We start from the raw sequence: 56,767 nt of genomic DNA, 5'->3' as shown, positions 1-56,767 counted from the left end.
GAGGATAAGGTAATGCAAGTTATTCTGCTTGATAAAGTAGCAAACCTGGGTAGCCTGGGTGATCAGGTTAACGTTAAAGCGGGCTATGCTCGTAACTTCCTGGTACCACAGGGTAAAGCTGTTCCTGCTACCAAGAAAAACGTTGAATTTTTCGAAGCGCGTCGCGCTGAGCTGGAAGCTAAACTGGCTGACGTTCTGTCCGCTGCTGAAGCTCGTGCTGAGAAAATCAACGCACTGGAAACCGTAACCATCGCGTCTAAAGCTGGCGACGAAGGTAAACTGTTCGGTTCCATCGGTACTCGCGACATCGCTGACGCTGTAACTGCAGCTGGCGTTGAAGTAGCTAAGAGCGAAGTTCGTCTGCCGAACGGCGTTCTGCGTACCACTGGCGAGCACGAAGTGAGCTTCCAGGTTCACAGCGAAGTGTTTGCTAAGCTGACTGTAAACGTAGTTGCAGAATAAGTTTTTATTCTGATGACCGCGTAAAAGCGCCGGCCCTGTGCCGGCGTTTTGCTTTTCTGTTCCCCCGCTTTTCTCTCTGGCTATTCTTTATCCTTTTCGGGATAATCACAAAAATAAAACATTATTTCAAAGTGGTGATGGAATGGAACCAACGCACCAACCTCTGTTTGCGCGTAAAAATGTTGTCTACCTGAGCGCGGCGTTCTGCTGCCTGCTGTGGGGGAGCGCCTATCCGGCGATCAAAAGCGGATATGAGATCTTCCAGATTGCCACGGATGACATTCCCTCAAAGATTGTCTTTGCCGGATATCGCTTTCTGTTTGCGGGATTATTGCTGCTACTGCTGGCGGTAGCGCAGCGTAAACCGATTGGCCGGTTAAGCCCGCGTCAGTACGGCCAACTCACGCTGTTGGGGCTGACGCAAACCTCGCTGCAATACATCTTCTTTTACATTGGCCTGGCGTTCACGACGGGAGTGAAAGGGTCCATCATGAATGCGACCGGGACCTTCTTCAGCGTGCTGCTGGCCCATTTTATCTACCATAACGACAAACTGAGCTACAACAAAGCGCTGGGCTGTATTCTGGGCTTTACCGGTGTAATGGTGGTGAACTTTAGCAGTGGAATGGATTTTAGCTTCAGCCTGTTAGGCGACGGTTCAGTAGTGATGGCAGCCTTTATTCTCTCTGCTGCCACGCTATATGGAAAACGTATTTCTCAGACGGTGGACCCGACGGTAATGACAGGGTACCAGTTGGGCGGTGGCGGCCTGGCGTTGGTTATCGGCGGCTACGCTTTTGGCGGCACGCTAACCGTACACGGTGCGTCTTCGGTGGCGATTCTCGGCTACCTGACGTTACTCTCTTCGGTCGCTTTCGCCTTGTGGAGTATTCTGCTCAAGCATAATCGCGTGGGGATGATTGCGCCGTTTAACTTCCTGATCCCGGTTTCGGGTGCAGTGCTGTCGGCAATATTCCTCGGTGAAAACATCCTCGAATGGAAATATGCGGTAGCGCTGGTGCTGGTGTGTTCGGGGATCTGGTGGGTGAACAAGGTGAAACGCTGACGTTTCACCTTGATGCCTGATGGCGTTATCGCTATCAGGCCTGGAATCGCGGGGTCACAGCGCTTAACGGGCGCGAATAAAACTGCCGTTAGGCTGGCGGGTAAACAGTACCTGCTGACCATTCCCGGTATCAATGGTTAATCCCGTCACCACGCCATTGGCATTCTGCCTGATCTGTATCATCTGACCGTCTTTCAGATTGCTCAGCGGTTTTCCGGCGCCTTCAACCTGTGCCATCGCATACACATCGGTTGGCGGGAGGTTATGGTCACGGAATACCTGCGCCAGCGTTTTACCTGAGTCTACGCGGTAGGAGCGCCACTGCTGGTCAATTCCGCTATCCTGTTGGAAAGGTTGTGTCTGCGGCTGAGATTGCTGGACCTGAGGCTGGGCATCAGGTTCTCCTTCCTGGATTGGCTCTGGCGCAACCGGAGCGACCTGGCCGGGATCATTTTGCGGCGGGACAAGCTGTGCCTGCAGCTGAGCCTCGGTCGGTGGCTGCGACTGTGACTGTAAATCCAGCTGGGCAGTACGCGTCACCACAGGGGTATCGCTGGTGTCACTGGAAGGGAGCAGGAAACCTATCACCAACACAATAGCAGCAATAATAATGCCGCGGCGGTGCATAGGCGGTAGCGGGTCCATAATGCGAAAATTGTCCGGTGCATGCCAGATTTTCGCCAGGGTTGGTTTTAATTCAAAGCGCCCGGGCATGGCTTTCCTCCTGCTCCGCGTCTCGTTCCTCGATCATAGAGTATAGATGGCTAACGCTATGATGTTCGTCATATTACCCGCTTTCGTGACGTCAACGCGGGATATTCCTATTGTTTATGTTTCCTCGCGATTTGTCATCTGTTCCCGAGACAAAGTTTTACCGGATGCGGCATGGCTGATATGCTGCCCGCTACTTTACATCCGATGAAAGGAAATATGATGGCTAACCCGACTTTTGACACTATCGAAGCGCAAGCAAGCTACGGCATTGGTTTGCAGGTAGGACAACAGCTGAGCGAATCCGGACTGGAAGGACTGTTGCCTGAAGCGCTGGTAGCGGGTATCGCTGACGCGCTGGAAGGTAAGCACCCGGCAGTGCCGGTTGATGTTGTGCATCGCGCACTGCGTGAAATCCACGAACGTGCTGATGCAGTTCGTCGCGAGCGTTTCCAGGCTATGGCGGCTGATGGCGTCAAATATCTGGAAGAAAACCGTGAGAAAGACGGTGTGAACAGCACTGAATCTGGTTTGCAGTTCCGTGTTCTGACCCAGGGTGAAGGTGCTATTCCGGCACGTACTGACCGCGTTCGCGTGCACTACACCGGTAAGCTGATCGACGGTACCGTGTTTGACAGCTCTGTCGCACGTGGCGAACCAGCTGAATTCCCGGTTAACGGCGTAATCCCAGGCTGGATTGAAGCGCTGACCCTGATGCCGGTAGGTTCCAAATGGGAACTGACTATTCCTCAGGAACTGGCTTACGGCGAGCGTGGCGCTGGCGCGTCCATTCCTCCGTTCAGCACGCTGGTGTTCGAAGTTGAGCTGCTTGAGATCCTGTAAGCAGTGACTTCTGTTCCCCCCGAGGCCGGGGGGAGCAAAAAAATAGCGTGAAAAGCTATAGTTACGTCGTTGTCGATATTTTATCTTGCAAATGCCCCATCAGCGTGTATTTTTGTGAGCTGATTCGCGCTATCAGAGTGATATGACACTCACTTTAAACATTAAATTAACATTATATCTAAATCTTAGTATTCATCCCGCCAATTCTTACCTAATATCGATGAGTCCTGATAACAGGATCGTCGTATCATAGACACATTAAAGGCCGTAGAGCCTGAACAACACAGACAGGTACAGGAAGAAAAAACATGGTAGATCAGGTAAAAGTCGACACCGCTGAAGAGGCGTCGTCTGAACAGTCGCTACGGCGCAATCTCACAAACCGTCATATTCAACTTATTGCTATTGGTGGCGCTATCGGTACTGGCCTGTTTATGGGCTCCGGTAAAACCATCAGTCTCGCCGGACCGTCGATCATCTTTGTGTATATGATCATCGGTTTTATGCTGTTTTTCGTGATGCGCGCAATGGGTGAATTGCTGCTCTCGAATCTGGAGTACAAATCGTTTAGTGATTTTGCCTCTGACCTGCTCGGGCCATGGGCCGGGTATTTTACCGGCTGGACCTACTGGTTCTGCTGGGTTGTTACCGGGATGGCAGACGTGGTCGCGATTACCGCGTATGCGCAATTCTGGTTCCCCGAACTGTCAGACTGGGTCGCCTCGCTGGCGGTGATTGTGCTGCTGCTGAGCCTCAACCTCGCCACCGTAAAAATGTTCGGTGAGATGGAGTTCTGGTTTGCGATGATCAAAATCGTTGCCATCATCGGCCTGATTGTCGTCGGTCTGGTGATGGTGCTGACGCACTTCCAGTCGCCAACCGGCGTTCAGGCATCGTTCACGCACTTGTGGAATGACGGTGGCTGGTTCCCGAAAGGTCTGAGTGGCTTCTTTGCCGGCTTCCAGATAGCCGTGTTTGCGTTTGTGGGTATTGAGCTGGTGGGTACGACCGCAGCGGAAACCAAGGATCCGGAGAAATCTCTGCCGCGCGCCATTAACTCGATTCCAATCCGTATCATCATGTTCTACGTGTTCGCGCTGATCGTGATTATGTCCGTTACGCCGTGGAGCTCGGTAGTGCCAACCAAGAGCCCATTCGTTGAACTGTTTGTGTTGGTTGGTCTGCCTGCTGCGGCGAGCCTGATCAACTTTGTGGTGCTGACTTCAGCTGCCTCTTCTGCAAACAGCGGCGTGTTCTCTACCAGCCGTATGCTGTTCGGTCTGGCGCAGGAAGGCGTTGCGCCTAAAGCGTTTGCCAAGCTGTCTAAACGCGCAGTTCCGGCGAAGGGTTTAACCTTCTCCTGTATCTGTCTGCTGGGCGGCGTGGTGATGCTGTACGTGAACCCGAGCGTGATTGGCGCCTTCACCATGATCACCACCGTATCGGCGATTCTGTTCATGTTCGTCTGGACCATCATTCTTTGCTCGTACCTGGTGTACCGCAAGCAGCGTCCTCACCTGCATGAAAAATCAATCTACAAGATGCCGTTAGGCAAGCTGATGTGCTGGGTATGTATGGCGTTTTTCGTCTTCGTACTGGTACTGCTGACGCTGGAAGATGATACCCGTCAGGCGCTGATCGTCACGCCGCTGTGGTTCATCGCGCTGGGTCTGGGCTGGTTGTTTATCGGTAAGAAACGTATGGCAGGCGTGCGATAATCGCTAAGCAGTGAGATGTTGGCCGGATAAGGCGTTTACGCCGCATCCGGCACTATGCTGGCGGGATTGCCTGATGCGGCTTCGCCTTATCAGGCCTACGTTTGAGGTCGTTGTAGGCCCGGTAAGCGCTAGCGCCACCGGGCTTTTTTATTCACCTGCGAGGGCACGCGGGAACAACACATTGTTTTCCAGGCTGATGTGTTCCATCAGGTCGTCGATCATCTCGTTAATGCCGTTATACATGGCTTTCCAGGTAGTGCAGGCCTCTGGTGGCGGCGTTACGTTATGGGTGATGTGTTTGATCACTTCCACCAGTTCACCCGCATCGTCATGTTCGCTTTCCATCACGCTGATTGGCCCCATCGCCTGGCTACCCATGCCCTGTTTGATCATCGGGAACAGGATCTGTTCTTCTTTCATCATGTGGCTGGACAGCTCTTCATGCAGCATGGTCAGGTTTTTCGCCAGACCGCGCGGTACGTTCGGTTTGTCTGCGTGAACGCGTTCAACTTTAGTGGCCTGCAGGATCAGCTCCGGCAGCTGTTCGCGGTGTCTGTCGTGATAACGCACGATGATATGGTCGATGATTTCAGCCAGAGCCACGGTACGCCAGTCTTTCTCCAGCGGCTGTTCAGCCAGCTGCGCGAGCTGCGCCTCAATAACGTCTAAATCCAGCTCTTTACGCGCGGCAGCGCGTGCCAGCGTTTGCTTACCGCCGCAGCAGTAATCCATATCGTATTTACGAAACAGGGCCGAAGCGCGAGGAATAGAGAGCGCCAGTTCACCTAAAGGTTGATCGCGATAAGACATTGCCGTTACCTCATTCTCAATAATATAAGATGTATTTTAAATGCAACTTATGACGAAGGATATAACCCTTTCGGGGTGGGGTGTTTTGTGATGGACGTCACGAAAATTTCTTATCTCGTTAAGATGCTGAATCTTATTGGAAAGGAGAAGTACGGCGAAAAAAGCCGCACGACAGGATTAAATAAGCGCACGCCGCTGCCGATAGTTAGACCTCAGACAATACCTGCATAATAAAAGGCTACAGATGTTCAAACGAATCAAAGTGATAACCTTACTTATCACCGTGTTACTCGCGCTGGGCGCAATGCAGCTCATCTCCGCGGGCGTCTTTATTGGCGCACTCAATAACGATAAGCAGAACTTTAACGTGTCTCAACTTTCCAGCCAGAACGTGGCCGAGTTTACCGATGCGTGGATTAGCCTGAACCAGGCTCGCGTCACGCTCAACCGGGGCATGCTGCGTTTACAGGGAACGATGGCCAGCGATATTAACGGCGGTCAGCTGCAGGAGCTGGTGAACACGGCAAATCGCCTGTTGGCCGAATCGAAAGAGCATTACGATAAATACTACGCTCTGCCGGAAACGCCGGGGCTGGATGAGCATCTGGCCGATCGACTGGAAGAGCAGTACGGCATCTATTCTGCGACGCTGGCAAAAATGAACGCGCTGCTGGCTGAAGGAAAGCTGGAAGAGATGTTTAAGCAGAATGCCGAGCAAAAGCAAACGGCCATGCAGGAAGTTTATCGGCAATGGCGTAGCGCGCAAACGGCGCTGGCCACTGCCGGAGTGCAGGACAATGAGAGTGATTACCAGAAGATAATCTGGCTGCTGTCCGCGGTGATGCTGATTGTCGTCACCGTGATTATCGCCAGTTGGCTGGCGATGCAGCGAGTGCTGCTCAAGCCGCTCCACGAGGTGATGGGACATATTCGCCACATTGCCGCAGGCGATTTGACGCACCCCATCAGCGCCGACGGCAGTAATGAAATGGCGCTGCTGGCAAGCAACGTCCGTGACATGCAGCAGGCGCTGGCGAATACGGTCAGCGTGGTGCGTGACGGGGCCGATACCATCTATACCGGTGCGGGTGAAATCGCCGCAGGCAGTAACGATCTCTCTTCACGTACCGAGCAGCAGGCCGCCTCTCTGGAAGAGACCGCAGCCAGCATGGAACAACTTACCGCAACCGTGAGACAGAACGCAGATAACGCGCGTCAGGCGACCAGTCTGGCAAAAAATGCTTCACAGACGGCGCAAAAAGGCGGAACCGTGGTTGATGGTGTGGTGCGTACGATGGATGAAATCGCCACCAGTTCCAGCAAAATCGCGCAAATTACCAATGTTATCGACGGCATTGCCTTCCAGACCAATATTCTGGCACTGAACGCGGCGGTTGAAGCGGCGCGTGCCGGCGAGCAGGGGCGCGGATTTGCCGTGGTCGCAGGCGAGGTTCGGACGCTGGCGCAGCGTAGCGCTCAGGCGGCGAAGGAGATCAAAGCGCTGATAGATGACTCAGGGAATCGGGTCAATGCCGGTACGGCGCTGGTGCATGAAGCGGGCGAAACGATGGCGGAAATAGTTAGCGCCGTGACCCGCGTGACCGACATCATGGGGGAGATTGCCTCAGCTTCTGATGAACAAAGTCGGGGTATCGATCAGGTAGGCCAGGCGGTTGCCGAAATGGATCGCGTCACGCAGCAAAACGCCTCGCTGGTAGAAGAATCCGCTTCCGCCGCTGCTGCGCTTGAAGAGCAGGCCGCGCGGTTGAACCAGACGGTAGCGGTGTTTAAGGTGTCGCGCCGGATGGCGGCGTAAACGCCTTATCCGGCCTACATGAGATCGTACAGTCCTTGTAGGCCGGATAAGCAGTGCCATCCGGCACATTATGATTGTGAAACCACCACGATGCTCGGTTTCTGCGGCTTGGCTCTGACGGCTATCACCACCCCAACCATCAGCAGCGCAATACCGCTAACCGTCAGCAGAGGTGGAAATTCCTGACGCAGAATAAAGGTGTACAACAAACCGGCCAGCGTTTCGAAGACAATCAGCGGGCCGAGGATCACCGTCGGTAATTTTTGGCTGGCGACGTTCCAGCACAGTGCGCCAACCCACGAACACAATACCGCAATGGCTATCATCAGACCGATAAACACGCCCGGACGCGGACCGAAGGGTAGAGCGAAGTCCGGCGTTTGCCCGTTAAGCCACAGGCAGGCGGCAATGTAACCGAGCAGAGAAACGGGCAACGTTACCAGAGCCTGGGCCGTCGCCCACATCATCGGGTGCTTATCCGGATTCTCGCGCAGCCAGCGGGCATTACGCAGCGCGTACCATGCCCAACACACCACCGAGACAAGCGCCAGCGCGATGCCGGAACCATAACGCCAGCCACTAAAGTCTGGTAACCCCTGATTCAGCTCCGAGATATTCACGCACAGCAGTCCTATACCAATCAATACCAGCGCAGGCGACAGACGCCACCATGATAATTTGCCGTCACGCTGGCTGTAGAGCAGGTTAGCGAAGACCGGGATCACCACCGGCAATGTACCAATAATCATCGTGGAGACCGGTGCGCCGGTGCGCTGGATGGCGCTTGCCAGGCAAACGTAATAAATCAGATTCCCCATCATTGTTAGCGTCAGCGCAGTTACCCAGTCTTTCCGCACGAGTTGACGCAGGCGCGCACGTCCCAGCCAGGCAATCGGCAATGCGATCAGCCCCAGCGCCAGATAACGCCCCATCGACTGCAATACCGCCGGGTATTCCGGTACGATCAGCGGTCCAACAAAAATTAATCCCCACATCAGCCCGGCCAACAGGGCATACAACACACCGCTAATCATTTTTGACATCCACATCGTTTAACAATGAGTCGAGTGTAGGCAGGAAAAATGCCGCCGTATTGTATGAGATTGCTGATCAACGCCGGACGACTTGTTTCTGATAACGTACCGGCGTAATGCCGTAGCGATGGGTAAACGCGCGGGTGAGATGCGACTGGTCGGTGAGGCCGGTTGCGGCGGCGACCTCTGCGGCGGGCATACCGTAAGTGAGAAAACCTTTGGCTCGCCACAGCCGGATCGCCATCAGCATCTGGTGCGGCGTGACGTGGAAATGAGACTTAAACTGGCGCTGAAAATGCCAGGGACTCAGCGATGCAACCCGCGCCAGCTCGTCGAGCGTGACCGGATGCATATAATTATCGTGCAGATACTCACGTACCCGTTCAAAGCGATGCGCCCCCTCCGTTAATACTGGCGCATGGCGGGCCAGCGGCTGGAACGTGTCGATCAGATCGAGTAGAAGGCCTTTTTGCGCCAGCGGATCCTCCGTGTTCCACAGGCCGTGGATCAGCGAGCAGATCTGGCGCGAGCGCAGCGGATCGTGACGCGTTACGTCATGAAACCACCAGTGGCGGATCCCGGTGACCTCTTCCAGAAGATCGGGTTCAAGATAAATCATCCGATAGCGCCAGCCGTCGGCGGTTTCGGCCTCGCCGGTATGCAGCTCATCGGGATTCATGGTGACGACGGAATGGGCGGGGGCAACATACTGCGTGCCGCGATAGCGAAAACGTTCGGCTCCGGCTTCTATCGCGCCAATGCCAAACGCTTCATGGGTGTGCGGCTCGAAAGCGTAACGCGAGATGTGTGCATGATACAGCTCAACGCCCGGCACCTGCGCCAGATGGCGAAAGCGGGCGCTGTCTTTCTCATCAATAAACTGCTCAGGTACACCTTGCACGTTTTCTCTCCCCACGCATCATCCTGTCATTATCAGAGAGGATGCGCGGGGATGCCACCACAATTAACTAATTTTTAACACTTACACGATGCCTTTGACGCTGTCAGACAACGAGGTGGTCGGGCGACCAATCAGTTTGCTCAGCGTATGGCTGTCGTCGAACAGACCACCTTTGGAGGCGCCAGTGTCTGAGTCAGCCAGCATGTCCGCCAGCCCGGCAGGCAGGCCTACACCTTTTAGCGCGGCGGCAAAATCAGCTTCGCTCAGGTTCTGATACACCACTTTTTTACCACTCTGTTTTGCCAGCTCGGCAGCCAACTGGCTCAGGGTCCAGCCTGCGTCGCCCGCCAGTTCATAAGTTTTACCGGCGTGACCGTCTTCACTGATGACGCGCGCGGCGGCAGCGGCATAGTCGGCGCGGGTCGCTGAGGCAATTTTGCCTTCACCTGCAGCCCCGATAAACACGCCATGTTCCAGTGCAGCCGGTGCGCTGGCGAGATAGTTTTCGGTGTACCAGCCGTTACGCAGCAGCGCGTAGGCGATACCGGATTCAGCCAGCATCTTCTCGGTTGCCACATGCTCATCAGCCAGCCCCAGCGGGGAGGTGTCGGCGTGCAGCAGGCTGGTGTAGGCGATGAATTTCACGTGCGCGGCTTTCGCTGCGTTGATCACGTTACGATGCTGCGGGGCGCGTTGTCCCACTTCGCTGGAGGAGATCAGCAGTAGCTTGTCGATACCCTGTAAGGCAGCCGTCAAGGCGGCTTCATCGCTGTAATCCGCCTGACGAACGGTAATGCCCTGCTGGCTAAGCGCCGTCGCTTTAGCGGGATTACGCACAATTGCCACAATCTGGCTGGCAGGAACGGTTTTCAGCAGAGATTCAATAACGTATTGGCCCAGTTGGCCGGTGGCGCCGGTAATTGCGATCATGGGGTGACTCCTTGGTATTGGTCTTGTGTTTAATCACGCTAACACCTAAACTTACTTTTAGTAAGTACGCACAAAAAGGTTAGTATGAAAATGACAGCTTCGACGCTCTCTCAGCAGTTACGCGATGGCAACTTGTTTGCCGAACAGTGTCCCTCCCGTGAGGTGTTAAAACACGTCACCAGCCGCTGGGGCGTGTTGATTCTGGTGGCGCTGCGCGACGGTACGCACCGTTTCAGTGATTTGCGCCGTAAGATGGGCGGGGTCAGTGAAAAGATGCTGGCGCAATCCCTGCAAGCGTTAGAGCATGACGGGTTTATCAATCGGGTGTCGTATCCGGTGGTACCGCCGCACGTGGAGTATAGCCTGACGCCGTTGGGTGAGCAGGTGAGCGATAAAGTCGCCGCGCTGGCGGACTGGATAGAACTGAATTTGCCGCAGGTTTTAGCGCAGCGGGACGAACGGGCTGCGTAGTTTTGTAGGCCGGATAAGACGCTATTGCGCCGCATCCGGCACGAAAATTACTTACTTAAATCCAGCTGATAAATAGCGAAACCGATGTCATCGGTCGCGACTTTCTTCAGCGGATACTGGCCTTTCTCTTTAATAAATGCCGCGGCTTTATCAGACGGTGATGTTTCAAAGCGAATATCCAGTGGTGTATCGCTATGAATTGGCGCCAGACGCCAGTTGTTATCTGCCGCCGGGTGAATTTCACCGGCACGCTTCGTCTCAGCACCAATCCAGGCCGCCAGCACCGAGCGGTTTTCATCCGGAGAAGCAAACGCGATGTGGCTGTCGCCGGTTCCGGCAAACTTACCGCCGTAGGCGCGGTAGTTGTTGGTCGCGACGAGGAAGGTGGCATTCGGATCGATTGGTTTGCCGTTAAAGGTCAGATTTTTAATACGTTCCGCTTTCGGGTTAATGGTCTGACATTCACCGTCGTAGCGAGCAGGTTGTGAAACATCAATCTGATAATTCACGCCGTCAATCACGTCGAAATTATAGGTACGGAAGCCATCCCAGTTAATCAACGACTGTGGTTTGCTGCTGTGGATATCAATCTGATTGAACTGCCCGGCAGAACATTCCAGCCACTCTTTCACCTCTTTACCGCTGGCTTTCACCACCACCAGAGTGTTGGGATAGAGATACAAATCAGCGGCGTTACGGAAGGTTAACTGACCTTTTTCGACTTCTACGAAGCTTGCCGGATCGTTCTTGCGTCCACCGACCTTAAACGGCGCGGCGGCGGAAAGTACCGGTAGTTTTGCCAGATCCGGATCGCCCTGAATAAAGTGTTCTACATAGGCTTTCTGCGCGTTGTTCACCACCTGTACGGTCGGGTCATCCTGTACCAGCGCCAGATAGCTGTACATGTTGTCGGCGGATTTACCGATCGGTTTGCTGACAAACTCACGCGTGGCGTCGTGATCGGCTTTCAGGATCTCAACGATTTTTTTGTCTTCTGCTGCCAGTGATTTTTTGGCTGCGGCGTCATAGATCGGGCGCGCCTCGGCTTTCGCCTGAGTGACCTGCCATTTACCGCTGTCGTTATTCAGCACTAAATCCACCACGCCCAGGTGATCGCCCCACATACCCGGCATCACCGCAGGAATCCCATTCAGCGTACCTTTTGTGATATCTGCGCCTTTAATATTGGCAAAGTCTTTACCCGGGAAGACGGCGTGAGCGTGACCAAACATAATGGCATCCACGCCCGGTACTTCGCTGAGGTAATAAACGGAGTTTTCCGCCATGGTTTGATATGGGTCGGCAGAAAGCCCGGAGTGAGCAACCACCACCACAACATCGGCGCCTTTTTCTCTCATTTCCGGAACGTATTTGCGTGCAGTTTCCGTAATGTCGTTCACCGTGACTTTGCCGCTGAGGTTGGCTTTATCCCAGGTCATAATCTGCGGTGGCACAAAGCCGATATAGCCAATCTTCAGCGTTTGCTTGTTCCCTTCCTTGTCGACCACCTCAGTGTCTTTGATCAAGTAAGGCGTAAATAGCGGCTTCTTGGTCTTAACGTCGATGATATTGGCGTTAACGTAAGGGAATTTCGCTCCGGCCAGCGCGTTGTGCAGATACTCCAGACCGTAGTTGAATTCATGGTTGCCGAGGTTACCCACCGCGTAATCCAGGGTATTCAGCGCCTTATATACCGGGTGAGTTTCGCCCGCTTTCAGCCCCTTGGCCGCCATGTAATCCCCGAGCGGGCTACCCTGAATCAGATCGCCATTATCAACCAGCACGCTGTTTTTGACTTCACCACGCGCAGCGTTGATCAAACTTGCCGTACGTACCAGACCGAATTTTTCAGTCGGTGTATCTTTGTAATAATCGAAATCCATCATATTGCTATGCAAATCAGTGGTTTCCATTATACGCAGATCGACGGTCGCGGCATTGACGCTGGCTGCAATCAGCGTTGCCAGAAGCGTTGCACTAAACTTAATCATCAGGGGCATCCTTTTAAGATCTAAGCCACAAAAGAAAATGTATATAAATCTTCTTGCTTACAGAACTGTGAATCATGACATGAATATAGCGTTTAAAACCGCAGACGCTATCACAGTTGGCGGATCCCCTGACGATCGGGTATAAGTAAAACAACGAGTTAACACCACTGACAGAAACGAGGTGGAGAATGCTAGAACATGTATGCCAGCTTGCACGGAACGCGGGCGATGCCATTATGCAGGTCTACGATGGAATCAAACCGATGGAGATTACCAGCAAGCAGGATGATTCTCCGGTCACGGCGGCAGATATCGCCGCACATACGGTGATCCTCGAAGGATTACTGGCGCTGACGCCGGATATTCCGGTTCTGTCTGAAGAGGCGCCTCCTGGCTGGGATGTTCGCCAGCATTGGCAGCGCTACTGGCTGGTGGACCCGCTGGACGGGACCAAAGAGTTCATTAAGCGTAACGGTGAATTTACCGTCAATATTGCGCTGATCGAGAAAGGAAAGCCGGTTCTGGGCGTGGTTTACGCGCCGGTAATGAAAGTGATGTACAGCGCAGCAGAAGGTAAAGCGTGGAAAGAAGAGTGCGGCGTACGCAAACAAATTCAGGTTCGTGACGCGCGTCCGCCGCTGGTGGTCATTAGCCGCTCGCATGCCGACAATGAGTTAAAAGAGTATCTGCAACAGTTGGGCGAGCACCAGACCACCTCGATTGGCTCATCGCTGAAGTTCTGCCTGGTGGCGGAAGGGCACGCACAGCTGTATCCGCGTTTTGGGCCAACCAACGTTTGGGACACCGCCGCTGGCCATGCCGTTGCCGCCGCAGCCGGAGCGCACGTTCACGACTGGCAGGGGAAACCTCTGGATTACACCCCACGTGAATCGTTCCTCAACCCCGGCTTCCGCGTCTCTATTTACTGAGTAATTTGTGCAGCAGGGCAATTACCTGCTGCACCTCTTCCTGCGTTAATGCGCCATCTTTTGCCCACTGCACGCGTCCGTCCTTGTCGAGTACGACGATAGCGGAGCTCTCTTCATCCAGTTGCCAGGCTTTACGCGCAATGCCATTGCTGTCGACAATGAATTGCGACCACGGGTAGAGCTTCTTATTGCTCTCCAGACTGCTGCGCACAAACATACCGGAGCCGGGAATGGCGTCATCCGTGTTGACGATAGTGGTGGTCTGGTATTTGTCGTGCGGCAGGTTGGCGGCTTTGATTGCCTCGATCAGCGTCGCATTTTTCTCTTTGGCGGAGGTGCGTCCGGCAATGTGTTGCACAATTCGCACTTTGCCTGGCAACTGCGCGCTATTCCAGCTTTTGTAGCTAAACTTATCGTTATCGAGAATCAGTTCGCCGCGATCGGCGATCCCCACCGGCGGTACGCGCTGGTCAGTCTCAAACTTATGTGCGGAGGCAATCATCGGCAGTAGCAGGCACGACAGCGCCAGCAGATTTCGTAAGGTCATAGGTTTTCCTTCTTTCTTTTATTTTGCAGGTGATCCGACCACTTGGGTCTGGAATTTAATCATATGTGCGAATGATGCTTTTTCCCGCAAGCGCGATGCCAGTTTGCGGACGGGCGCACAAATCCTGCGAAAAATGAAGGCTTATACTGAAGACAGCGAAGCGTTGAAAAGATAATTCTGAATAATTGTAACTTGAAGGTAAATAAACTTATACACGCTGGAAACATCAACGAGATAGTCTATAGTCATAGGGCATTAAAATTTGCGCCTGAGGATTGTCGGACCGATTGTGGTACCGCAAAGGCGTAATGCTCAGCAGGAGACAACAATGAAAATTTTCCAACGATACAACCCGCTGCAGGTGGCGAAGTACGTGAAGATCCTGTTTCGTGGACGGTTATATATCAAGGATGTAGGCGCTTTTGAATTTGATAAGGGTAAGATTCTTATCCCAAAAGTGAAGGACAAACTGCATTTTTCCGTGATGTCCGAAGTTAACCGTCAGGTCTTGCGTCTGCAAACTGAGATGGCTTGATCAAAGTGCTATGCAGTAGTTAAAAAAACGGCTCCTGATGGGAGCCGTTGATGTTTCTGTAAGGCGTTAAGACGCCTTTGCCTCTTCTTTTGCATCTGGCAGTTTTGGTACCAGAACGGTAGGTTTACTGTCCAGACGCGTCACCAGCAGCTGATCGATCTTGTAGTTATCGATATCCACCACTTCAAATTTGTAACCTGAATACTTCACCGAGTCGGTGCGTTTCGGGATTTTACGCAGCATGAACATCATAAAGCCGCCGATGGTTTCATAGTTGCCGGACTGCGGGAACTCGTCGATATCCAGCACGCGCATCACGTCATCAATCGGTGTACCGCCGTCGACTAACCATGAGTTTTCATCACGTGCCACAATCTGCTCTTCCAGACCCTGACCTACCAGATCGCCCATCAGCGTCGTCATAACGTCGTTGAGCGTGATAATCCCCACCACCAGCGCGTACTCGTTCATGATGACGGCAAAGTCTTCGCCTGCGGTTTTGAAGCTTTCCAGCGCTTCAGAGAGCGTCAGCGTGTCCGGGACGATCAGCGTATTGCGGATCTGTACGCCGCTGTTCAGCGCCATGCTTTGGTTTGCCAGTACGCGGTTGAGGAGATCCTTTGAATCAACATAACCAATGATGTGGTCGATATCTTCGTTACACACCAGGAATTTGGAGTGCGGATGTTCCGCCACCTTGTTCTTCAGGCTTTGCTCATCTTCATGGAGATCGAACCAGATAATATTCTCGCGCGAGGTCATTGAAGACGGGACGGTACGGGATTCCAGTTCGAACACATTTTCAATCAGCTCATGCTCCTGCTTGCGCAGAACACCCGCCAGCGCACCCGCTTCGACCACGGCGTAAATGTCGTCCGAGGTGATGTCGTCTTTACGCACCATTGGGATCTTAAACAGACGGAAAATGTTGTTTGCCAGACCGTTAAAGAACCACACCAGCGGGCGGAAGACCAGCAGGCAGAAGCGCATCGGGTTGATGATACGCAAAGCCACAGCTTCTGGCGCAATCATACCGATGCGTTTCGGGGTTAAATCCGCGAACAGGATGAACAGGCCAGTAACCAGCGAGAACGACAGAATAAAGCTTAACTGTTCGGACAGCTCTGGAGTGAAGTACTTCGAGAAAAGGCTGTAAAACGCCGGGGAGAATGCTGCATCACCGACGATACCGCCGAGAATGGCGACCGCGTTAAGGCCAATTTGCACGACGGTAAAAAACATGCCGGGGTTTTCCTGCATCTTCAAAACACGTTGTGCGTTTACGTTGCCTTCATCGGCAAGCAGTTTAAGTTTTATTTTGCGTGATGCAGCAAGCGAGATCTCAGATATCGAGAAAAACGCACTCACGGCGATCAGGCAGAGAATGACTAAAATACTGTTTAACATATCTTATCCGACCGTTCGGGTCAGATCCTCGGAAGGGAGAAGTTGATACTCGTCGTCTTTCAAGCTGCAGGTGCGTTAGCTGCACTCATTCACCCCAGTCACATAGTTCTCTATGCTCCTGGGGATTCACGAGTTTGCCGCCTGCCTGCAACTCGAAATCCTTAGAGTATAAATCCAATGGAATATTCATTGAAAACCGGCTCGTGGAAGTGAGCCGGTAAATTCAGAAGCTAGTATAGCGTAAGGCACTGTAAAGTCGCCAGAGGGGGAAATTATCCTTGTGGCGGCAGGCAAACACCAATACCACCAATGCCACAATAACCGTAAGGGTTTTTGTGCAGATACTGCTGGTGATCGTCCTCGGCATAATAGAACGGGGTTGCCGTAGTGATTTCCGTGGTAATGGTGCGCTCGTCGCCTGCGGCGGTCATTGCTGCCTGAAAACGTTCAAGGCTGGCCTGTGCGGCGGCGGTTTGTTCCGGCGTTAACGGGTAAATGGCGGAGCGATACTGCGTGCCCTGGTCGTTCCCCTGACGCATGCCTTGAGCCGGGTCGTGATTTTCCCAGAACACCTGCAGCAGTTGTTCGTAGCTGATAACATGCGGGTCATAGACGATGCGTACCGCTTCGGCATGCCCGGTATCGCCAGAACACACTTCACGATAGGTTGGGTTTGGGGTGTAGCCGCCGGTGTACCCGGCTGCGGTGCTGTATACCCCGGGTAATGACCAAAATAAACGCTCAACGCCCCAGAAGCATCCCATGGCGAAATAAGCTATCTCCATACCGTCGGGCACGTTGGTCATCGAATGTTGGTTAACCGCATGCAGCGTTGCCACTGGCATCGGGGTGTTGCGTCCAGGTAGCGCATCTGCTTGAGTAACAAGATGCTTTCTATCAAATAAACTCATGGCCGTTCTCCCGAAATCAGTCATTTGGGTTAAGGTTGTAACGAGACGCGTCTTTGCCCACAATAAACGGCGTGAATACGTCTAGAGTTAAACATAAGAAATATTTGGGTTGTCGTCTGTTTTTCAACTCTTATTGTTGATTTTTTGTTAAGCCGAGGAACGGCATAGTATTTTTTTCCAGGGGTGGGAAAAAAGGATATTCAGGAGAAAATGTGCCACATATCCGTCAGTTATGTTGGGTGGGATTACTGTGCTTAAGTGGCTCCGCCGCCGCCGCGAATGTTCGCTTACAGGTCGAAGGATTATCAGGACCGCTGGAGAAAAACGTCCGTGCGCAGCTGTCCACGATTCAAAGTGATGAAGTCACTCCAGACCGACGCTTTCGTGCGCGCGTTGATGATGCCATCCGCGAAGGGCTAAAAGCGCTGGGCTACTTTGAGCCGACCATTGATTTTGAACTGCGTCCACCGCCGGCAAAAGGCCGCCAGGTGCTGATTGCCAAAGTGACCCCCGGCGAGCCGGTGCTGATTGGTGGCACTGAGGTGATTTTGCGCGGTGGCGCGCGTACGGATAAAGATTATCTGGATCTGCTGAAAACACGCCCGGCAATCGGCACCGTGCTGAATCAGGGGGACTATGACAACTTCAAAAAGTCACTCACCAGCGTGGCGCTGCGCAAAGGCTACTTCGATAGTGAATTTAATAAAAGCCAGCTCGGGATAGCGCTTGAGCGTCGCCAGGCGTTCTGGGATATCGATTACAACAGCGGCGAACGCTATCGCTTTGGGCATGTCACTTTTGAAGGCTCGCAAATTCGCGATGAGTATCTGCAAAATCTGGTGCCCTTTAAAGAAGGTGAAGAGTACGAGTCGAAAGATCTGGGCGAACTGAACCGTCGTCTGTCGGCGACCGGATGGTTTAATTCCGTGGTCGTCGCACCGGAGTTTGATAAAGCCCGCAAAACCAAGGTGCTACCCCTGAAAGGCGTGGTCTCACCGCGAACCGAAAACACCATCGAAACCGGGGTCGGTTATTCAACTGACGTCGGGCCACGGGTGAAGACCTCGTGGAAAAAGCCGTGGATGAACTCCTACGGGCACAGCCTGACGACCAGCGCCAGTATCTCGGCGCCAGAGCAGGTGCTTGATTTCAGCTATAAAATGCCGCTGTTAAAGAACCCGCTGGAGCAGTATTACCTGGTACAGGGCGGCTTTAAGCGTACCGATTTAAACGACACCGAGCAGGATTCCACAACGCTTGCGGTTTCCCGTTACTGGGACCTCTCCAGCGGCTGGCAGCGCGCGATTAACCTGCGCTGGAGCCTCGACCACTTTACCCAGGGTAACGTCACCAACACCACTATGCTGCTCTATCCGGGCGTGATGATCAGCCGGACGCGTTCACGCGGCGGCCTGATGCCTGTCTGGGGCGATTCCCAGCGCTACTCTATTGATTACTCGAACACGGCCTGGGGTTCAGATGTTGATTTCTCCGTTTTCCAGGCGCAAAACGTCTGGATCCGCACGCTGTACGACAGGCATCGCTTTGTGATGCGCGGTAATCTCGGCTGGATTGAAACCGGAGACTTCGACAAAGTGCCGCCGGACCTGCGTTTCTTTGCCGGGGGCGATCGCAGTATTCGCGGCTACAAATACAAATCTATTTCGCCGGAAGGCAGCGACGGCAAGCTGAAAGGGGCCTCCAAGCTGGCAACTGGCTCGCTGGAATACCAGTACAACGTGACCGGTAAATGGTGGGGGGCGATGTTTGTCGATAGCGGTGAAGCGGTCAGCGATATTCGCCGAAGCGATTTCAAAACCGGTGCCGGGGTCGGCGTACGCTGGCAATCACCAGTGGGGCCTATCAAGCTCGACTTTGCCGTCCCGGTCGGCGACAAAGATGAACATGGTTTACAGTTTTACATCGGTCTGGGGCCTGAATTATGAGTTTATGGAAGAAGATAAGCCTCGGCGTGCTGATTTTTATCCTGCTGTTGTTAGGCTCGGTGGCGTTCCTCGTCGGTACCACCTCGGGCCTGCATCTGATCTTCAAAGCCGCTAATCGTTGGGTTCCGGGTCTGGAAATTGGTCAGGTCACCGGCGGCTGGCGGGATCTATCACTGAAAAATATTCGCTACGACCAGCCTGGCGTGGCGGTGAATGCTGGTGAAGTGCATTTGGCCGTGGGGCTTAACTGTCTGTGGGACAGCAGCCTGTGCGTCAACGATCTGGCGCTGAAAAACATCAACGTGGCGATCGACAGCAAAAAGATGCCGCCATCCGCGCCGGTTGAGGAAGAAGAGAGCGGTCCGCTTAATCTTTCCACGCCTTACCCCATCACGCTTTCGCGCGTGGCGCTGAACAACATCAATATCAAAATCGATGACACCACGGTTTCAGTGCTGGATTTTACTTCCGGCCTGAACTGGCAGGAAAAAACGCTGACGCTGAAGCCAACGTCATTACAGGGGCTGCTGATTGCTCTGCCTAAAGTGGCGGAAGTGGCACAGGAAGAGGTTGTCGAACCGAAGATTCAAAACCCGCAGCCGGATGAAAAACCGCTCGGGGAAACGCTAAAAGATCTGTTCTCAAAGCCGGTACTGCCGGAAATGACCGATGTCCATCTGCCGCTCAATCTCAATATTGAAGAGTTTCGCGGCGAGCAGTTGCGCGTGACCGGGGATACGGATTTAACAGTACATAGTATGCTGCTGAAAGTGAGCAGCATAGACGGCAACATGAAGCTCGACGCGCTGGATATCGACTCGAATCAGGGAACGGTAAAAGCCAGCGGCACGGCGCAACTGACCGACACGTGGCCGGTTGACATTACGTTAAACAGCACGCTAAACATCGACCCGTTAAAAGGCGAAAAGGTGAAGCTGAAGGTCGGCGGTGCGCTGCGCGAACAGCTGGAAGTCGGCGTCAATCTGTCTGGTCCGGTAGATATGGACCTGCGTGCACAGACGCGCCTGGCAGAAGCCGGATTGCCGCTCAACATTGAGGTGGTAAGTAAGCAGGTTTACTGGCCGTTTACCGGTGAGAAACAGTTCCAGGCCGATGACATCAAGCTCAAACTGACCGGCAAGATGACCGACTATACGCTGTCGATGCGTACCGCCGTGAAAGGTCAGGATATTCCTCCGGCTACTATCACGCTGGACGCCAAAGGCAACGAGCAGCAGATCAATCTCGACAAACTCAGCGTTGCGGCGCTAGAAGGGAAAACCGAGCTGAAAGCGCTGGTGGACTGGCAGCAGGCGATCAGCTGGCGCGGGGAGCTAACGCTGGATGGTATCAATACCGCGAAAGCGATCCCGGACTGGCCGTCAAAACTGAATGGCCTGGTGAAAACGCGCGGCAGTCTGTACGGCGGAAGCTGGCAGATGGAGGTTCCGGAGCTGAAGCTGACCGGCAACGTGAAGCAGAACAAGGTCAATGTGAACGGTTCGCTGAAGGGGAACAGCTACCTGCAGTGGACGATTCCGGGCCTTCATCTGGAGCTGGGACGCAACAGTGCGGACGTAAAAGGCGAACTGGGGGTTAAAGACCTCAACCTCGACGCGACGATTGATGCCCCAAGCCTGGATAACGCGCTGCCGGGGCTGGGCGGTACGGCGAAAGGGCTGGTAAAAGTTCGCGGTACGGTTGAAGCACCACAGCTGCTGGCGGATATTACCGCCCGTGGTCTGCGCTGGCAGGAACTTTCCGTTGCTCAGGTGCGCGTCGAAGGCGATGTGAAATCGGCCGAGCAAATCGCCGGTAATCTCAACGTTCGCGTAGAGCGGATTGTACAACCTGACGTGAATATTGGTCTGGTGACGCTCAACGCCAAAGGCAGTGAAAAGCAGCATGAACTGCAGTTACGCATTCAGGGTGAGCCGGTTTCAGGGCAACTGGATCTTGCCGGGAGCTTTGATCGCAAAGAACAGCGCTGGAAAGGGGAGTTAAGCAATACCCGCTTCCAGACGCCGGTCGGTCCGTGGTCGCTCAACCGGGCTATCGCGCTGGATTATCGTAATCAAGAACAGAAAATTAGTATCGGGCCGCACTGCTGGAACAACCCGAATGCGGAGCTGTGCGTACCACAAACCATTGATGCCGGTGCAGAAGGTCGCGCGGTGGTGAATCTTAACCGCTTCGACCTGGCGATGCTAAAACCGTTTATGCCGGAGACAACCCAGGCCAGCGGTGTGTTCACTGGCAAAGCTGATGTGAGCTGGGATACCACCAAAGAGGGGCTGCCACAGGGGCAGGTCACCCTGAGCGGACGTAACGTGAAGGTCACGCAAAGCGTGAATGATGCCCCGCTCCCCGTGGCGTTTGAAACGCTGAATCTGACCGCCGACTTGCACAATAACCGTGCCGAGTTGGGCTGGCTAATTCGTCTGACCAACAACGGGCAGTTTGACGGACAGGTGCAGGTAACGGACCCGCAAGGGCGTCGTAATCTGGGCGGTAACGTCAATATTCGCAACTTCAATCTGGCGATGGTGAACCCTATCTTCTCGCGCGGTGAAAAAGCGGCAGGGATGATCAACGCCAACCTGCGGCTGGGCGGCGATGTGCAAAGCCCGCAGTTGCTCGGACAGCTGCAACTGAGTGGTCTGGATATTGACGGTAACTTCATGCCGTTTGACATGCAGCCAAGCCAGTTAGCCGTTAACTTCAATGGAACACGCTCAACGCTGGCGGGCGTGGTGCGTACGCAGCAGGGAGAAATTAACCTGAGCGGCGATGCCGACTGGAGTCAGATAGACAACTGGCGGGCGCGTGTTGCGGCTAAAGGCAGCAGGGTGCGTATTACCGTACCGCCGATGGTCCGCCTCGACGTATCGCCGGACGTGGTCTTTGAAGCCACGCCGAGCCTGTTTACTCTCGATGGTAACGTGGATGTGCCGTGGGCGCGTATCGTGGTACATGACCTGCCGGAAAGCGCGGTTGGGGTTTCCAGCGATATGGTTATGCTTAACAACAACCTGCAGCCCGAGAAACCGCAGACCGCCGGTATTCCGATCAACAGCAACCTGAATATCCACGTCGGTAACAACGTGCGTCTTGACGCCTTTGGTCTGAAAGCGCGTCTGACGGGCGATCTGAAAGTGGTGCAGGATAAGCAAGGTCTGGGGCTTAACGGGCAAATTAATATTCCGAGCGGTCGCTTCCACGCCTATGGTCAGGATCTGATTGTGCGTAAGGGCGAGCTGTTGTTCTCCGGTCCGCCGGATCAGCCGTTGCTCAACATCGAAGCGATTCGTAACCCAGATGCCACCGAAGACGACGTGATCGCTGGCGTTCGCGTCACCGGTACCGCCGATGAACCGAAGGCGGAGATCTTCTCCGACCCGGCAATGTCGCAGCAAATGGCGCTTTCCTACCTGCTACGTGGACAAGGGCTGGATAGCGAACAGAGCGATAGCGCAGCGATGACTTCAATGCTTATTGGTCTGGGGGTTGCACAAAGTGGTCAGGTTGTGGGTAAAATCGGGGAGACATTTGGCGTAAGCAATCTGGCACTGGACACGCAAGGGGTGGGCGACTCATCTCAGGTGGTTGTCAGCGGATACGTACTGCCAGGTCTGCAGGTGAAATATGGTGTGGGTATATTTGACTCCTTAGCGACACTCACGCTACGTTATCGTCTGATGCCTAAGCTATATCTGGAAGCAGTGTCTGGCGTAGATCAGGCACTTGATTTGCTCTATCAGTTCGAGTTTTAGCAATGCGAATATTTGTCTACGGCAGTTTACGAACCAAACAAGGCAACAGCCACTGGATGACCAATGCCCTGTTGCTGGGAAATTTCAGTATCGACAACTACCAGTTGTACAGCCTGGGCCACTATCCAGGCGCGGTTCCGGGAAATGGAACAGTACACGGGGAAGTTTATCGTATTGATAACGCCACGCTGGCAGAGCTTGACGCTCTGCGTACCCGCGGCGGGGAATACGCACGCCAGTTAATTCAAACGCCGTACGGAAGTGCATGGATGTACGTGTACCAACGTCCGGTTGATGGCTTAACGCTGATTGAAAGCGGTAACTGGTTAGACAGAGACCAGTACTGATATATCGCCTACCAGAATAAACAACGCCGCCTTCGGGTGGCGTTGTTTATTAAAGGCTTAAAACTCCACGCGCGCGCCGAGGTTATAGCGGCGTCCTTCCACCTGCGCGGATTCATTCCATGCAGTCGTCAGTTTCGGATCTTCATCCAGCACGTTGTAGATCCCTGCCATCAGATGCGTGTGCTTATTGAGCTTATAACGTACGCCTACGTCGACCATCGTGTAGTCATCGTACTTATAGTTATTGCCGCTGTTGCGGTTACTGCTGCGGTAATTCACCGTACTCCATACGTCCAGACTCTGCGTTGCCGCCCAGTTCAGCGACAGGTTCGCCATATGGCGCGGATAATCGTTGAGCGCGTAGCCTTTGTTTACGCCGCTTTTCTGTTCGCTATGGTTCCAGGTGTAGTTAGCGTTGGCTTTTACATCGGCGCTAATCTGCCAGTCGGCATTCAGTTCTATGCCGTACACGTCCGCTTTGCTGACGTTGAAGTATTTACTGACGGAGTCCGCCTTGTAGCCATTCACGGAGCACTGATTCGTCGATGTAGTTTCGCAAATGGTTTGTTCAGCAATTTTGTCTTTGAACTGCGTATAGAAGACGGTGCTATCCAGTGACAGCGCATTCCCCGTCCAGTAGAGGCCCAGCTCAGAGTTAACGCTTTGTTCTGGTTTCAGATCGTCGTTACCGACGGTCAGGAAGGGATAAGGTACGGTCGAGCCGTATGGGGTAACAAAGTCGCTGGATGTCGCACGCAGCTCAGGTTTTTTATAGCCTGCGGAAACGCCGCCCTTCAGCGCCCAGTCATTGCTGAAGGCCCAGTTACCGTACATTTTCGGCGTAATATGTGTGCCAAAGTTATCATCCTGGTCCATACGCGCTGATGTAGTCAGGATAAAGTCGTCAATGCTCCAGCCGTCTTCAGCAAACAATGCCCAACCGTTACGGCTGATTTTTGTCACTGGCTCAGATCCGGGCAGCGTTTTGTTGGCCACATCAAAGCGGTCATTCAGCTCTTCGCGGGTGAAATTCGCCCCAACGGTCAGTTTATGGTTGTCGAGCGTGAAGGTGGTTTGCGAATTAGCGACGTAGTTCTCCATCTGCACATACTGCGGCGACTGGCCGTCATAAACGTACTTCGAACGGCCTTTTTCATAGTTTATGTAGTTGGTCGTTGCAATGGTGTCGTCGGCATACCAGCCGGTATGCGTTAGGGTGGCGGCGTTACGATCGAACAGCCATAACCACGGCGCGCCGCGCTTCTGGGTACGGTTTTTCTCCTGCTCACCGGTGACCACATTGAGGTCGAACAGGTTATTTTCGCTAGCGGCCAGGCCCAGCGTCATATCAACGGATTTACGGTTGTGTTTACCGAAATAGTTATTGCGATCGTCATCGCGACGGTCGAGCCAGTCGGCCGCTACGCTAAGGCCGAGAACATCGGGCACAATCGGCCCCATGGTAAACAGATTCATCTGGCTGGTATTACCCAAATACTGGTGTTCCTGAAGCCAGGTATTGGCGGCAATTGCCGTCGTCCACTCTTTTGCGCCATACGGTTTTTTAGTAATCACGTTGACCACACCGCCGATGGCATCTGAGCCGTACAGCGAGGACATGGGCCCGCGGATAACTTCGATACGCTCAATGGCCTCCATCGGCGGTAAGAAGTTGGCTTCAGTACCGATGTCATGTCCGTAAGGGCGAGATTCACCGGTATTTTGTTTGACGCTGTTGACCATAAACGCGGTATAGGACGGGTCCATGCCGCGAATCATAATGCTGCCAGCGTTCATACCGCTGCTGTTGGTGACCGAGACGCCAGGAAGGTTTTTAATCGCTTCACCAATGCTACGGTCCGGCTGAATATCCAGCGTTTTACGATCGATAACGGAAATGGTGGCCGGCGCTTCGCGCTTTTGCTGCGAGAACCCGGATGCGGTGATCACCATTTCATCTTCGCTATTGCGTGAGGTTTCGGTGAGTTCTTCTGCCTGAGTGGGGAAAATAACACTGCCTGAGAATGCAACGATCCCTGTCAGCGTAATAAGTTGACGCGTTTTCATAATATAGACACCTGAAAAGTAAAAAATAAAAGCATCACCTTGCAGCCCAGAAAAGCTGCAAGGTGTCAGAAGCGTTTTTAATTATTAATATTTGGAGAGGTCGATTTTCAGCACGTAGTCGGGCTTCACACCGGTCATTTTTTCCGGCTGTTTGACGCTGACATACAGGGTGTTGGCATCAGACGAGAGCGCCAGGCTGTTAGGTAACGCATTGGTTTCAATGCTTTGTTTTACCTGATAAGTCTTGCTGTCCACAATGCTGATGCGCTTTGCATTACGGTGGGTGATATACACTTCCTGGCGCTTTTCGTTATATATCACTGCCAGCGAGTTGATAACCTTAATGGGGGCAATAACCTTACCGGTATTAATATCAACAACCAGTACATCCGCTAAATCAGGATCGGTCAGGAATGCGCGATTATTTTTTGCATCCAAAGCAATATTCAGGAAAAAATGTTTTTTGCCTGGCTCAATACTAAAGCGGTTAATAATTTGATGGTTAGTGGTATCCAGCGTAATAAGTTCGTTGCGGCCATTTACGACATACAGGCGGTTCTTATTGGCATCTACGGCCATGCCGGTCGGATACTGGCCCATGTTTTCAAGGGTGGCGATTTTCTCGCGCTTTTGCGTATCCACCACCCAGACAATACCCTTTTCAGCCACGCCGGAAACGTACAGGCGGTGATGCTGTTTATCGAGCACCATTTCGCGGGTATGGACAATTTCTTTCGAGTTTTTGGCTTCGCTCAGTTGCAGTATTGCCAGCTCTTTACCGCTGCGGGTATCAATGAGCGTGACCGAACCCTCCAGCGTGTTGCCGACATAGAGCACCTGGTTTCCTGCATCCAGGGCAGTGGCAAAGGCACGACGGCTGGTTTCGATAACTTCAGTCGTGGTGAGCTTCTCCAGATCGAGTTTATAGATAAGCCCGCTGGTTTTATCTTTATCAAACGACGGCGACGAGGCAGCAAAAAGCGCATTCTGCTGGCTATCAACCGCCAGTTCATACACGCCGTTGCCAACGTCGCGGGTCAGAAAATCTTGCTCAGGTAGCGTCTGCGCCACGCTGGACAGGCTGGTAAATAACAGTGCTGTGGCGAGAGCCGCGCAGGAATAGCGTTTCAGGGACTTCACATTGTGGAGGTTCATTGACTTTTATTCACATTTATTTACATGTTGAGAATGATAATGAGATCTAATCTCATTCGCAATTAAGATAAATGAAATGTGACTACCCAATCTGGTAGGTGTTTATAGGCATGTTTTATGTGTGTGTATTTACAGCAAAAATCACGATAGCTCAGTTGACGTTACTGCAATGAGGTTATGTTAATAAATATATCTAATTATTCCTGAAATAATATTCTTCGTATTTATGGTTATATATAATTTATTTAATTTGATCTACCTGGTATAAATAATTTAACTCCATAGGCAATATTACTCAGTGTATAAATTTACTAACTATGGAGGATAGTAATGGATGAGCAATATTGTTTATCTTAAACTTATTGGTGAACAACAAGCCGATATTTCTGATGGATGTGGCACAACTGATTCAGTCGGTAATTGTTGGCAACAGAATCATGTGAATGAAATATTTGTTTTTTCTCTGGTTGCAGGAGTAGCGAGTACAGGTAACGGTACGAATCTACAGAACTTAACATTCAGTAAGCAAATAGATAAAAGCTCACCACTATTAATGAATGCGATTAATAACAATGAAAACCTGTTTCTAGAGTTTTGGTTTTATCGCATAAATAGATATGGTCAATGGGAGAGGTATTATTATATTCAGCTCAGAGGTGCATCGATATCAAGCATTCAGATGAGAGTTATAAAAGACGAGATACATACAGAAACAATATCTGTTGATTATGATTATATTCTCAGTAAACATCTGATAAGTAATACTGAGTTTAGCTATCTTGCTCTGCCTGCAGAATACAATAAGTTGTTTGTTCCTGTGCCGAAACCCCAGACTCAAACCCTTAACAGCGCTGGTATAGGTCGACTGCTGGCGGCAGGGGGGATTTATAACGGCAACATCGAGGGGTTCAGGGACACTGCAGAAAAATTGGGGGGTGATGCACCTATCGGTTTTAACCAGATAATTAATGACCAGACCAAGGGATTGCTGATCGTGGGGGCTTCAATAACTGCAGGGTTAGGGATTGGTAAGTTGAGTACGGCCAGTGCGCTGGCTGAGATATCGAATTATAGTAAGATTCCATCCCTTGAATCCCCTTATTTAAAAGGGTTCACATCAGAGGCTGGAACATTACTCAATGCCAAACATGCAGTTATCGATCCGAAAAAAATGGCATCTTATGCTTTAAATCCAGAGCATCCTGTTGGGGGGAATAAAGCGAGAGTTTTCGAATCAGCTTTGGGTTTTAACCCATCTAATGCAGGGATCTTAGTTTCCAGAGTTCAGCAGGGAATCATATCTAGCTCTGCTGAGTTAGGGGCCTATGATAAATTTGGTCAAAGAATGTCCGTCGATATACCGATTATTGGGGTGAACGGAGAAACCGCGATAGTTCGTACAGGTTGGATGTATGAGACTGACTCGCTAGTGCCTCGTATGACGACCATCTATGTAAAATAGTAAGGCTAAATAATGAAATTATCACCTTTAGACGTTGTGTTTCTGAATGTTGATTTGCCAGGCGATGGTTTAACGAAGGGTCAGGTCGGTGCAGTTATTGATGTGTATTACTCACCGTCATTAGCTTACGAAGTTGAGTTTTGTGACAAAGAAGGAAAGACTATTGCATCTTTGGCTCTATCATCGGAGCAACTGACCAAAGATTTTACTTATATTCCGTGACCATATGACTGCGGAGAATATGGGGCTATGGTTTTATTATGAAAGAAAATGAGTTAAAAATCTTCTTGAGAAAGAAAAGGTATCAAAACCTCTCTATTCACTAAACGGAGGATTGCCTAATGAGTAGTTATACCTTGATTTTGAAATTGATAAATGGATAGTTTAAAAGTGGTAAGAACGAGAGTTGTCGAATTTATTATGGAAGATGATGCCTGTGATTATATGTATAAAGAGATTCAATCAATAAATGAAGTCAATTACATATCATGACTGGATGAATCACATACTAAGGGATAACAGTTTATTCGCATCTACTGATTGTTTAGTTTTTGGTTCTAAAGGTCTTTCTTATCAATACTTTGGGTTCGTAGATAGTTATGTTGGCTGGAGGCTCATTTGGTGTGAATCGTGTGGTCACGGAGTGAGAATCTCAAGAACACAAATACCGTTAGGAGAAAATGTATTAATTAATGAAAAGGAGCAGGATCTTTTTTTTGAAACTAAACCTTATCTGAAGTTAATGGCGTAATGTTATAAATGATTGCGAATATTGAATTTAACGTACTGAAAGTTATGGCTGAGAAAGACAAAGACTGGAATTGTTATCTTCTTGATCGGGTACTTTCTGTAAGAGATATTCCAGGTTTTGGTAATGTAGTCAGAAATGTTAATAGCTTGGCTGATCAGGGCCTTGTAGAAATCATTGATATCGAAAATGCTACTCAACCTGACTATCGAGTTACTGATGAAGGGCATGAGTATGTAAAAAACCATCATTCAGGAGATTAATAGCAGAATGACCAATGCCAGTCAGTGGTTAATCGATTCCTTTCTTTCCGGTGTGCTATCCGCTTCAGAGTTTGATAAGCAATATAGTGTTGCCTGGCGAAATTATAGGGACTCTGATGATATAAATGAAATTGATGAAAATACAAAATTGTATGTAGATAGCGTATTTACAGCTTTAGATCTTTATTGTTCTGATCCTAAACTCAGAGATGACAATGATCTGGATGATTGTGCTTTGCTAAGTGAAGTCGCTTCTTTGAATAAGTGGTGGCGAGGGATCGATTGATCCGTATATGCATCACCATTCAGGGCGAGTCACTGCATCAAAAAAAGCCCCTCATAAAACGAGGGGCTTCAATCAGTTATGCTGACTTAGAAAGCGAACTTACTTCTTCGCGCGCTCGAAGGAAGCAACGATTTCAGCTTTAGCAGCTTCAGCGTTGTCCCAACCGTCAACTTTCACCCATTTGCCCGCTTCGAGATCTTTGTAGTGTTCGAAGAAGTGGGTGATCTGCGCTTTCAGCAGTTCCGGCAGGTCGGTCACATCTTTGATGTGATCGTATTCTTTGCTCAGCTTGGTGTGCGGTACCGCAACCAGTTTCGCATCTTCACCGGATTCGTCGGTCATTTTCAGTACGCCAACCGGACGGCAGCGGATCACTGAACCTGGCTCCAGTGGGTACGGAGTCGGGACCAGAACGTCTACCGGGTCACCGTCCAGAGACAGGGTGTGGTTGATGTAACCGTAGTTGCACGGATAGAACATCGCGGTGGACATGAAGCGGTCAACGAACAGGGCGCCGCTCTCTTTGTCAACTTCGTATTTGATCGGATCTGCGTTCGCAGGGATCTCGATAACAACGTAGATATCTTCCGGCAGGTCTTTACCGGCAGGGACGTTGAGTAAGCTCATGTCTGTTTCCTTTAAATAAGCTATGGCAAACAAGTGGCGGGTATTATAGCCAACTCGCGCGGAATGTCTCCGCTTGTTTTCGCTTTCTCTGCGTGCATTTTCTTCTTTTTACCTCTCTCTCGTGACAGAAAAATCCATATCTTCAGCCGCATTTTTCATAGCGAGATGAAAGCGATTACAAAGTTGTGATTAACGTTTTATTTACTTTTTTGAAGTGTGATGTAACGCAATCCGTTACATGCTCAATTGTCTATAGTTTTTTCGCAACGGTTAATTAACCAACAATAATCACCCTACGAGGACGCACTTATGTGGAAGCGCTTACTTTTAGTCACAGCAGTTTCGGCAGCCATGTCGTCTATGGCAATGGCAGCCCCTTTAACCGTAGGATTTTCGCAGGTTGGCTCTGAATCCGGCTGGCGCGCCGCAGAAACCAACGTCGCGAAAAGCGAGGCCGAAAAGCGGGGAATTACGCTGAAAATTGCTGACGGCCAGCAAAAGCAGGAAAACCAGATTAAAGCAGTCCGCTCATTTGTTGCGCAGGGCGTCGACGCCATCTTTATTGCGCCGGTCGTGGCAACGGGTTGGGAGCCGGTTTTAAAAGAAGCTAAAGATGCCGATATTCCGGTCTTTTTGCTCGATCGTTCCATCGATGTAAAAGACAAATCTCTCTATATGACCACCGTCACCGCCGACAACGTGCTGGAAGGTAAATTGATCGGTGACTGGCTGATTAAACAAGTGGACGGCAAGCCGTGTAACGTCGTTGAGCTGCAAGGGACCGTCGGGGCCAGCGTGGCTATCGATCGTAAAAAAGGATTTGCTGAAGCTATCGCTAATGCGCCAAACATCAAAATTATCCGCTCTCAGTCCGGCGACTTCACTCGCAGTAAAGGGAAAGAAGTGATGGAGAGCTTTATCAAAGCGGAAAACAACGGCAAGAACATCTGCATGGTTTACGCCCACAATGATGACATGGTGATCGGTGCGATTCAGGCCATCAAAGAAGCGGGCCTGAAACCTGGCAAAGATATTCTCACCGGTTCCATCGATGGCGTACCGGATATCTACAAAGCGATGATTGACGGCGAAGCCAACGCCAGCGTCGAGCTGACGCCGAATATGGCTGGTCCGGCATTCGACGCGCTGGAGAAATTCAAAAAAGACGGCACGATGCCTGAGAAGCTGACCATTACCAAGTCGATCCTCTATCTGCCGGATACGGCAAAAGAAGAGTTAGAGAAGAAGAAAAACATGGGCTACTAAGCCTTCATGAAAATGCCGGGTGCGCTGCGCTTGCCCGGCCTACATTACGCTCTTTTGTAGGCCGGATAAGCGTAGCGCCATCCGGCGTGATGCAGGGGGAACCATGACCACCGACCAACATCAGGAAATCCTCCGCACCGAAGGATTAAGCAAATTCTTTCCCGGCGTCAAAGCGTTGGATAACGTGGATTTCAGCTTGCGTCGTGGCGAGATTATGGCGCTGCTGGGAGAAAACGGAGCCGGCAAATCGACGCTCATCAAAGCGCTGACCGGCGTTTACCATGCCGATCGCGGCACTATCTGGCTCGAAGGCCAACCGATCACCCCCAAAAATACCGCCCATGCACAACAACTGGGGATTGGCACCGTGTACCAGGAAGTGAACCTGCTGCCCAATATGTCGGTTGCCGATAACTTATTTATTGGTCGTGAACCGCGGCGCTTTGGCCTGCTCCAGCGCAAGCAGATGGAAAAACGTGCGACGGAGCTGATGGCGTCATACGGTTTTTCCCTCGACGTGCGCGAGCCGCTGAACCGCTTTTCCGTGGCGATGCAACAAATCGTCGCCATCTGTCGGGCGATCGATCTCTCCGCAAAAGTGCTGATCCTCGATGAGCCGACCGCCAGCCTTGATACTCAGGAAGTTGAAATGCTGTTTGGCTTGATGCGACATCTGCGCGATCGGGGCGTCAGTCTGATCTTCGTCACCCACTTTCTTGATCAAGTTTATCAGGTCAGCGATCGCATTACCGTTCTGCGTAACGGCGGCTTCGTTGGCTGCAGTGAAACCCGAGAACTGCCTCAGATCGAACTGGTCAAAATGATGCTGGGCCGTGAACTGGATACCCATGCGCTACAGCGTGCGGGCCGCACGTTGCTAAGTGATAAACCGGTGGCGGCATTCAGCGGCTTTGGCAAAAAAGGCACCATCGCGCCATTTGATCTACAGGTGCGTCCCGGTGAGATCGTCGGTCTCGCCGGACTACTGGGATCCGGGCGAACGGAAACGGCGGAGGTGATCTTCGGTATTAAACCCGCCGACAGCGGAAGTGCGCTGATCAAAGGCAAACCGCAGACCTTGCGATCGCCACATCAGGCTTCGTGTCTGGGGATCGGTTTCTGTCCGGAGGATCGCAAAACGGATGGCATTATTGCCGCCGCTTCGGTGCGGGAAAACATCATTCTGGCATTGCAGGCACAGCGCGGCTGGCTGCGGCCTATTCCCCGGAAAGAGCAAAACGAGATTGCCGAGCGTTTTATCCGCCAGCTTGGTATTCGTACTCCGAACGCTGAGCAGCCGATCGAATTTCTCTCCGGCGGCAATCAGCAAAAAGTACTGCTCTCGCGTTGGTTACTGACCAAACCGCAGTTCCTGATCCTCGATGAACCCACGCGTGGGATCGACGTTGGCGCGCATGCGGAGATCATTCGCCTGATCGAAACGCTGTGCGCGGATGGTCTGGCGCTGTTGGTCATTTCATCCGAACTGGAAGAGTTAGTGGGCTATGCCGATCGGGTCATTATTATGCGCGATCGCAAACAGGTGGCCGAGATCCCCCTGGCTGAACTGTCCGTACCGGCGATCATGAACGCCATTGCGGCCTAAGGAGACTATGGTGATGCCTCAATCTCTCCCTCAATCCAATCCGTCTAAACGGCGGTTCCGTTGGCCAAAGGGGATGCCACAGCTGGTGGCGTTACTGCTGGTGCTGCTGGTGGATAGCCTGGTCGCCCCGCACTTCTACCAGGTAATTTTGCAGGATGGTCGGCTGTTCGGTAGCCCGATTGATATTCTCAACCGCGCCGCGCCCGTGGCGCTGCTGGCGATTGGTATGACGCTGGTGATTGCTACCGGCGGCATCGACCTTTCCGTGGGGGCCGTCATGGCTATTGCTGGCGCTACTACCGCGGCGATGACGGTGGCCGGGCACAGTCTGCCGGTGGTGCTGCTTGCCGCGTTAGGCTCCGGCATTCTGGCTGGGCTGTGGAATGGGATTCTGGTGGCCATCCTCAAGATCCAACCGTTTGTCGCCACGCTAATCCTGATGGTGGCCGGGCGCGGGGTGGCGCAGCTTATCACTTCCGGGCAGATCGTCACCTTTAACTCGCCCGAACTGTCATGGTTTGGCAGCGGCTCGCTCTTACTGTTCCCTACGCCGGTAATTATTGCACTGCTCACGCTGGTGGTGTTCTGGCTGCTGACGCGGAAAACGGCGCTGGGTATGTTTATCGAAGCGGTGGGTATCAACATTCGTGCGGCAAAAAACGCCGGGGTGAACACCCGCATTATCGTGATGCTCACCTATGTGCTGAGCGGCCTGTGCGCGGCTATCGCTGGCATTATCGTCACGGCGGACATTCGCGGGGCAGATGCCAATAACGCCGGATTATGGCTGGAGCTGGATGCCATCCTGGCGGTGGTTATCGGCGGCGGGTCGCTGATGGGCGGGCGCTTTAACCTGCTGCTGTCGGTGGTAGGCGCCTTGATTATTCAGGGCATGAACACCGGGATTCTGCTGTCGGGCTTCCAGCCGGAATTGAATCAGGTGGTCAAAGCCGTGGTGGTGTTGTGTGTGCTGGTCGTGCAGTCGCAACGATTTATCAGCCTGATAAAAGGAGTGCGTGGTCATGATAAAACGTAATTTACCGCTGATGATCACCCTCGGCGTGTTTGTGCTGGGTTATCTCTACTGCCTGACGCAGTTTCCCGCTTTTGCTTCCACCCGGGTCATTTGCAATATCCTGACCGATAACGCCTTTCTGGGCATTATTGCCGTAGGCATGACCTTCGTGATCCTCTCTGGCGGGATCGACCTTTCCGTTGGCTCGGTGATCGCCTTTACCGGCGTATTTCTGGCAAAGGCCATTGGCTATTGGGGCATTTCTCCGCTGCTGGCGTTCCCTTTGGTTTTGCTGATGGGCTGCGCGTTTGGTGCGTTTATGGGGTTACTGATTGATGCGCTGAAGATCCCGGCATTTATTATCACCCTGGCGGGAATGTTCTTCCTGCGCGGCGTCAGCTATCTGGTCTCAGAAGAATCTATCCCGATTAATCATCCGGTTTATGACACGCTCTCAAGCCTGGCATGGAAAATTCCCGGCGGTGGTCGCCTGAGCGCGATGGGATTGCTGATGCTGGCGGTTGTCGTCATCGGCATATTCCTGGCGCACCGTACGCGCTTTGGTAATCAGGTTTACGCGATTGGCGGCAACGCCACTTCTGCCAACCTGATGGGCATCTCAACCCGCAGCACCACCATCCGCATTTATATGCTGTCTACCGGGCTTGCGACGCTTGCCGGCATTGTCTTTTCCATTTACACCCAGGCGGGCTATGCGCTGGCGGGCGTTGGCGTCGAACTGGATGCGATAGCCTCAGTTGTGATTGGCGGAACGCTGCTCAGCGGTGGGGTCGGTACAGTGTTAGGGACGTTGTTTGGCGTCGCTATTCAGGGGCTGATCCAGACCTACATTAATTTTGACGGCACATTAAGTTCCTGGTGGACGAAGATCGCGATTGGCATTTTATTGTTTATTTTTATAGCGTTACAACGCGGTCTGACGGTGCTTTGGGAAAATCGTCAAAGCTCGCCGGTTACCCGAGTGGGTACGGCGGCAACACCAAAGTAACATACTGATTTTGCACAAAACATTTAAATACCTAAACTTTTTCCGGTTGTAGTCGATAGGTTCTGTACAGGTCTGTTTTAACCCTACAACCGGAAATATAACGATGCCAAAATCCCTTTCAATTCGATCAACTTTGTTGGTGTTATTGTCTCTGCTGACGTTCCTTCTGCTACTGACCGGTGGCATGGGACTATATGCTTCTACCCGTGTCATTACATCGTTGATTTATCACGGTATTATGAGCGCTGCGATGTTGGCTGCTATCGCATTGCTGGCGGTCATTTGGTTTATGCTGCGAAATAAGTTTCTCAAACCGTTGGATAACATGGTTGAGCAACTGGAACGTCTGGCAACGGGGGATTTGTCGCCGGTTAACGCGTTGTCGGCCAGCGCCGAATTCAACCGCCTGAATGCGGCAATGGATGACATGCGCCATGCGCTGGGCGACTCGGTACAGCGCGTACGCGATGCCAGCTCGCAAATTGATATTGGCAGTCGTGAACTGACGGCCGGTAACCAGCATCTGGCGCAACGCACTGAATCGACAGCCACTTCGCTGGAGCAGACCGCCGCCAGCATGGAAGAACTCACGGCGACGGTGAAACAGAATGCGCAGAACGCGGAACAGGCGCACCAACTGGCAAAATCGGTGTCGGATACCGCCGATCGCGGTAGCGAAATGGTATGCTATGTGATCGAGAAAATGCGCGATATTTCAGGCAGTTCCAGCCGAATCGCCGATATCCTCAGCGTGATTGATGGCATTGCTTTCCAGACCAATATTCTGGCGCTCAATGCTTCCGTTGAAGCGGCGCGAGCTGGTGAGCAGGGGCGGGGCTTTGCGGTTGTGGCAGGTGAAGTGCGTAATCTGGCCAGCCGCAGCGCCGAGGCGGCCAAAGAGATCCGTACGCTAATCAGCGATTCGCACACCCATGTGGGGGAAGGCAGTGAACTGGCGCAGCAGGCGGGCGAAACCATGGATGAAATCGCGACCGAGGTTATGCGTATGACCAAACTGATGCGTGAAATTGCCAGTGCGTCCCAGGAACAGAGTCGCGGCATAGAGCAGGTGAATATCGCGGTAATTCAGATGGATGAAACGGCGCAGCAAAACGCGGCGCTGGTGCAGCAGTCTTCAGCGGCTACCCGCTCGCTGGAAGAGCAGTCTTCAGCGCTAATCGAAGCAATGGCCGTATTTAAGCTACAGAAAGCGTAAGCAGACGATGGATTTTGTAGGCCGGATGGCAACGCTACGCGTTTTATCCGGCCTACGTCCGTGCGATGAATGATACTTACGCGTCCGGGAACTCGCGGATAAAGCGTTCTACATCTTCAACCATATGGTCGTTACCCACGAAGAAGGAGCGGCGCTGGTGCAGACTTTCTGGGGTGATATCCAGAATGCGTTCTTTACCATCGCTGGCTTTGCCGCCCGCCTGCTCGGCCAGGAAGGCCATCGGGTTGCATTCATACAGCAGACGCAGTTTCCCTTGCGGGTGGCTGGCGGTGCTTGGGTACAGGTAGATCCCGCCTTTCAGCAGATTGCGATGGAAATCTGCAACCAGAGAGCCAATGTAGCGCGAGGTATACGGGCGCTGGGTTGGCTTATCTTCTTCCTGGCAGAATTTAATGTACTTCTTCACGCCGTTCGGGAATTTGATGTAGTTACCTTCGTTAATGGAGTACGTGCTGCCTTTCGCCGGGAAGCGCATACGTTCCTGGCTGAGGCAGAATACGCCCAGAGAAGGATCGTAGGTGAAGGCATGTACGCCACAGCCGGTGGTATACACCAGCATGGTGGAAGAACCATAAACAACGTAACCTGCAGCAACCTGCTTGTTGCCCGGTTGCAGGAAATCCTCTTCCGTGACCGGTGTGCCGACTGGGGTTACGCGGCGGTAAATAGAGAAAATCGTACCGACAGAGACGTTAACATCGATGTTGGATGAGCCATCCAGCGGATCCATTAGCACAACGTATTTAGCGTGTTCACAGCCTTCAAAGACGACGATTTCATCTTCTTCTTCTGAGGCAATGCCCGCCACAATGTCGCGCGCCTTCAGTGCAGCTTTCAGTTTTTCGTTCGCGAACAGATCGAGTTTTTGCTGAACCTCTCCCTGCACGTTCTCAGCACCGCTGGCACCCAGGATATCGACCAGACCGGCCTTATTGATATCGCGGTGGATGATCTTGGCGCCCAGCTTTATTGCCGACAACAAAGCAGTGAGCTCACCGGTAGCATGAGAAAACTCGTGCTGCTTTTCGACAATAAATTCACCTAACGTTTTCATAACACTTTCCCTGCAATTTATGTGGAGTAAAGCGACCGCAACAATATTAACAAATATTTCCTTTGTTGCGCTTAGGTGAATCGCGCCAGCAAACTGCGGAATATCCTGAAATGCGTTTCTCACTTGCCGGACATGTGCGTAAAATGGCCCCCAGATTAAAAAAGGATAGTGACGTATGCGCATTCATATTTTGGGAATTTGTGGCACTTTCATGGGCGGTCTGGCGATGCTGGCGCGCTCGCTCGGTCATGAAGTAACCGGTTCGGACGCCAATGTGTATCCGCCGATGAGTACCTTACTTGAGAAGCAAGGCATTGATCTGATTCAGGGTTACGATGCCAGCCAGCTCGACCCACAGCCGGACCTGGTGATCATCGGCAATGCCATGACCCGTGGTAATCCGTGCGTGGAAGCGGTGCTGGAAAAGAACATTCCGTACATGTCTGGCCCGCAGTGGCTGCATGACTTTGTCTTGCGCGATCGCTGGGTACTGGCGGTTGCGGGTACGCACGGCAAAACCACTACCGCCGGAATGGCGACCTGGATCCTCGAAGCCTGCGGCTATAAACCTGGCTTTGTGATCGGCGGCGTTCCGGGTAACTTTGAGGTTTCCGCGCGCCTCGGCGAGAGCGACTTCTTCGTGATTGAAGCGGATGAGTACGACTGCGCGTTCTTCGACAAGCGTTCTAAATTCGTGCATTACTGCCCGCGCACGCTGATCCTCAATAACCTTGAGTTCGATCACGCGGACATCTTTGACGATCTGAAAGCTATTCAGAAACAGTTCCATCACCTGGTGCGTATCGTGCCGGGCCAGGGACGCATCATCTACCCGGAAAACGACATCAATCTGAAACAGACGATGGCGATGGGTTGCTGGAGCGAACAAGAGCTGGTGGGCGAACAAGGTCACTGGCAGGCGAAAAAGCTGACCACCGATGCCTCCGAGTGGGAAGTGTGGCTGGACGGTGAAAAAGTCGGCGAAGTTAAGTGGGGCCTGGTGGGCGAGCACAACATGCACAACGGTTTGATGGCGATTGCAGCCGCGCGTCATGTTGGCGTCGTGCCTGCGGATGCGGCCAATGCATTGGGCTCGTTCATCAACGCCCGTCGCCGTCTTGAGCTGCGCGGTGAAGCCAATGGCGTGACGGTGTATGACGATTTTGCCCATCACCCGACGGCCATTCTGGCAACGCTTGCGGCACTGCGCGGTAAAGTGGGCGGCACGGCGCGCATCATCGCGGTGCTGGAACCTCGCTCGAACACCATGAAAATGGGCCTGTGCAAAGATGACCTGGCGCCGTCGTTAGGGCGTGCAGACGAAGTGTTCCTGCTGCAACCCCCGCACATTCCGTGGCAGGTAGCAGAAGTCGCTGAAGCCTGCGTTCAGCCGGCACACTGGAGCGGCGATGTGGATGCACTGGCAGATATGGTGGTGAAAACCGCACAGCCTGGCGATCACATTCTGGTGATGAGCAACGGCGGGTTTGGCGGCATCCATCAAAAACTGCTGGATGGTCTGGCGAAGAAAGCTCAGGCAGAAGAAGAGTAAAAAAATGCCCGGTGGCGCTACGCTTACCGGGCCTACAACGGATCGTAGGCCGGATAAGGTATTTGCACCGCCATCCGGCACTTTCGGCAGACGACGAGGTTAGGCTTCGTTTTCCGCCAGTTCGCGCAGATACTGGAAGATCTGGCGGGAAGATTTTGGCGGTTTGTTGCCCGCTTTTTCTTTCCTGGCGTTACGCACCAGCGAACGCAGTTGCTGACGGTCGGCGTCAGGCCACAGGTTCATCACTTCTTCGATAGCTTCATCGCTACCGTCAACCATACGGTCACGCAGTTGCTCCAGCTTATGGAAGACAACGACCTGTTGGTTGTGACGGTTTTTCAGCTTGTCCAACGCCTGACGGATAGGATCAACATCGCGCTGGCGCAACATTTTGCCAATCAGCTGCAGCTGACGACGGCGACCTTCCATCTTAATACGCTGGGCCAGCTCAATCGCGGCACGTAAATCCGCATCGAGCGGGATTTTATCCAGCGCGTTTTTCCCCAGTTTTACCAGTTCCACACCCAGGTGTTTTAACTCCTCGGCGTCACGTTTTATTTCACTTTTACTGACCCAGATAATTTCATCGTCTTCGTCTTCGATGTCATCACCGGGAACGTCGTCGAGCCAGTCTTCGGGCTGCTTAGTCATGTCAGGCTCCTTAAAAAAAGAGGCTAATGTTACCAGTTAAGATGCGCACTGAAAAACGGTTCTCTGTTAGACTTCAGAGAAACTCTCTCTACATTATGGCATTTGCGATGAAAGTAATCTCACAAGTTGAAGCGCAGCGTAAGATTCTGGAAGAAGCAGTCTCGACGGCACTGGAATTAGCGTCAGGTAAGTCGGATGGCGCGGAAGTCGCTGTGAGCAAGACCACGGGTATTAGCGTCAGCACCCGTTATGGTGAAGTGGAGAACGTCGAATTCAATAGCGATGGTGCACTGGGGATTACGGTTTATCACCAAAACCGTAAGGGCAGCGCATCGTCCACCGATTTAAGCCCGCAGGCGATTGCACGCACCGTGCAGGCCGCGCTGGACATTGCACGTTACACTTCGCCGGACCCGTGCGCGGGCGTGGCAGATAAAGAACTGCTGGCCTTCGATGCGCCCGATCTGGACCTGTTCCACCCGGCGGAAGTTTCCCCTGACGAAGCTATCGAACTGGCTGCCCGCGCTGAACAGGCGGCGTTGCAGGCCGACAAACGCATCACCAACACCGAAGGCGGCAGCTTTAACAGCCACTATGGTATCAAAGTGTTTGGCAACAGCCACGGTATGCTGCAGGGCTACTGCTCCACGCGCCATTCCCTTTCCAGCTGCGTAATTGCAGAAGAAAATGGTGATATGGAGCGTGATTACGCTTACACCATTGGCCGGGCGATGGGCGATCTGCAAACGCCGGAGTGGGTGGGGGCAGACTGCGCTCGCCGTACCTTATCTCGCCTGTCTCCGCGTAAGCTTTCCACCATGAAAGCGCCGGTGATTTTCGCCAATGAAGTGGCGACCGGACTGTTCGGACACCTGGTTGGCGCCATTGCGGGCGGCTCGGTGTACCGCAAATCCACCTTCCTGCTCGACTCGCTGGGCAAGCAAATTCTGCCGGAATGGCTGACCATTGAAGAACATCCGCACCTGCTGAAAGGGCTGGCGTCTTCACCGTTCGACAGCGAAGGCGTACGGACCGAACGCCGCGACATTATTAAAGACGGTGTGCTGACTCAGTGGCTGCTGACCAATTATTCTGCACGTAAGCTGGGGCTTAAGAGCACCGGTCATGCAGGCGGGATCCACAACTGGCGAATTCCGGGACAGGGTCTAAGCTTCGAGCAGTTGCTCAAAGAGATGGGCACAGGTCTTGTGGTTACCGAGCTGATGGGACAGGGCGTAAGCGGCATTACCGGCGATTACTCGCGCGGCGCGGCGGGCTTCTGGGTCGAAAACGGTGAAATTCAGTACCCGGTGAGTGAAATTACCATCGCCGGTAACTTAAAAGAGATGTGGCGTAATATCGTCACCGTCGGCAACGATATTGAAACGCGCAGTAATATTCAGTGTGGTTCGGTCCTGTTGCCGGAGATGAAGATCGCCGGGCAATAATATCCGTCATACTTCAAGCTGTGGCGTGAATTATTGAGGGTATCTGGCGTTTGTTTATTTTTGAATAATAAAAAAGGAAGTGAGCAATGCGTAAACACCTGTTAGCGATCGTCGCAGCTTCAACGCTGGTTCTTGGTTCTTCTGCGTTTGCAGCCGATCTTGAAGACGATATGGGGATCCTCAACGACAACCTGAAAATCGTCGAAAAAACGGATAATGCGACCGAACTTAAAGATGCGTTAACCAAAATGCGTGCAGCTGCGCTGGACGCGCAAAAGGGAACGCCGCCGAAGCTGGAAAACAAATCCCCGGATAGCCCGGAGATGAAGGATTTCCGTCACGGTTTTGACACGCTGATCGGTCAGATCGACGGTGCGTTGAAGCTGGCGAACGAAGGTAAAGTTAAAGAGGCGAAAGCCGTTGCGGAAGAGCTGAAAACCACGCGCAACGAAAACCACAAGAAATTCCGCTAATCTGCGCTATCCGGCCTGCATACCCGTAGGTCGGATACAACACCCCGCTACTGCACGTCCCATAAGTAAACGCTATCCCCATCACATTTTTTCATTTTTATCGCCCATTCATTGTTCGCACTTCCTTTCATTTTTCTGCTCGCTCTTGCGATCTCAATCACATTCTTCCAGTGATAAATCGTGGTTCCAGCTCTTTTTGCGGCACAGATCACTATCGCTGCACACCTTTCCACTTCGAAGTGGAAAACAACTCGCTACAAACTCATAACCTCCGTCGCTAATTTACCCTCAGAGACATTAACGGGGTAAGACGAGTGAATAACGGAGCTGTAATGAATGACATGGGGGAATCGGTGGAACTGGCCGACCGCATGCTGGCGCAGGTGTATGCCTTGCTGCGTGAACGCAACATTATTCCCAACGCCGTACAGGAACAGATGCTGACGTCGCATGTTCGCGCCATGGCGCACCGCTCGGTAACGGGTGAACCCTTACCAGAGGTCGATGCCAGCTTGTTTGATGAAATATCTGCCGAATCAATGGCGCTTGCCCGCGACGTGGTCGCCGAGTTTGGCAATCTTCCTGAGGAAGAGGCCTGGCTGCTGTCGGTGCACTTCGAAGTCGCGAAAGACAACCTTTAAGGAGCAAAAGATGGAACAGATTACCGTAGTGATTGGCGATCGTCTGGGTAAAGGCCAGAAAGTGGCGGCAGGCGTAGAGAAAGCGGGTGGCCGTGCCGTTGTGGTGCCGGGCGTTGCAGCAGATATGAAGCTGGGTGACGTGATGAAAGCGGAAAACGCCACCTTTGGTATCTCGTTTTGCGGCAGCGGTGGTGCGGGAGCGATTACCGCGCAGACCAAATACGGCTACAAGGCGAAATACGGCATGCGCTCGGTCGATGAAGGGGTAACCGCCATCAACGAAGGGTGCAACGTACTGGGATTCGGCTTTATGGACAAAGAAGAGCTCGGCGAGCGCCTGGTGCAGGCGTGGCAAAAGAAACACGGCGCTTAAGCATGAAAGAGCAATTCACCACCACGGTGAGAGTCACGGGTAAGGGCGAGACCAAAGCTCGCGCCTTTGCCGATGCCCTGAACCACGTTCAGGCTGCGGTGATGAAAGCGTCGCCGCATATCTTACTGCGTATTGAGCCACAGGATGTGCAGGTTGTTCAAGCGCGTGAATCGGTGCGTAAAGAGGCGTTTTTATTCCTCTTTTTGCGCCGGGAAAGACGCACTTTCAGCGTGGAGCTGGACGTGACCGTCAACGTGACTGCCATCAATCTCGACAAGGTGGATTTCGTTACGCAACGCTGATTTTTCTATTAAAAGGCATAATTATGTTCCTGATAATATTAATAAAATCGCTCATCATCGGCGCGTTGGTTGGCGTTGGTGTCGGCGCTGGGGCTGCACGCATGTTTCATGCGCCTACCACTCAAGGGATGGGCGCGTTTCGTACTCTGGGAGAACTGAATTCCTGCGAAGGGGATCCGGCTTCTCACTTCTCGTTCGGCCTGGGTTTCTTCTTTAACGCCTGGGCTTCCTCTGTTGCGGCGGGGGCGTTCACGCAGGACGTCGACCATCGCATCATCCCCAACTGGGGCGCCGCCGCGCTGATGATTAAAAATCGCAACGTCGGTGAAACGCTGCACGACCCCAAACGCATGGCAATTGCCTGCGGCGTTATCGGGATGATCGTGGTGACCTTCCTGAACCTCACCGCATCATCCGTACCGGAAGCGTTGCAGGTTACCGCCGTCAAGGTGCTGGTGCCCGCGGCTAACCTGCTGGTTAACACCGTGATGCCAGTAATCTTCTGGCTGGCGGCGATCGACGCCGGTAAGAAATCTGGCTTCTGGGCCACCGTTTTTGGCGGCGCGGCGCAGCTGATCATGGGTAACGCCGTTCCGGGTCTGGTTCTCGGCATTCTGATCGGCAAAGGTGTTGAAGAGAGCGGCTGGAACCACGTCACTAAAGTGATGATGGTGGCTATCGTCGCGCTGTTTGTCCTGAGCGGCTTCTTCCGTGGCTTCGACATGAAGATGATCGAATCCTTCCATCTGACCGTGCCTAACTGGCTCGAACTTATCCACAACTCGCTCAGCGGCAAATAACGGAGGTCATCATGGAACAGAATAAAGGTTTTTGGTTCGCTGACTGGTCGTTCCCGATCTTCGTGGGCCTGCTCTCCTCTGGCGTGTTTGCCGGAACACACATGTACTACCTGTACGGTATTGGCGCATTTAACGAAGTGGCTTTTGTGGCGATGCTGAAGGCGGGAATGGATACCGGCTCCTACGGAGCGGTGGCGGCATTTGGCGCAAGCTTCCTGTTTGCCCGCATCATTGAAGGTTCGCTGGTGGGGATTTTGGATATCGGCGGGGCGATTCAAACCGGGGTTGGGTTAGGTGTTCCGGCGCTGCTGCTGGGCGCGGGCATTATCTTCCCGGTCGCCAACTTCGCCGCCTCGCTGGTCACCGGTCTGGTGATTGGTCTGGCGATTGGCTACATCATCATTCTGGCGCGTAAGTTCACCATCAACCAGAGCGACTCGACCTACGGTGCGGACGTCATGATGGGGGCCGGTAACGCCTCCGGACGCTTCCTCGGACCGTTGATTATCCTCAGCGCGATGACGGCTTCTATTCCTATCGGAATCGGTTCTCTGGCGGGTGCGCTGCTGTTTTACCTGTGGCAAAAACCGATTACCGGCGGGGCGATCCTCGGCGCAATGATCCTCGGGTCTATTTTCCCGATTGCCATTAGTTGATGGTGTGTCGTTGTAGGCCGGATAAGGCGCAGCCGCCATCCGGCAATGGCGCCTGATGGCGGCTGCGCCTTATCAGGCCTACACGACCGCCCCCATTTCAACAGGAGAGAGACATGTTTGATTTACTCCTGCGCCGTGCGCGCCTCGTTGACGATACGGTGAGCGATATTGCGCTCAAAGACGGCAAGATCGCGGCGTTGGGTGACGTTGATGGCCCGGCGCTGAAAACCATTGAGCTGGGCGGTGAGTGCTACGTCAGCGCAGGCTGGATTGACTCCCACGTTCATTGCTACCCGAAATCCCCGATTTATCACGACCAGCCGGATAGCGTTGGTATTGCGACCGGCGTCACTACCGTAGTGGATGCGGGCAGCACCGGGGCGGATGACATCGACGATTTTTACACCCTGACCCGGGAAGCTGCCACCGAAGTGTACGCGTTGCTGAATATCTCCCGCGTTGGGCTTATTGCCCAGAACGAGCTGGCCAACATGGCCAATATTGACGCTGATGCGGTGCGAGAGGCGGTGAAACGCCACCCTGATTTTATCGTCGGTCTGAAGGCACGTATGAGCAGCAGCGTAGTCGGTGAAAATGGCATCACGCCGCTGGATCGCGCCAAAGCGATGCAAGCGCAGAACGGTGATCTGCCGCTGATGGTGCACATCGGCAACAACCCGCCGGACCTGGATGAGATCGCCGAGCGCCTGAGCGCGGGTGACATCATTACCCACTGTTACAACGGTAAGCCGAATCGCATTCTGACACCGCAAGGTGAGCTACGGGCGTCAGTGACGCGGGCGATTTCACGCGGCGTGCGTCTGGACGTTGGGCATGGCACCGCCAGCCTGAGCTTTGCGGTGGCAAAACGCGCTATCGAACTGGGTATTTTGCCGCACACCATTAGCTCCGATATTTACTGTCGTAACCGTATCAGCGGCCCGGTGCATTCCCTGGCGAATGTAATGTCGAAATTCCTCGCCATTGGGATGTCGCTTCCGCAGGTCATTGAATGTGTTACCGCCAATGCCGCCGATGGTCTGCGCCTGAAACAGAAGGGGCGGCTGCAGGTCGGTCTGGATGCCGATTTAACCCTCTTTACGCTTAAGCGCCAGCCAACCGTGCTGGTAGATGCAGAAAACGACAGCCTGCAGGCTGAACAACTGCTGGTGCCGCTTGCCGCAATACGTGCGGGCAAGGGCTATATGACCGAACAAGGGAGCGCGGAACATGCCTTCGATTTTTGAGAAATACGATTTAAAACAGGTGATTAATACCTCCGGCCGCATGACGGCGCTCGGCGTTTCCACGCCGCGACCAGAAGTGGTTGAAGCCGCGATGGCGGGAATGAACCAATATTTCGAGATGAAAGACCTGGTCAATAAAACCGGCGACTACATCGCGAAATTACTGGAAGTGGAAGGGGCAACGGTTGTCTCTTGCGCCTCGGCCGGGATTGCCCTGTCGGTGGCTGGCGTATTGGTTAAAGACAGCGACTGGCTGCTGGAGAACCTGCACGTCACGCCCATCGAGAACAACGAAATCGTGCTGCCCAGAGGTCACAACGTCAACTTTGGCGCTCCGGTGGGCACCATGGTAGCGCTTGGCGGCGGCAAGTTAGTGGAAGCCGGTTATGCCAACGAATGTTCCGCGGCGCAGCTGGCGGCGGCCATTACACCGCGTACGGCGGCCATTCTGTATATCAAATCTCACCACTGCGTCCAGAAAAGTATGCTCAGCGTGGAGCAGGCTGCGGTGGTGGCGCGTACGCATAATCTGCCGCTGATCGTGGACGCGGCGGCGGAAGAGGATTTGCAGTGCTACTACCGGGTTGGTGCAGATCTGGTGATTTATAGCGGCGCCAAGGCGATAGAAGGACCAACCAGCGGTCTGGTGATTGGTAAAACCCAATATGTTGAGTGGGTGAAGCGCCAGACGGCGGGGATTGGCCGGGCGATGAAGGTGGGCAAAGAGGGAATTCTTGGACTGACCTGCGCCATCGAACTGTATCTGAACGCGCAGAAAGAGAGCGGCGCGGAGATGGTCGAGAAAATGACGCCGTTCATTAATGCCTTGAACCAGCTTAACGGCGTGAGCGCCCGCGTGGTGTGGGATAGTGCAGGGCGCGACATCGCACGCACGGAAATTAAGTTTGATGAAGCGGTAACCGGGATCGCCACGGGGGAACTGGTCGACGCGCTGAAACAGGGGGAGTACGCGATTTATTTCCGTGGTTACAAAGCCAATGAAGGCATTATCGAAGCCGATGTGCGCAGCGTCGATCGCGCGCAGCTGGAGATTGTGGCCCGTCGAATTGGTGAAGTGATTTCGCAGGAGAAAAACGCATGAAACTGACCCCTAACTTTTATCGCGACCGCGTCTGCCTGAACGTGCTGGCAGGCTCCAAAGAAAATGCCCGGGATATTTATGCGGCGGCGGAAGGACACGTACTGGTTGGCGTGTTGTCAAAAAATTACCCGGATGTCGCAAGCGCGGTAGCGGATATGCGTGAATACGCGGCCCTTATCGACAATGCGCTCTCCGTGGGGCTGGGGGCGGGCGATCCTAACCAGTCGGCGATGGTCAGTGAAATCTCTCGTCAGGTGCAGCCACAGCATGTCAATCAGGTCTTTACCGGCGTGGCTACCAGTCGCGCGCTGCTGGGCCAGCAGGAGACAGTGGTCAACGGTCTGGTCTCGCCAACCGGCACGCCGGGCAGGGTGAAAATCTCCACTGGTCCGCTAAGCAGCCAGTCGCCGGACGGTATTGTACCGATAGAAACCGCGATTGCGCTGCTCAAAGACATGGGCGGTAGCGCAATTAAATACTTCCCGATGGGCGGCCTGAAATGCCGTGACGAGTACATTGCTGTCGCGCAGGCCTGCGCCCGTCATGACTTCTGGCTGGAGCCAACCGGCGGTATCGATCTGGATAATTTCACTGAAATCCTGCAAATTGCCCTCGATGCCGGAGTGAGTAAAATCATTCCTCACATCTATAGTTCGATTATTGATAAGGTGAGTGGTAACACTCGTCCGGACGATGTACGCCAGCTGATGGCGATGACCCGGGCCTGCGTAGGCTAACTGACTGATGAGGAAACTGACGTGCGATTCCCCAACCAACGTTTAGCACAGCTGTTTGACATGTTGCAAAACGAAGCGCTTCCACAGGACGAGCTGGCGCAGCGGTTGTCGGTTTCCACACGCACCGTACGGGCGGATATCACCGCGCTAAACGCGCTGCTCACCCAGTATGGCGCACAGTTTGTCCTCAGCCGGGGTAATGGATATCAGCTCAAAATTGACGACCCGGCAAGCTTTCACACCCTGCAAACGCAGCAGCCCAATACGTTGCTGCGCATCCCACGCACCAGCCAGGAACGGATACACTGGCTGGTGGTGCGTTTTCTGACGTCGGCTTTCTCGCTGAAGCTGGAAGATTTAGCTGATGAATGGTTTATCAGCCGAGCGACGCTGCAAAACGATATGGCTGAGGTGCGCGAGCATCTGCAACGTTATCATCTGACGCTGGAAACGCGTCCCCGTCACGGCATGAAGTTGTTCGGCAGCGAAATGGCGATCCGCGCCTGTTTGACCGATCTGCTGTGGACGCTGGCGCAGCAGGATCCGCAGCATCCGTTAGTGACGCAAGAAGCGCTGAATGCGGGGCTTCCTGAACAGTTGCAACCCGTTTTGCAGGACATTTTTGCCCGTTTCCATATTCGTCTGACCGATGAGGGCGAGCTGTTTTTACGCTTGTACTGCGCGGTGGCGGTACGGCGGATTAGCGAAGGATATCCACTCCCGGATTTTGCCGCAGAAGAGGCCGATCAATCGGTGTGCCTGGCCACGCGGGAAATCGCGGCGGTACTGCACCGCCTGGCAGACAAACCGCTTTCCGTTTCCGAAGAAAACTGGCTACAGGTGCATATTGCTGCCCGCCAGGTTCAGGAGATCGCGCCCAGTGCTATCAATGCGGATGATGACGAAGCGTTGGTCAATTACATCCTGCGTTTTATCAACACCCAGTACAACTACAACCTGTTGAATGACAAACAGTTGCATGCTGATCTGCTGACGCATATTAAGACGATGATCACCCGGGTGCGTTACCAGATAATGATCCCCAATCCGCTGTTGGAAAATATTAAACAGCACTACCCCATGGCATGGGACATGACGCTGGCCGCCGTCTCGGGATGGGGAAAATATACGCCGTACACCATCAGTGAAAATGAGATTGGCTTCCTCGTGCTGCATATTGGCGTCGGGCTGGAGCGTAGTTACAACATCGGTTACCAGAGACAGCCGAAGGTTCTGCTGGTATGCGATGCCGGAAATGCGATGGCGCGGATGATTGAAGCGGTACTGGCGCGTAAGTATCCGCAGATAGAGATCGTCGATACCGTAACGCTTCGCGACTACGAACAGCGGGAAAGCATCAGCGAAGATTTTGTCATCTCAACCGCGCGGATTGGTGAAAAAGATAAGCCGGTGGTGATGATTGCGCCATTCCCTACCGATTATCAGCTGGAGCAGATTGGCAAACTGGTGCTGGTCGACAGAACCCGTCCGTGGATGTTGAACAAATTCTTCGATGCCGCCCATTTTCGTGTGATTGACGAGCCAATGGATCAACAAACGTTGTTCAAAACCTTATGCCGTCAGTTGCAGGATGAAGGTTTTGTCGACGCGGAGTTTCTTGATTCGGTGGTTGAGCGTGAGGCCATCGTCAGCACCATGCTGGGTGACAGCATTGCCTTGCCGCACGCCCTTGGTCTGCTGGCAAAGAAAACGGTGGTCTACACCATCCTCGCCCCGCAGGGTATCGCCTGGGGCGATGAAACGGCCCACGTGATCTTCTTGCTCGCTATCAGCAAGAGTGAATACGAAGAGGCGATGGCTATCTACGATATCTTCGTCACCTTCCTGCGCGAACGCGCGATGACGCGACTCTGCGCGTGCCGGAATTTCACCGAGTTCAAAGCGGTTGCGATGGAGTGTGTGAGCCGTTTTTGAGAGGCGGATAACAGAATGTTTACCGCCTGAAAGTTAACGCAAATGATGTACAACCTGGTTGCTGCTACCGCGCCAGATCAGCGACGGGTCTTTAAGATCCTGCACAAATTTACCATCGACCAGCACGTTGATGAGATCCACCACCTGCATTTGTGCGGCGTTGAGTTCATCAAGCTTGTAGCCGGTCCACACCCAGATATCTTTCCCCGGACACTCAGCGTGAATACGCTGTACCAGTTGCAGGATATCCGGCACGTTTTGCGGATGCAGCGGATCGCCGCCGGACAGCGAAATACCCTGGCGAGGGATTCGCGTGTCGTTCAGATCGGCAATGATCTTGTCTTCCATCTCTTTGGTAAACGGCTGGCCGGAATTGAGTCGCCAGGTGCTTTTGTTATAGCAGCCAGGGCATTCATGCACGCATCCCGACACAAACAGGGTGCAGCGAGTGCCGGGGCCGTTGACGATATCGACAGGATAGTATTGATGGTATCGCATTTTCGCTTCTCAATTGACGCCATTACTGCGTTGTCTGCGCTCGCTCACCCGGGTCACTTACTTATGTAAGCTCCCCGGGATTCGCTTGCTTGCCGCCTTGTCCTGGCGCCAATTGCTTTGCGAAAAGCGTCACATCGCCAGGCAATAATACTGTCGAAATTAACCGATCTGCCCATTACCTAAATGCTTAACGCGGCGCTTCACTTCTTCCTGCTTACCGGCGTTAAACGGACGAGCGTCCGGGCTGCCTAAATAACCGCATACGCGGCGGGTGACCGACACGCGCGCGGCGTCGTGGTTACCACATTTCGGGCAGGTAAAGCCTTTGCTGGTGCACTCGAACTCACCGGTAAAGCCGCACTCGTAGCATTCATCGATTGGCGTGTTGGTCCCGTAATACGGCACGTGCTGATAGCTGTAATCCCAGACGTCTTCCAGTGCTTTCAGGTTGTGCTGAATGTTCGGGTACTCGCCGTAGCAAATGAAACCTCCGTTCGCCAGCGGCGGGTACGGCGCTTCGAAATCGATCTTGTCGTACGGGTTAACCTTTTTCTCCACGTCGAGGTGGAAGCTGTTGGTGTAGTAACCTTTGTCGGTAACACCCGGCACCACGCCAAACTCGGCGGTATCCAGACGGCAGAAACGATCGCACAGGTTTTCACTTGGTGTACTGTACAGACTAAAGCCGTAGCCGGTTTCGTCTTTCCACTGATCGACCGCCTGACGCAGACGTTCCACAATGGCGATAGCTTTAGCGCGAAGCTGCTCGCTGTCGTACAAGTGTTTGTCGCCAAACAGCGCGTTGATGGTTTCGTGAATGCCGATGTAACCCAGAGAAATCGATGCGCGGCCGTTTTTAAAGATTTCTGACACGTCATCGTCTGCTTTCAGACGCACGCCGCAGGCCCCTTCCATATACAGGATTGGTGCAACGCGGGCCTTCACGCCTTCCAGACGCGCAATGCGGGTCATCAGCGCTTTACGCGCCAGGATCAGACGGTCGTCGAGCAGTTTCCAGAAGGTGGCTTCATCGCCATGAGCTTCCAGCGCGATACGCGGCAGGTTAAGGCTGATAACGCCGAGGTTGTTACGGCCATCGTGAACCTGTTCGCCGTTCTCGTTTTCCCATACGCCCAGGAAGCTGCGGCAGCCCATTGGCGTTTTGAAGGAACCGGTCACTTTAACCACCTGATCGTAGTTCAGGATGTCCGGATACATACGCTTGCTCGCGCACTCCAGCGCCAGCTGCTTGATGTCATAGTTCGGATCGCCAAACTTGTGGTTCAGACCGTCACGAATCGCAAACACCAGTTTCGGGAACACGGCGGTTTTACGATTTTTACCCAGGCCGGCAATGCGGTTACGCAGAATGGACTGCTGGATCAAACGCGATTCCCAGCTGGTTCCCAGGCCGAAACCGAAGGTGACGAACGGCGTCTGACCGTTGGCGGTATGCAGGGTATTCACTTCATACTCAAGGGACTGGAATGCGTCGTAGCACTCTTTCTCGGTACGGGAATGCGCATAACCGTCGGCATCTGGGATCTGCCACTCTTCAGCGGTTTTGCGATGCTTATTAAAGCTCTCGGTCACGAACGGTGCGAGAACTTCGTCAATACGGTTAATGGTGGTACCGCCATAAATATGACTGGCAACCTGCGCGATAATTTGCGCGGTGACGGCCGTCGCGGTGGAGATGGATTTTGGCGGCTCAATCTCCGCGTTACCCATCTTAAAGCCCTGCGTCAGCATACCTTTCAGGTCGATCAGCATGCAGTTAAACATTGGGAAGAACGGAGAGTAGTCGAGATCGTGATAGTGAATATCACCACGCTCGTGCGCCTGGACGACATCACGCGGCAGCAGGTGTTGACGCGCATAGTGTTTGGCGACGATACCGGCCAGCAGGTCGCGCTGGGTCGGGATCACTTTGCTGTCTTTGTTGGCGTTTTCGTTCAGCAGAGCAGAGTTGGTTTGCTCAACCAGACCACGAATTTCCTGGTTCAGACGGCCACGTTTTTCACGCTGTATATCACGGTCGTGGCGATATTCGATGTACGCACGGGCGAGTTGTTTGTACGGACCAGACATCAGCTGGTTTTCAACCGCTGTCTGGATCTCGTTGATATCGACCTGGCTGCGCTCATTCATCTGGCTACTAACGACTTCTGCGACGGTGGCACAGTAATCTGCGTCATCGACTCCCGCTGCTTTAGCTGCACGCAGAATGGCTTCTTTGATGCGCTCTGATTTAAACGGCACTTTACAGCCATCTCGTTTCATCACATGCGGTGTCATGATCACTCCATATTTATAAGAACAGGTTATCCACAGAGGTTGGAGAAGCGGCCATGGCTTTATTCATCTATCTGGCCAATGACTTCCCGCAATCCTGACCCACTTTATCCACAATTCCACCGTTAAACGGTGCACTGTAGTTGTAGCAATTGTAGTCGATTAATACAACATATTGGGTCGGCGTGCATTTTAAGTTCTATATGTAGTGATTTGCATCAAGGATGTTTACGATTTATTTGATGTAGCGCAAAGTAAAAATCGGAGCGTACAGATGACGGGCAGTACAGCGATTGTAAATTGTGGGCAGAAAATTCTGATTAATTATTCAACAAAAACAGGAAGCTAAGCTAAGCGTATGTAGCAACGCCCGGTAGCGCTATGCGTACCGGGCCTGAACATAATTGCAAGCTATTTTTGCAACCACCAGACGGCCTCAAAAGGACGCAGTGTCATGTCCCCAGGTTGGCTGGCAACCTCGGCATAGTTGTGCATCAGCACCTGCCAGTTTCCGTCGGTCTGGGATGGCTGCCAGTTCTGGAAGGTATCGCTTAGATTGGCAATGACCAGCAGCCGCTGCCCTTGCCACTCTCGTTGATAGCACCACAGATGCGGGCTGTCCGGTAGCAGATCCTGGTAGTCGCCCCAGGTGATAACCGGCTCCGCTTTGCGCAAGGCGATCAGCTTCTGATAGGTGTAGAACACCGAGTCGGTATCGTTCAGTGCTGCCGCCACGTTGATGTCTGCTGCGTTGTCACACAGATTGATCCATGGCTCGCCGCGGGTGAAGCCCGCGTGTTTGCTGCTATCCCATTGCATCGGTGTGCGGCTGTTATCGCGTGATTTACTGGCGAGGATCGCCAGCAGTTCTTGCGCATCGCGTCCCTGGCCGTTCAACTCGGCAAACATATTATGGCTTTCCACATCGCGATAATCGGTAATCTGGCGGAAGTGCGGGTTGGTCATGCCAATCTCTTCACCCTGGTAGATGTAGGGGGTGCCCTGCATGCCATGCAGCACCATCGCCAGCATTTTGGCCGACGGAACGCGGTATTTACCTTCATCGCCAAAACGCGACACGATGCGCGGCTGATCGTGGTTACACCAGAACAGCGCGTTCCATGCCTGATTGTGCATGCCCTGCTGCCAGTGGTGGAACAGGGCTTTTAGCGCCACATAATCGGGTTTTGCTAACGTCCACTTCTCACCGTTGGGGTAATCTACTTTCAGGTGGTGGAAGTTAAAGGTCATCGACAGTTCACTACCATCTTGTGCGGCGTACTGCTGGCAATGTTCAAGCGTAGTGGAAGACATTTCGCCGACCGTCATCAGGTTGCGTGGGGTAAAAACATCGCGGTTCATCTCACGCAAAAATTCATGCGCGCGTGGGCCGTCGGTATAAAAACGGCGTCCATCGCCGTCGGGGTCGTTCGGGAAGTCCTGATCTTTAGAGATAAGATTCACCACGTCGAGGCGCAGTCCGTCCACGCCGCGATCGGCCCAGAACTCGCACACTTTCTTTAACTCGGCGCGGACCGCCGGGTTTTCCCAGTTCAGGTCGGCTTGTTCCGGAGCAAAGAGGTGTAGATAGTACTGCTCGCTTTCGGCGTGCCAGCCCCAGGCGTTGCCGCCAAACTTGGAGCGCCAGTTATTTGGCGGGCAGTCTGGCGTGCCGTCGCGCCAGAAATAAAACTGACGATACGGGCTGTCTTTATCCAGCGCTTCACGAAACCAGGCGTGCTGGGTTGAGGTGTGGTTAAACACCATGTCGAGAATAATACGGATGCCGCGCGCTTTCGCCTGCGCCACCAGTTCGTCAAAGTCTTCCAGCGTGCCGTAGGCCGGATCGACAGACGTGTAGTCTGCGACGTCGTAACCGTTATCAACCTGCGGTGAAATATAGAACGGCGTCAGCCAGATGGCATCAACGCCCAGCTTTTGCAGATAGTCGAGGCGCTGCGTCACACCGCGTAAATCTCCGGTGCCGCTGCCGGTGGTGTCCTGAAAACTCTTGGGGTAAACCTGATAGATAACGCCGTTTTGCCACCAGTGGGGAATATTCATGGTTGTTTCCTGGAAATACGCTGGGGCGCAACTGCGCCCCGAAGAAAAGTTAGACAATCTGTAATGTGCCCAGACGGTGTTTACGCTGGTAAACGAATGAGGTCAGTACCATTGGGATGACAATCGCAATGACCATCGCCATGCCAAAGACCTGCCAGTAAGTCGGCTGGATGGAGAGAATGCCCGGCAAACCGCCGACGCCAATCCCGTTCGCCAGCACACCGTTCAGGCCGCACAGCAGTCCGGCGAGACCGGAGCCGATCATCGCGCACAGCATTGGGAAGCGGTATTTCAGGTTGATCCCGTACATTGCTGGTTCGGTTACCCCGAGATAGGCGGAGATCGCGGCTGGAACGGAGATTTCACGTTCGTTGTGTTTGCGACTGGAGATAATGATCCCGACCACCGCAGAGGCCTGAGCGATATTCGACAGTGCGATCAGTGGCCATACCGGCGTACCGCCCATGCTCTGAATCATCTGCATGTCGATAGCCAGCGTGGTCTGATGCACACCGGTGATCACCAGCGGGGCATACAGGAAGCCGAACAACGCCGCGCCAATCGGAGCAAAACTGCCGGTCAGCAGATGACGGACCGCAAACGCGACACCGTCGCCAATCATGCGGCCAAATGGACCGATAAAGGCATGCGCAAGGAATACCGCAAGGATCAGCGAGCACACCGGGACGATCACCAGATACAGGTAATCCGGGACGATGCGCTTCATGCGTGTTTCAATAAACCCGAGCGCCAGCCCGGCCAACAGTGCCGGAATGACCTGCGCCTGGTAGCCCACTTTCTCAATGCTGAACAGGCCGAAGTTCCACACGTCCGGCACCTGCTGACCGAGCAAATAGGCGTTCATCAGTTGCGGAGAAACCAGGGTCACGCCCAGCACAATACCGAGGATCGGCGTACCGCCCATTTTCTTGACCGCCGACCAACAAATCCCGACCGGCAAATAGAAGAAGATCGCTTCGCCAATCAGCCACAGGAAGTCATAGAGGGTTTTCAGCGAAGGATGCATCTGCGCCAGCGTCTGCCCGTTACTCATGGGCAGATCGCCGATCACGTTACGGAAACCTAAGATCAGGCCGCCGCTAATCAGCGCTGGCAGCAGCGGGAAGAAGATCTCCGCGAAGTGAGAAATCAGCTGCTCGTGCCACTTCATGTTCTGCCGCGCCGCTTTCTTTGCCTGCTCTTTGTCGGCACTGGCTTGTCCGGTGGTCGCCAACAGCGCTTTGTAGTAATCGCCCACCTCGGTGCCAATTACCACCTGAAACTGCCCGGCGTTGGTGAAGCAGCCTTTGACCATTGGCAACAATTCGATCTCTTTCGGCCTGGCGTTTGCAGGCTGATTCAGCACAAAACGCAGGCGAGTAATGCAGTGACTCACCGTAGCGATATTGTCGCGCCCGCCAACCAGCTCAATTAGCCGGTCGATGTCTGCTTGTTTTATTTTGCTCATGATGGTGTGTGTTCCCCGTAGACCGGAAAAGACGCTGTTGCGTCGTCATTCGGCAACTCTCTCGTTGTTGGCGCCAGAGTATATCTTCGATGAATATTTAAAAATGGGAACGTTCCCGAAACGCAGCGAAGATCACAAATTAATGCTCAGAAAGCGATCAGGAGAGAGTGGAAGGAATAACGATTTGTCGTGGTTCGCTACGGCCGTTGATCTGTTCGATCAGCTGCGAGGCCGCTTGTCGCCCGGCTTCGGCGTATCCTGGATCGACGGTGATAATTTCCGGATGGAGGAATTTCATCAGCGGCGTGCTGCCCACGCTTGCCAACTGTAGGTTCTCAATCCGCTGCTCCTGCAGATATTTGCTGACCCCAAGGGCAAGGGTATCCGTCGCACAGACTAAGGCGGTGGTTTCCGGGGTGATGACGTTGGCGGCCTGCTCATAGCCCTGCTTCATGGCCAGACCCGGCAACGCGGCCACAGGATGCAGTTTATGTTTTTTACAGAATGCCAGGTAAGCCTCATGGCGGCGTTTACCAGTGGTCACATCGCTATGCGGAACACCAAGAAAGCTAATATGGCGATGCTCGCGTTCGTATAAACGCTGCATCAGGGTACGAATGGCACCCTCATCGTCATAGCAGACGGAGGCAAAGCCTTTTGCATCTCTTGCCAGCAGCACCAGAGAATCCTGCCAGGAGGCGAGCATGGCTTCAGTAATGCCGGTAAAACCAAACAGCACCACGCCATCAATGTTGCGGCGTCTGAGCATGCCGAGATGTTCTTCAACCAGCTCGGGCGAGAACTGGCTTTCCATCATGATCGGATCGTAGCCCTGTTCATAAAAGGCGGGCAGCATGGTCTGCACGGCGAGATTTTCTGAAAGAGAATCCAGGCGCGTGACGATAATCGCCACCACCTTGTCGCTTTGTCCGCGCATGGCGCGTGCGGAGCGGGAAGGGGAAAAACCGTGCTGATTCATCACCGCCTCAACGCGTTCGCGGGTGCGTTCACTCACGCCGCTTTCATTGTTGAGCACACGGGAAACGGTTGATTTTCCCACACCGCTTAAGCGGGCGATGTCTTTAATGGTCAGCCGATTTTGCATCCTGTTTTCCCGTGTTGCGTGTGAAGTTATGCCAAATAGAGAATAACTTTACTCAAGCGCGGCGCAATGGGCAAAGTCTGGTATACGTTTGGTTTAGTTTCCATGGTTTATCATACCGCCATAATTGCCACAAACCTTATGGTTTTCTGCGTATAATCCGCGACGCAAATCATTCACTTACCGGAGGCTATATGGATCCCGATCCCACCCCTCTCCCGAGATGGAGAAACAACCCTTTCCGGTAAGCCTGTCTTTCACTGTCTTACCGGAACAGTAAGACAGTGACGTTCTGACGTCCCTGTTGTGATTTTAATATTGCCACCAGGCAAGGCTTTGCCACGCCTGAAGGATTTACTGCGCCTGTTTATACAGGTGCAGAGGGACTGCCTATGTTCAAAAATATGACCCGCCAGCTGTTTGCCCGGCTAAACCGCCATTTACCGCATCGTCTGGTGCATCGTGATCCATTGCCGAATG

Annotated in this window: 53 protein-coding genes (1 of these 53 running past the window's edge); 34 read left to right on the top strand and 19 right to left on the bottom strand. The window is 53.1% G+C overall.

Annotation, left to right across the window (positions count from 1 at the left end; genetic code table 11):
• Positions 1-12: 12 nt before the first annotated feature.
• Positions 13-462, top strand: coding sequence for a 50S ribosomal protein L9 (rplI, locus tag OGY04_RS18640; RefSeq protein WP_003025676.1), 450 nt, complete (start codon positions 13-15; stop codon positions 460-462).
• Between the two features lie 142 nt (positions 463-604).
• On the top strand, positions 605-1,528 hold the full coding sequence (locus tag OGY04_RS18635) for a DMT family transporter (RefSeq protein ID WP_008786017.1): 924 nt from the start codon (positions 605-607) through the stop codon (positions 1,526-1,528).
• A gap of 63 nt (positions 1,529-1,591) precedes the next feature.
• On the opposite strand, the gene OGY04_RS18630 is transcribed toward OGY04_RS18635, so the two are convergent.
• On the bottom strand, positions 1,592-2,242 hold the full coding sequence (locus tag OGY04_RS18630; RefSeq protein ID WP_032942177.1) for a LysM-like peptidoglycan-binding domain-containing protein: 651 nt from the start codon (positions 2,240-2,242) through the stop codon (positions 1,592-1,594).
• A gap of 219 nt (positions 2,243-2,461) precedes the next feature.
• Between OGY04_RS18630 and bamJ the strand changes: the two genes are divergently transcribed.
• Together bamJ and cycA are read left to right on the top strand one after the other, a co-directional pair.
• Complete coding sequence (gene bamJ / locus OGY04_RS18625; protein ID WP_032934269.1) at positions 2,462-3,082, top strand: BamJ family beta-barrel-assembly machinery protein; 621 nt, start codon at positions 2,462-2,464, stop codon at positions 3,080-3,082.
• A gap of 308 nt (positions 3,083-3,390) precedes the next feature.
• On the top strand, positions 3,391-4,800 hold the full coding sequence (gene cycA / locus OGY04_RS18620; protein ID WP_008786019.1) for a D-serine/D-alanine/glycine transporter: 1,410 nt from the start codon (positions 3,391-3,393) through the stop codon (positions 4,798-4,800).
• Positions 4,801-4,947: 147 nt separating this feature from the next.
• On the opposite strand, the gene ytfE is transcribed toward cycA, so the two are convergent.
• A complete protein-coding gene (gene ytfE / locus OGY04_RS18615) occupies positions 4,948-5,610 on the bottom strand; it encodes an iron-sulfur cluster repair protein YtfE (protein ID WP_003025690.1) in 663 nt (220 codons plus the stop codon).
• 244 nt (positions 5,611-5,854) lie between these two features.
• Here ytfE and OGY04_RS18610 point away from each other — a divergent pair, with 244 nt between their 5' ends.
• Positions 5,855-7,426 (top strand): methyl-accepting chemotaxis protein, encoded by a 1,572-nt coding sequence (locus tag OGY04_RS18610; RefSeq protein WP_008786021.1) that lies wholly within the window; start codon positions 5,855-5,857, stop codon positions 7,424-7,426.
• 68 nt (positions 7,427-7,494) lie between these two features.
• Here the strand turns inward: OGY04_RS18610 and OGY04_RS18605 are convergent, their stop codons facing one another.
• The 3 genes from OGY04_RS18605 to OGY04_RS18595 form a co-directional block, all read right to left on the bottom strand.
• The gene (locus OGY04_RS18605) at positions 7,495-8,460 is read right to left on the bottom strand and encodes a DMT family transporter (RefSeq protein WP_020996260.1); all 966 of its coding nucleotides are present in this window, start codon (positions 8,458-8,460) and stop codon (positions 7,495-7,497) included.
• A gap of 76 nt (positions 8,461-8,536) precedes the next feature.
• Positions 8,537-9,361, bottom strand: coding sequence for an AraC family transcriptional regulator (locus tag OGY04_RS18600; protein ID WP_020996259.1), 825 nt, complete (start codon positions 9,359-9,361; stop codon positions 8,537-8,539).
• A gap of 81 nt (positions 9,362-9,442) precedes the next feature.
• Positions 9,443-10,291 (bottom strand): SDR family oxidoreductase, encoded by an 849-nt coding sequence (locus OGY04_RS18595; RefSeq protein WP_167820362.1) that lies wholly within the window; start codon positions 10,289-10,291, stop codon positions 9,443-9,445.
• A 90-nt stretch (positions 10,292-10,381) separates the two neighbouring features.
• On the opposite strand from OGY04_RS18595, the gene OGY04_RS18590 reads away from it, so the two are divergent.
• Positions 10,382-10,762: a winged helix-turn-helix transcriptional regulator gene (locus tag OGY04_RS18590; protein WP_032934267.1), complete on the top strand. Its 381-nt coding sequence runs from the start codon at positions 10,382-10,384 to the stop codon at positions 10,760-10,762.
• Positions 10,763-10,809: 47 nt separating this feature from the next.
• On the opposite strand, the gene cpdB is transcribed toward OGY04_RS18590, so the two are convergent.
• Complete coding sequence (cpdB, locus tag OGY04_RS18585; RefSeq protein WP_252430517.1) at positions 10,810-12,753, bottom strand: 2',3'-cyclic-nucleotide 2'-phosphodiesterase; 1,944 nt, start codon at positions 12,751-12,753, stop codon at positions 10,810-10,812.
• 188 nt (positions 12,754-12,941) lie between these two features.
• Between cpdB and cysQ the strand changes: the two genes are divergently transcribed.
• Entirely contained in the window at positions 12,942-13,682 is a 741-nt protein-coding gene (cysQ, locus tag OGY04_RS18580; RefSeq protein ID WP_008786026.1) for a 3'(2'),5'-bisphosphate nucleotidase CysQ, read from the top strand.
• On the opposite strand, the gene OGY04_RS18575 is transcribed toward cysQ, so the two are convergent.
• Positions 13,672-14,229 carry a YtfJ family protein gene (locus OGY04_RS18575; protein ID WP_008786027.1) on the bottom strand — a complete coding sequence of 186 codons (558 nt, stop codon included), beginning with the start codon at positions 14,227-14,229 and terminating at the stop codon, positions 13,672-13,674. The genes cysQ and OGY04_RS18575 overlap by 11 nt on opposite strands.
• Positions 14,230-14,557: 328 nt before the next feature.
• Between OGY04_RS18575 and OGY04_RS18570 the strand changes: the two genes are divergently transcribed.
• Entirely contained in the window at positions 14,558-14,764 is a 207-nt protein-coding gene (locus OGY04_RS18570) for a DUF1107 domain-containing protein (protein ID WP_003025710.1), read from the top strand.
• A 66-nt stretch (positions 14,765-14,830) separates the two neighbouring features.
• Here the strand turns inward: OGY04_RS18570 and paeA are convergent, their stop codons facing one another.
• Both paeA and msrA read right to left on the bottom strand, forming a co-directional pair.
• Positions 14,831-16,171, bottom strand: coding sequence for a polyamine export protein PaeA (gene paeA / locus OGY04_RS18565; RefSeq protein ID WP_003830418.1), 1,341 nt, complete (start codon positions 16,169-16,171; stop codon positions 14,831-14,833).
• Positions 16,172-16,443: 272 nt separating this feature from the next.
• Positions 16,444-17,082: a peptide-methionine (S)-S-oxide reductase MsrA gene (gene msrA, locus OGY04_RS18560; RefSeq protein ID WP_003830412.1), complete on the bottom strand. Its 639-nt coding sequence runs from the start codon at positions 17,080-17,082 to the stop codon at positions 16,444-16,446.
• Between the two features lie 212 nt (positions 17,083-17,294).
• Here msrA and tamA point away from each other — a divergent pair, with 212 nt between their 5' ends.
• The 3 genes from tamA to OGY04_RS18545 are packed head-to-tail and all read left to right on the top strand — an operon-like array spanning position 17,295 to position 23,148.
• Entirely contained in the window at positions 17,295-19,028 is a 1,734-nt protein-coding gene (gene tamA / locus OGY04_RS18555) for an autotransporter assembly complex protein TamA (protein WP_003025718.1), read from the top strand.
• Positions 19,025-22,801 (top strand): autotransporter assembly complex protein TamB, encoded by a 3,777-nt coding sequence (tamB, locus tag OGY04_RS18550; RefSeq protein ID WP_186413792.1) that lies wholly within the window; start codon positions 19,025-19,027, stop codon positions 22,799-22,801. The genes tamA and tamB overlap by 4 nt, the downstream gene beginning before the upstream one ends.
• Before the next feature lie 2 nt (positions 22,802-22,803).
• Positions 22,804-23,148, top strand: coding sequence for a gamma-glutamylcyclotransferase family protein (locus OGY04_RS18545; RefSeq protein ID WP_003025723.1), 345 nt, complete (start codon positions 22,804-22,806; stop codon positions 23,146-23,148).
• 57 nt (positions 23,149-23,205) lie between these two features.
• On the opposite strand, the gene OGY04_RS18540 is transcribed toward OGY04_RS18545, so the two are convergent.
• Together OGY04_RS18540 and yncE are read right to left on the bottom strand one after the other, a co-directional pair.
• On the bottom strand, positions 23,206-25,215 hold the full coding sequence (locus OGY04_RS18540; RefSeq protein WP_286585814.1) for a TonB-dependent receptor domain-containing protein: 2,010 nt from the start codon (positions 25,213-25,215) through the stop codon (positions 23,206-23,208).
• Positions 25,216-25,299: 84 nt separating this feature from the next.
• Entirely contained in the window at positions 25,300-26,370 is a 1,071-nt protein-coding gene (gene yncE / locus OGY04_RS18535) for a 7-bladed beta-propeller protein YncE (RefSeq protein ID WP_286585811.1), read from the bottom strand.
• Positions 26,371-26,704: 334 nt separating this feature from the next.
• On the opposite strand from yncE, the gene tssD reads away from it, so the two are divergent.
• From tssD to OGY04_RS18515, 4 genes are all read left to right on the top strand, one after another.
• Entirely contained in the window at positions 26,705-27,832 is a 1,128-nt protein-coding gene (gene tssD, locus OGY04_RS18530) for a type VI secretion system tube protein TssD (protein ID WP_250671457.1), read from the top strand.
• Positions 27,833-27,844: 12 nt separating this feature from the next.
• A complete protein-coding gene (locus OGY04_RS18525) occupies positions 27,845-28,054 on the top strand; it encodes a DUF4926 domain-containing protein (protein ID WP_060682836.1) in 210 nt (69 codons plus the stop codon).
• Between the two features lie 537 nt (positions 28,055-28,591).
• Positions 28,592-28,843, top strand: a complete 252-nt coding sequence (locus OGY04_RS18520; protein WP_071845223.1) for a MarR family transcriptional regulator — start codon at positions 28,592-28,594, stop codon at positions 28,841-28,843.
• Positions 28,844-28,850: 7 nt separating this feature from the next.
• Positions 28,851-29,129: a colicin immunity domain-containing protein gene (locus OGY04_RS18515; protein ID WP_167820370.1), complete on the top strand. Its 279-nt coding sequence runs from the start codon at positions 28,851-28,853 to the stop codon at positions 29,127-29,129.
• 99 nt (positions 29,130-29,228) lie between these two features.
• Here the strand turns inward: OGY04_RS18515 and ppa are convergent, their stop codons facing one another.
• On the bottom strand, positions 29,229-29,756 hold the full coding sequence (gene ppa / locus OGY04_RS18510) for an inorganic diphosphatase (protein WP_003025726.1): 528 nt from the start codon (positions 29,754-29,756) through the stop codon (positions 29,229-29,231).
• 309 nt (positions 29,757-30,065) lie between these two features.
• Between ppa and ytfQ the strand changes: the two genes are divergently transcribed.
• From ytfQ to OGY04_RS18485, 5 genes are all read left to right on the top strand, one after another.
• Positions 30,066-31,022: a galactofuranose ABC transporter substrate-binding protein YtfQ gene (gene ytfQ, locus OGY04_RS18505; protein ID WP_008786033.1), complete on the top strand. Its 957-nt coding sequence runs from the start codon at positions 30,066-30,068 to the stop codon at positions 31,020-31,022.
• 103 nt (positions 31,023-31,125) lie between these two features.
• Entirely contained in the window at positions 31,126-32,628 is a 1,503-nt protein-coding gene (gene ytfR / locus OGY04_RS18500; RefSeq protein WP_286585806.1) for a galactofuranose ABC transporter, ATP-binding protein YtfR, read from the top strand.
• Positions 32,629-32,641: 13 nt separating this feature from the next.
• Positions 32,642-33,664, top strand: coding sequence for a galactofuranose ABC transporter, ATP-binding protein YtfT (gene ytfT, locus OGY04_RS18495; RefSeq protein WP_003830397.1), 1,023 nt, complete (start codon positions 32,642-32,644; stop codon positions 33,662-33,664).
• A complete protein-coding gene (gene yjfF / locus OGY04_RS18490) occupies positions 33,651-34,652 on the top strand; it encodes a galactofuranose ABC transporter, permease protein YjfF (protein ID WP_008786036.1) in 1,002 nt (333 codons plus the stop codon). The genes ytfT and yjfF overlap by 14 nt, the downstream gene beginning before the upstream one ends.
• A 103-nt stretch (positions 34,653-34,755) precedes the next feature.
• Positions 34,756-35,868, top strand: a complete 1,113-nt coding sequence (locus tag OGY04_RS18485) for a methyl-accepting chemotaxis protein (RefSeq protein ID WP_074439548.1) — start codon at positions 34,756-34,758, stop codon at positions 35,866-35,868.
• Between the two features lie 76 nt (positions 35,869-35,944).
• Here OGY04_RS18485 and fbp read toward each other — a convergent pair whose 3' ends face one another.
• Positions 35,945-36,943 carry a class 1 fructose-bisphosphatase gene (gene fbp, locus OGY04_RS18480; protein ID WP_003830390.1) on the bottom strand — a complete coding sequence of 333 codons (999 nt, stop codon included), beginning with the start codon at positions 36,941-36,943 and terminating at the stop codon, positions 35,945-35,947.
• Positions 36,944-37,118: 175 nt separating this feature from the next.
• On the opposite strand from fbp, the gene mpl reads away from it, so the two are divergent.
• Positions 37,119-38,495: a UDP-N-acetylmuramate:L-alanyl-gamma-D-glutamyl-meso-diaminopimelate ligase gene (gene mpl / locus OGY04_RS18475; protein WP_003830388.1), complete on the top strand. Its 1,377-nt coding sequence runs from the start codon at positions 37,119-37,121 to the stop codon at positions 38,493-38,495.
• A 99-nt stretch (positions 38,496-38,594) separates the two neighbouring features.
• Here the strand turns inward: mpl and yjgA are convergent, their stop codons facing one another.
• Positions 38,595-39,146, bottom strand: coding sequence for a ribosome biogenesis factor YjgA (gene yjgA / locus OGY04_RS18470; protein WP_008786039.1), 552 nt, complete (start codon positions 39,144-39,146; stop codon positions 38,595-38,597).
• Positions 39,147-39,241: 95 nt separating this feature from the next.
• Here yjgA and pmbA point away from each other — a divergent pair, with 95 nt between their 5' ends.
• From pmbA to OGY04_RS18415, 11 genes are all read left to right on the top strand, one after another.
• Positions 39,242-40,594 carry a metalloprotease PmbA gene (gene pmbA / locus OGY04_RS18465; RefSeq protein ID WP_003830385.1) on the top strand — a complete coding sequence of 451 codons (1,353 nt, stop codon included), beginning with the start codon at positions 39,242-39,244 and terminating at the stop codon, positions 40,592-40,594.
• An 86-nt stretch (positions 40,595-40,680) separates the two neighbouring features.
• On the top strand, positions 40,681-41,067 hold the full coding sequence (cybC, locus tag OGY04_RS18460) for a cytochrome b562 (protein WP_003025756.1): 387 nt from the start codon (positions 40,681-40,683) through the stop codon (positions 41,065-41,067).
• Positions 41,068-41,399: 332 nt separating this feature from the next.
• Positions 41,400-41,708 carry a glycine dehydrogenase gene (locus OGY04_RS18455; RefSeq protein WP_003025758.1) on the top strand — a complete coding sequence of 103 codons (309 nt, stop codon included), beginning with the start codon at positions 41,400-41,402 and terminating at the stop codon, positions 41,706-41,708.
• A gap of 10 nt (positions 41,709-41,718) precedes the next feature.
• A complete protein-coding gene (locus tag OGY04_RS18450; RefSeq protein ID WP_003830384.1) occupies positions 41,719-42,081 on the top strand; it encodes an SFCGS family glycine-rich protein in 363 nt (120 codons plus the stop codon).
• A gap of 2 nt (positions 42,082-42,083) precedes the next feature.
• Positions 42,084-42,383 carry a DUF4312 family protein gene (locus OGY04_RS18445; protein WP_003025762.1) on the top strand — a complete coding sequence of 100 codons (300 nt, stop codon included), beginning with the start codon at positions 42,084-42,086 and terminating at the stop codon, positions 42,381-42,383.
• A 23-nt stretch (positions 42,384-42,406) separates the two neighbouring features.
• Entirely contained in the window at positions 42,407-43,183 is a 777-nt protein-coding gene (locus tag OGY04_RS18440; RefSeq protein WP_003025764.1) for a DUF4311 domain-containing protein, read from the top strand.
• 11 nt (positions 43,184-43,194) lie between these two features.
• Positions 43,195-43,839 carry a DUF4310 family protein gene (locus OGY04_RS18435; protein ID WP_003830379.1) on the top strand — a complete coding sequence of 215 codons (645 nt, stop codon included), beginning with the start codon at positions 43,195-43,197 and terminating at the stop codon, positions 43,837-43,839.
• 113 nt (positions 43,840-43,952) lie between these two features.
• Complete coding sequence (locus tag OGY04_RS18430) at positions 43,953-45,086, top strand: amidohydrolase/deacetylase family metallohydrolase (protein ID WP_048215062.1); 1,134 nt, start codon at positions 43,953-43,955, stop codon at positions 45,084-45,086.
• Positions 45,070-46,188, top strand: coding sequence for a DgaE family pyridoxal phosphate-dependent ammonia lyase (locus tag OGY04_RS18425; RefSeq protein ID WP_032942188.1), 1,119 nt, complete (start codon positions 45,070-45,072; stop codon positions 46,186-46,188). Before OGY04_RS18430 ends, OGY04_RS18425 begins: the two co-directional genes overlap by 17 nt.
• A complete protein-coding gene (gene dagF / locus OGY04_RS18420; RefSeq protein ID WP_252430501.1) occupies positions 46,185-46,925 on the top strand; it encodes a 2-dehydro-3-deoxy-phosphogluconate aldolase in 741 nt (246 codons plus the stop codon). Before OGY04_RS18425 ends, dagF begins: the two co-directional genes overlap by 4 nt.
• A 21-nt stretch (positions 46,926-46,946) precedes the next feature.
• Positions 46,947-48,860: a BglG family transcription antiterminator gene (locus tag OGY04_RS18415; RefSeq protein WP_125363014.1), complete on the top strand. Its 1,914-nt coding sequence runs from the start codon at positions 46,947-46,949 to the stop codon at positions 48,858-48,860.
• 33 nt (positions 48,861-48,893) lie between these two features.
• Here the strand turns inward: OGY04_RS18415 and nrdG are convergent, their stop codons facing one another.
• From nrdG to treR, 5 genes are all read right to left on the bottom strand, one after another.
• Positions 48,894-49,358 carry an anaerobic ribonucleoside-triphosphate reductase-activating protein gene (gene nrdG / locus OGY04_RS18410; protein ID WP_008786048.1) on the bottom strand — a complete coding sequence of 155 codons (465 nt, stop codon included), beginning with the start codon at positions 49,356-49,358 and terminating at the stop codon, positions 48,894-48,896.
• A 159-nt stretch (positions 49,359-49,517) separates the two neighbouring features.
• Entirely contained in the window at positions 49,518-51,656 is a 2,139-nt protein-coding gene (nrdD, locus tag OGY04_RS18405; protein ID WP_003830363.1) for an anaerobic ribonucleoside-triphosphate reductase, read from the bottom strand.
• A gap of 408 nt (positions 51,657-52,064) precedes the next feature.
• Positions 52,065-53,717 carry an alpha,alpha-phosphotrehalase gene (treC, locus tag OGY04_RS18400; protein WP_048215056.1) on the bottom strand — a complete coding sequence of 551 codons (1,653 nt, stop codon included), beginning with the start codon at positions 53,715-53,717 and terminating at the stop codon, positions 52,065-52,067.
• 49 nt (positions 53,718-53,766) lie between these two features.
• Positions 53,767-55,185 (bottom strand): PTS trehalose transporter subunit IIBC, encoded by a 1,419-nt coding sequence (treB, locus tag OGY04_RS18395; protein WP_048215055.1) that lies wholly within the window; start codon positions 55,183-55,185, stop codon positions 53,767-53,769.
• A gap of 157 nt (positions 55,186-55,342) precedes the next feature.
• Positions 55,343-56,290 carry a trehalose operon repressor TreR gene (treR, locus tag OGY04_RS18390; RefSeq protein WP_032942194.1) on the bottom strand — a complete coding sequence of 316 codons (948 nt, stop codon included), beginning with the start codon at positions 56,288-56,290 and terminating at the stop codon, positions 55,343-55,345.
• Positions 56,291-56,481: 191 nt separating this feature from the next.
• On the opposite strand from treR, the gene mgtL reads away from it, so the two are divergent.
• Together mgtL and mgtA are read left to right on the top strand one after the other, a co-directional pair.
• Positions 56,482-56,535 carry a mgtA regulatory leader peptide MgtL gene (gene mgtL / locus OGY04_RS23140; RefSeq protein ID WP_223240846.1) on the top strand — a complete coding sequence of 18 codons (54 nt, stop codon included), beginning with the start codon at positions 56,482-56,484 and terminating at the stop codon, positions 56,533-56,535.
• A 144-nt stretch (positions 56,536-56,679) separates the two neighbouring features.
• On the top strand, positions 56,680-56,767 hold the beginning of the coding sequence (gene mgtA / locus OGY04_RS18385; protein WP_048215054.1) for a magnesium-translocating P-type ATPase. The gene runs 2,621 nt beyond the window's last position; only the first 88 of its 2,709 coding nucleotides appear in the window; the start codon lies at positions 56,680-56,682; its stop codon lies beyond the right edge, outside the window.

Origin of the sequence: Citrobacter sp. Cpo091 (assembly GCF_030332645.1) — a bacterium.
Taxonomy (GTDB): Bacteria; Pseudomonadota; Gammaproteobacteria; order Enterobacterales; family Enterobacteriaceae; genus Citrobacter; species Citrobacter portucalensis.
This window is presented reverse-complemented; position numbering and strand designations above follow the sequence as displayed.

What these genes read in the sequence shown, in the direction of transcription:
- rplI (WP_003025676.1), top strand. Translation starts at nt 13, where the DNA reads ATGCAAGTTATTCTGCTTGATAAAGTAGCAAACCTGGGTAGCCTGGGT.
- OGY04_RS18635 (WP_008786017.1), top strand. Translation starts at nt 605, where the DNA reads ATGGAACCAACGCACCAACCTCTGTTTGCGCGTAAAAATGTTGTCTAC.
- OGY04_RS18630 (WP_032942177.1), bottom strand. Translation starts at nt 2,242, where the DNA reads ATGCCCGGGCGCTTTGAATTAAAACCAACCCTGGCGAAAATCTGGCAT.
- bamJ (WP_032934269.1), top strand. Translation starts at nt 2,462, where the DNA reads ATGGCTAACCCGACTTTTGACACTATCGAAGCGCAAGCAAGCTACGGC.
- cycA (WP_008786019.1), top strand. Translation starts at nt 3,391, where the DNA reads ATGGTAGATCAGGTAAAAGTCGACACCGCTGAAGAGGCGTCGTCTGAA.
- ytfE (WP_003025690.1), bottom strand. Translation starts at nt 5,610, where the DNA reads ATGTCTTATCGCGATCAACCTTTAGGTGAACTGGCGCTCTCTATTCCT.
- OGY04_RS18610 (WP_008786021.1), top strand. Translation starts at nt 5,855, where the DNA reads ATGTTCAAACGAATCAAAGTGATAACCTTACTTATCACCGTGTTACTC.
- OGY04_RS18605 (WP_020996260.1), bottom strand. Translation starts at nt 8,460, where the DNA reads ATGATTAGCGGTGTGTTGTATGCCCTGTTGGCCGGGCTGATGTGGGGA.
- OGY04_RS18595 (WP_167820362.1), bottom strand. Translation starts at nt 10,291, where the DNA reads ATGATCGCAATTACCGGCGCCACCGGCCAACTGGGCCAATACGTTATT.
- OGY04_RS18590 (WP_032934267.1), top strand. Translation starts at nt 10,382, where the DNA reads ATGACAGCTTCGACGCTCTCTCAGCAGTTACGCGATGGCAACTTGTTT.
- cpdB (WP_252430517.1), bottom strand. Translation starts at nt 12,753, where the DNA reads ATGATTAAGTTTAGTGCAACGCTTCTGGCAACGCTGATTGCAGCCAGC.
- cysQ (WP_008786026.1), top strand. Translation starts at nt 12,942, where the DNA reads ATGCTAGAACATGTATGCCAGCTTGCACGGAACGCGGGCGATGCCATT.
- OGY04_RS18575 (WP_008786027.1), bottom strand. Translation starts at nt 14,229, where the DNA reads ATGACCTTACGAAATCTGCTGGCGCTGTCGTGCCTGCTACTGCCGATG.
- OGY04_RS18570 (WP_003025710.1), top strand. Translation starts at nt 14,558, where the DNA reads ATGAAAATTTTCCAACGATACAACCCGCTGCAGGTGGCGAAGTACGTG.
- paeA (WP_003830418.1), bottom strand. Translation starts at nt 16,171, where the DNA reads ATGTTAAACAGTATTTTAGTCATTCTCTGCCTGATCGCCGTGAGTGCG.
- msrA (WP_003830412.1), bottom strand. Translation starts at nt 17,082, where the DNA reads ATGAGTTTATTTGATAGAAAGCATCTTGTTACTCAAGCAGATGCGCTA.
- tamB (WP_186413792.1), top strand. Translation starts at nt 19,025, where the DNA reads ATGAGTTTATGGAAGAAGATAAGCCTCGGCGTGCTGATTTTTATCCTG.
- OGY04_RS18545 (WP_003025723.1), top strand. Translation starts at nt 22,804, where the DNA reads ATGCGAATATTTGTCTACGGCAGTTTACGAACCAAACAAGGCAACAGC.
- OGY04_RS18540 (WP_286585814.1), bottom strand. Translation starts at nt 25,215, where the DNA reads ATGAAAACGCGTCAACTTATTACGCTGACAGGGATCGTTGCATTCTCA.
- yncE (WP_286585811.1), bottom strand. Translation starts at nt 26,370, where the DNA reads ATGAACCTCCACAATGTGAAGTCCCTGAAACGCTATTCCTGCGCGGCT.
- tssD (WP_250671457.1), top strand. Translation starts at nt 26,705, where the DNA reads ATGAGCAATATTGTTTATCTTAAACTTATTGGTGAACAACAAGCCGAT.
- OGY04_RS18525 (WP_060682836.1), top strand. Translation starts at nt 27,845, where the DNA reads ATGAAATTATCACCTTTAGACGTTGTGTTTCTGAATGTTGATTTGCCA.
- OGY04_RS18520 (WP_071845223.1), top strand. Translation starts at nt 28,592, where the DNA reads ATGATTGCGAATATTGAATTTAACGTACTGAAAGTTATGGCTGAGAAA.
- OGY04_RS18515 (WP_167820370.1), top strand. Translation starts at nt 28,851, where the DNA reads ATGACCAATGCCAGTCAGTGGTTAATCGATTCCTTTCTTTCCGGTGTG.
- ppa (WP_003025726.1), bottom strand. Translation starts at nt 29,756, where the DNA reads ATGAGCTTACTCAACGTCCCTGCCGGTAAAGACCTGCCGGAAGATATC.
- ytfQ (WP_008786033.1), top strand. Translation starts at nt 30,066, where the DNA reads ATGTGGAAGCGCTTACTTTTAGTCACAGCAGTTTCGGCAGCCATGTCG.
- ytfR (WP_286585806.1), top strand. Translation starts at nt 31,126, where the DNA reads ATGACCACCGACCAACATCAGGAAATCCTCCGCACCGAAGGATTAAGC.
- ytfT (WP_003830397.1), top strand. Translation starts at nt 32,642, where the DNA reads ATGCCTCAATCTCTCCCTCAATCCAATCCGTCTAAACGGCGGTTCCGT.
- yjfF (WP_008786036.1), top strand. Translation starts at nt 33,651, where the DNA reads ATGATAAAACGTAATTTACCGCTGATGATCACCCTCGGCGTGTTTGTG.
- OGY04_RS18485 (WP_074439548.1), top strand. Translation starts at nt 34,756, where the DNA reads ATGCCAAAATCCCTTTCAATTCGATCAACTTTGTTGGTGTTATTGTCT.
- fbp (WP_003830390.1), bottom strand. Translation starts at nt 36,943, where the DNA reads ATGAAAACGTTAGGTGAATTTATTGTCGAAAAGCAGCACGAGTTTTCT.
- mpl (WP_003830388.1), top strand. Translation starts at nt 37,119, where the DNA reads ATGCGCATTCATATTTTGGGAATTTGTGGCACTTTCATGGGCGGTCTG.
- yjgA (WP_008786039.1), bottom strand. Translation starts at nt 39,146, where the DNA reads ATGACTAAGCAGCCCGAAGACTGGCTCGACGACGTTCCCGGTGATGAC.
- pmbA (WP_003830385.1), top strand. Translation starts at nt 39,242, where the DNA reads ATGGCATTTGCGATGAAAGTAATCTCACAAGTTGAAGCGCAGCGTAAG.
- cybC (WP_003025756.1), top strand. Translation starts at nt 40,681, where the DNA reads ATGCGTAAACACCTGTTAGCGATCGTCGCAGCTTCAACGCTGGTTCTT.
- OGY04_RS18455 (WP_003025758.1), top strand. Translation starts at nt 41,400, where the DNA reads ATGAATGACATGGGGGAATCGGTGGAACTGGCCGACCGCATGCTGGCG.
- OGY04_RS18450 (WP_003830384.1), top strand. Translation starts at nt 41,719, where the DNA reads ATGGAACAGATTACCGTAGTGATTGGCGATCGTCTGGGTAAAGGCCAG.
- OGY04_RS18445 (WP_003025762.1), top strand. Translation starts at nt 42,084, where the DNA reads ATGAAAGAGCAATTCACCACCACGGTGAGAGTCACGGGTAAGGGCGAG.
- OGY04_RS18440 (WP_003025764.1), top strand. Translation starts at nt 42,407, where the DNA reads ATGTTCCTGATAATATTAATAAAATCGCTCATCATCGGCGCGTTGGTT.
- OGY04_RS18435 (WP_003830379.1), top strand. Translation starts at nt 43,195, where the DNA reads ATGGAACAGAATAAAGGTTTTTGGTTCGCTGACTGGTCGTTCCCGATC.
- OGY04_RS18430 (WP_048215062.1), top strand. Translation starts at nt 43,953, where the DNA reads ATGTTTGATTTACTCCTGCGCCGTGCGCGCCTCGTTGACGATACGGTG.
- OGY04_RS18425 (WP_032942188.1), top strand. Translation starts at nt 45,070, where the DNA reads ATGCCTTCGATTTTTGAGAAATACGATTTAAAACAGGTGATTAATACC.
- dagF (WP_252430501.1), top strand. Translation starts at nt 46,185, where the DNA reads ATGAAACTGACCCCTAACTTTTATCGCGACCGCGTCTGCCTGAACGTG.
- nrdG (WP_008786048.1), bottom strand. Translation starts at nt 49,358, where the DNA reads ATGCGATACCATCAATACTATCCTGTCGATATCGTCAACGGCCCCGGC.
- nrdD (WP_003830363.1), bottom strand. Translation starts at nt 51,656, where the DNA reads ATGACACCGCATGTGATGAAACGAGATGGCTGTAAAGTGCCGTTTAAA.
- treC (WP_048215056.1), bottom strand. Translation starts at nt 53,717, where the DNA reads ATGAATATTCCCCACTGGTGGCAAAACGGCGTTATCTATCAGGTTTAC.
- treB (WP_048215055.1), bottom strand. Translation starts at nt 55,185, where the DNA reads ATGAGCAAAATAAAACAAGCAGACATCGACCGGCTAATTGAGCTGGTT.
- treR (WP_032942194.1), bottom strand. Translation starts at nt 56,290, where the DNA reads ATGCAAAATCGGCTGACCATTAAAGACATCGCCCGCTTAAGCGGTGTG.